Source organism: Mediterraneibacter massiliensis (genome assembly GCF_001487105.1).
GTDB classification, from domain to species: Bacteria; Bacillota; Clostridia; order Lachnospirales; family Lachnospiraceae; genus Mediterraneibacter; species Mediterraneibacter massiliensis.
On the sequence record NZ_LN913000.1, the window covers coordinates 634388 to 692058 of the forward strand.

Consider the following 57671-nt stretch of genomic DNA (forward strand, 5'->3'; position numbering starts at 1 on the left):
GGTAAATGCATCCTGCGGGTAGCACGTGCATGTGGACGCTTCCAACCATACTCCAAGAAGCCTTAAAAATGCCATGACCATTATGTATTCCAAAGAGGATATCCTGTTCAAGGCATTGAGGGTACAGACATCAAGGGAACAGGAGTATTGCCAGAAGGTGCGCCCCATTGTGTTGGAAAAGATCCGCCGGATGCCAAACAGCACCATTTCCATGGAACAGTTGAAACGGGTATGGTATGGGGGGAGGGATAGAAGTCATGATCATTATGACAGTACCCGGTACTATGCGTTGAACCTTCACGCAGTGTTTTCCAAAGGAACTTTGGAGTGGAGATGTTTTGAGAGTACCCTCCATGCAGGAAAAGTGCGGGCAAATATTACCCTGGCCCTTGCTATTTCCGCCCAGGCCATCAATCAGAAATGCACCCAGATGCGGAAAACGGAGATCACAGAGAATCCGGCATTTACCTTCCGCACCTTTTTATTGCGGCTGGGGCTCATTGGACCGGAATATAAAAATGTCCGGGAGCATCTGCTTGCCAATCTGGAGGGTGACAGAGCATGGAGATATGACCGCAGCACCTATGAATGTTTGAATCGAAATCATCGGGCAGAGGATGCCCGTTAGGAGGTAAGAGATGAAAGAAACCTATTATTTTGCCTATGGCAGCAACATGAACTTAGACCAGATGGCGTACCGCTGTCCGGCAGCTTCCGTAGTGGAGAATGTCAAGCTGGAGGGATACCGTCTCACCTTCTGTGGCAGAGGAAAAGGAAGCGGTGTTGCCACCATTTTGCCGGAAGAGGGCAGCCAGGTGGAAGGGGTGCTTTGGAAGATCACACCGGAGTGTGAAAAAAGCCTGGACTTTTATGAAGGGTATCCCCACCTGTATGGGAAGGAGCCTGTTCTTGTTCAGGGAAAGGATGGTGTGAATCGGGAAGTCATGGCATATACCATGAATGCACCCTATAAGGATCAGCCTGCCATCCCCTCGGATCTTTATTTTATGGGGATCGTGGAAGGCTGCCATCAGAATGGGATTTCCAGCCGATCTGTGACCGATGCGTTAAAGCGTACCAGACAGGAAGTAGGCAGAGAGAAACCCAGTCACAAGAAAACAGAAGTCAGCAGATAACAACGCCGCAGGGGAAATCCTCTGCGGTATTTTTAACGAAAAAAGGAGGATGCAATGAAGAGCAGGAATATCAAAACAAGACTTGCAGCCTTTGGGCTCGCACTGCTCATGGGTCTTAGTCCGCTTGGGAACTTAGCGGATGTCCATGCGGCAGAAACAAAAAATCCGTCAGAGCCAGTGACGGAGAGCGCAGAAATATCTGAAACGGAACAGACAGAGGAAGTTTCAGAAGCTGCGAAACATTTGGTAACAGCAGAAGATATCACGAAAGATATTTCCGACAAGGATTTTATGGCAGAGACTTGTATGGAAGGCATCCATTACAATCCGGAAAAAGAGGATGTTACGTTAGAGCGTATTGAAGCGGAAGATGGAGGGAGCTACCATCCTGACCAGGAAGGAACTTATATCGCAACCTACTGGGTTGTGCCAAAGGATGCGCATGACAGCTATTCTGTGAGCAGAAAGATCATCCTGACGGATACGGAAGGGCAGGCTCACACAGAAGAAAATGGCGGTCAGAAACAGAAGGAGGATACGAATTCTGAAGAAGATTCGGAGACGCCTGTGCAGGAGATCCCGGATGTGGAAGTGACGGTATCCGGGGAAGATGTAGATGCACAGGCAGCAAGGGAACTGGAAGAAAAGATTGAGGATGGGGAAGTGATGATGCTTTCCGGTGCGGAAAACACGTTCCGAGCAAAGGAAACCGTACATCTGGAAAAAGGAGAGACCATCTACTATCCAAGTTATATTGGAAATTACCTAACCTGCTGGTTTACGGTCAATGGAAAGATCGCTTACTGTCTGGAATCCCATCGTTCCTCACCGCCGAGTGGAGACTATGTGGCACAGGTACTGGACAGCAATAAGAACTTGCAGAAGGTGCTGTATTATGGTTATGGCGGCGCCGGGGATATTACAGGCAGTTATCTGTCCGGGAAAAGTGCAGAAGAGAAATATGTATATACCCACATCGCAGCCAGCTATGCCTATGCAGGTGAGGCAGGATTTACAGGATGTAAGTATGAAGATCTGGTAAACGCAGGCGTGATCGCCTATATTGACCACCTGTTTGCTATGGAAGAGCCGCCGAAGGGGGAAATCTCTCTTTCCAAGACTTCTGTAAAAGCAGTCCGAAATGGAAATGCACAGAAAACACCGGATATCACATTGTCCGGGGATCACCGAAACTACATTTCAGTCCATGTACCAAAAGACATCACCATTTATAACAAGACAAAGGGAACTTCCGCAGAGAATGGTGCGCTGAAGATCTATGGCGGGGATACCTTTTATCTGACTGCCCCAATGCTTCATACCGGAAAATATTCCTCCGGGGAGCTGCATGGTTCTGTAGGGGAAACCTGGAGAACACTGGTATTATCCACAGGAAACAGCAATCAGGACATTGGAGTCTTTGAATCGGAGAAAGCCAATCCGGTAAGTTTTACGATAGACTGGCTGGAGATGACAAGGATCGAGCTTTTAAAACAGGATGCGGATACCAAGAATCCTTTAGACGGTGCAGTGTATGGCATTTATACAGACAGCAAGTGTGAGCATCTTTTGATGGAAATGCCAGTCACCGGGGAAGAGGGAAAAGCAGTCAGTGATTATTTTGAGGCAGCCATCAAAACAGTATATGTGAAGGAGATCAAGGCTCCAGACAAGTATGCACAGAGTGATGTGATCCATAAGGTGGATGTGGAAGCCGGAAAGACGGTCACCATCTTAGCAACCGATGAGAGGGTGAAAGGCGCTGTCCATATCCAAAAGATCGATAAGGAGACACAGGCCTTTCTTCCCCAGGGGGATAGTTCCCTTGCCGGGGCTGTGTATGGTCTGTATGCCAGAGAGGATATCGTCCACCCGGATGGAAAGACGGGGGTTCTGTTCAAAAAAGACAGCCTCATCGCACAGGGCGTGATCAAGGAGGATGGTACCTTAGATTTTTCCGAATTGTATCTGGGGAAAATGTATGTGAAAGAAATCACTCCGCCGGAAGGCTATACGGTAGATCCAACAGAGTATGAGGTGGACCTTGCTTACGAAGGACAGGAAGTGGCAGAGATAACCAGGGATCTGACGGTACAGGAACAGGTGAAAAAGCAGGCGTTCCAGCTGATCAAGATCAGCGAAGATGGAAACCAGACAGAAACAGACCTTGTGGAAGGGGCAGGTTTTCAGGTGTATCTGGTCAGCAGCCTTTCCAAAGTAGAGAGTGGGGAATTACAGCCATCCAATGGGGATCAGTTTACTGCGGAAGATTTCCGAGGTTATGATTTCAGTAAGGAAGAGGTGGCAGTGACCTATGTGGATGGCAAGGCTGTCCCGGTACCAGAGCTGATCACAGATAAAAAGGGATATGCCCTCAGTCCGGAACTTGCGTATGGTCTTTATGTGGTAGAAGAGAGTACGGTGCCGGAGAATTTAAAAGCCATCGATCCGTTTTTGGTAAAGGTAGATGAGGACAGCAGAGAACCGATGGTATGGAGGATCTTCGATGACCGTCCGTTTGAGTTTTTGTTAAAGATCGTGAAAAAGGATGCACAGACAGGAAATCCGGTCTTGAAGGCAGGTGCATCCTATAAAATCTTTGATATGGAAAAAGAGGAATATGTAGAGCAGACGGTATTCTATCCGAAGAAAGAGACGATCAGCATTTTCAAGACCAATGAGGAAGGCTATCTGGTAACACCGGAGGAACTGAAATGTTCTACTTACCGGATCGAAGAAGTGAAAGCACCGGAAGGGTTTGTAAGACAGGGATATGAGAGTTCCTTGTATGAAGGGGAAAAAATAATTTCTCCATTGGAAGTGACCGGAAAAGGCAGTTACAAAGAGAACCCGAAAAAGGGGATCGTGATCACGGTTTCTTCCGATACCGCCCATCAGATCGATCCGGATACCGGAGCAGTCATTGTGGAAGTCGAACAGTTAAATGATGAACAGGTGGGAAGCCTGACACTGACCAAAACTGGAGAACAGCCAGTGGAAGTGAAAGGGGATTCCCTGCTTGCAAAGGCAAAGAGACTGGCAGGAAAGATCAAAGATGCAGTGACCGGAGAGGATACCGATACCGGAGTGTTCCATGATTTTGTCTATGAAGAATCCGGTGTGGAAGGGGCAGCCTTTGAACTGTATGCCAAGGACACCATTTATTCCCCGGACGGAGCAAAGGATGAGCAGGGCAATCCGGTCATCCGTTATGAAAAAGACGATCTGGTGGCAACTTTAGTGACGGATACAGAAGGAAAGGCAGTGGTAAATAATCTTCCATTGGGTTCTTATTATATGAAAGAAACCATAGCAGGCGACCATTTCGTATTGAACCCGGAACAGAAAGAATTTACCCTGACCGCAGAGGATGATACTCAGGCAGTGGTTTATGAAGGGGTTGCTTATAAAAATGAGCGACAGAAGATTTCCATTTCTGTAGAAAAGAAGGATGCAGTCACAGAAGAGAAGCTGGAAGGCGTGATTTTTGGTTTGTATGCCAAAGAAGATATCCTCTCCCAGCAGGGTGAGGTTCTTGTAGAAAAGGACACGCTGCTGGAGAAGAAAGCAACGGATGAGAAGGGACAGCTTACCTTTGACAGCGACCTCTATCATGGGAAATATTATGTGAAAGAGGAAGTGAGAAAGCCGGGGTATCTTCCGAATGAGGAAATCTGGGAGATCGATGCCTCTTACACAGACCAGAACCTTGCAGAAATCAAGCTGACAAAAGAAGTGGAAAATCAGCCAACGAAAAGCCAGTTTACAAAAACCGATGCCACAACCGGGGAAGAACTGGAAGGGGCGAAGCTTCAGATCATCGACCAGGATGGCAACATCGTGGAAGAGTGGATCAGCACAAAAGAATCACACGTAGTTTATGGACTGCCGGAGGGAACGTATACGCTCCATGAAGAACTGCCGCCTTATGCAGAAGGGTATGTGTCTGCGGAAGATATGGAGTTTGAAGTAAAGGAAGATGGCAGTGTGACCAAAGTGGAGATGAAAGATACCTATTCCAAAGTGGAAATCTCCAAAACAGACCTCACCACCGGAAAGGAACTGGAAGGAGCCAAGCTTCAGATCTTAAATAAAGATGGTGAAGTTTTGGAAGAGTGGGTAACAGACGGGAAACCGCATCTGGTAGAGAAACTTCCGGTAGGGGAAGAATTGATCCTGCGTGAGATCACAGCGCCGGAAGGCTATGAGATCGCAGAAGATGTGAAGTTTACACTGGAAGATACCATGGAAGTCCAGAAGGTGGAAATGAAGGATGCAAGGACACCGGAAACTCCGGGTGTACCGCAGACAGGAGATGACCACTGGAAACCAATCCTTCTGTTTGCACTTTTAGGCGTATCAGCAGCCGGACTCATGGCAACTATGATCTATAAGAAGAGACATAAAAAAGCAGATGAAGCGAAAAAAGAAGAATAAGCTGTGGATGCTGCAGGCAGTCTTGTGTGCTGTCTGTATCCTCAGTGTGGTACTGCTTTATCAGAATTATGTGGTCATTCCCCGGCAGAATCGGGAACTGGTGGAGGAGTTAAAAACCTGCTTCCCGGAGGACATCCCTCCGAGCGGGAGCTCTCAAGGAGAGAAAGAGGAACAAGCTGGAAGAGAACCGGAAGTGTCTGCCGTTGACCTTCAATCCCTCCAGCGCCAGTATCCGGGTGTTCGTGGCTGGCTTACGATCCCGGAGGTTGGGATCGATTATCCGGTCATGCAGAGTAGCCGGGAAGATCCGGAGTATTATCTGCGGAGGGATTACCGGGGAAACTACGACATCAATGGAAGTTTGTTCCTCCAGGCAGACTGTATTTTGGGAGAATCAAAGAATCTGACTATCTACGGTCACAACATGAACAGCGGGGCGATGTTCGGGAATCTGGACAGGTACGCCTCCTATGATTACTGGAAAGCACATCCCAGGGTGTTCTTTCAGACGCCGGAAGGCATGGAAGAGTACCGGATAGCGGCAGTATTGAAAGCCGATGTGTCCATGTTTGACTTCCAGCAGGCATCTTTTCACAGTCCGCAGGAATTGGAGGCTTATGCAGCACAGGCGAAAGCGCTGTCGCTGTTTGAAACAGGGGTATCTGGTGCAGGTTGTGAGACAACCCTGACGCTGGTAACCTGTTCTTATGAGTGGAAGGAGGCCCGGAACATCCTTGTGGCAGTAAAAGCAGAACCTGAAAGGTGAAAAGTGTTCAAAGATGGGTACTTTCTTCAGCTCTCTGGATGTATCTTGGGGTACTCTGAAAAATTTTCTGCTGGAAGTGTTCAAAAGTACCCGAAAAGTGCAGAATGTGAGACAAGCGGCAACGGGAAGTGGCGATACGGAACAAAAAGTGTTCGAAGTTAAGGGATGTGCAACAGGTCGTGGCATCTTGTGTAATCTTGTAGTATTGGGGAAGTGTTCAAAGGCAGGTGCTTTTCCAACTCTTTGGTGACTTTCTGGAACCGTATATTCCGGGAAGTGTTTGAAAGTACCCGAAAAGTGCAGGATGTGAGACAAAATACAGATCGGAGAAAATAATAAAACCATAAAAAAGGAGGATTTGTGTAGATTTTATATGATAAAAAAGGCATTCTATATACCATAGTTTTCTGGAAAAATCAATAGTAATTTAGAAAAAAGTGTGGTAGAATGAAGCAAGCAACAAATGAGGAGAGTGAAGAAGCATGATGAAGAAAGAGGTTTATTTGAAAAATGTGGCTGAGAGTTTGGCCTTATTAAGTCGGGAAGTGTCTATCTTGAATGCGGTAAATCTCTATGATATTAACATCGTTGCAGAAGATTTCTTTCCCGGATTGTTGAATCTTATCTATGGATATGAATTGAAAAATGCAAACTATGTGGAGAAAAATGCACCTGCGATTGATTTGGTAGATCCAAAGAATCGGATAGCAGTTCAAGTCACATCGGATAATAGCAGTACAAAGATTAAGCATACAATAGAAGAATTTAACAAAAACAAATCATATCAGAGTTATGATAGATTGATTGTGCTGATTTTAACACAGAAGAAAAAATATTCTTCCAATTTTGATACACAGGGAATGTTTTCATTTGAAAAAGAAAGAGACATTTGGGATGTAGAAAAACTGATGCAAGATGTTCGAGAGTTGGAAACAGAACAAATAAAAGCAATCAGTAATTACCTGTCAGCAGAATTGTGTAATAAATATTATTCAGTGAAAGAAACGCAGGCCAGTGAAGTGGACACGATCATAGATTTGATAGAGTATATTTCGCAACACAGAAAAGTAAAGAAGCCTTGTGAGACAACGGTAGATCCGGAGTATAAGATTTATAAAAGGTTTCGGGATTTTGCAGATAGATTGATTGCGGAATATACGACACTTTACACCATTTATGGGGAAGCGTTGAAGATTGTAAATGAAACGCTGGGGATCGATGAGGCACAAGACATTATTATTATGTTCTATCTGCAGGATATCAGCGTACAATTTTTGGAAGAAGAGCAGGATAATCCGATTGCTGCATTGAATAAACTGGTTACATATTTTGAAACAAAATTAAGCGCGAATGGTAAAAAGTATGACCGTTCTGCAATTAAATTTTATCTTGTCAACGAAATGATTAAATGCAGGGTATTCCCAAACGAAAGGAGTGAGTATGATGCTGGCAAGTAGCAATGCACTGAAATCTTCCGCAATGTATATTGGCTATCTCATACTCAAAGAGATACAAAAACAGGAAGCAGGAAAGATTTCTATTTATGATGTATCTAAAGCATTAAAAAAGGCGGGGATTACAAGCAGCAGACAGTTGATTTTGGGTCTTTCCTTTTTGTATTCTGTTAATATTGTCGAATTTGAGGAGGCGAATATATGGGTAAAGAAATAAGTCGTATTCGTCTCAATCGGCTCTATTCAGAAAGTAATATTTTTGAAGAGATTTCTTTTCATGACGGAGTCAATATTATATTAGGCGAGAAATACGATGATAATTCTGTAAAAGGTCGGAAAACAAATGGTGTTGGAAAGTCTATGAGTATTGAGTTTTTAGATTTTGGTTTCTTGAATGATTATGAAAAATCAAGAATTGCAAAAATACCGAAAGAAGTATTTCCGTTAGAAGAAAACGTAATATTAGATCTGGATATAGGGGACGAAGCGATCACGATAAAAAGAAACCGGAAACAAGCGGATCAGCCTGTAATCATAAGAGAAGGGAGAACGGTATCTTTTGATAAACTTCAGGATGCAAGAGAATATCTGACAGGGCTTATTTTCCCAAAATTAAATGGGAAGAAAGTACCTAGTTTCAGAAATCTCTTTTCAATTTTGATGCGGGATGAACGTTCGGAATTTACAGATATCATCAAATGCCATGATTTGACGAAAAAGATTCCGGATGATTTGAGCGCTCATTTGTTTTTGTTGGGATTTTCTTTAGAGGCATATAAAAACACTTTAGAAACTATAAAGGAGATAGAGGCAGTCAATACCGTTATTGCAAAAGATAAAAAAGAATTGACGCAAGAAGGAAAAAAGAAAATTTCAGATGTTAAGGCAGAATTAAATGCATTGGAAGATGAATTACAAAAATTGGAAGATGCGATTGAAAGTTTTAAAACGAATGAGACTTTTGATTCTATGGAGGCAGACCTTATTGAACTGGAGGATTTGCTGGATCAGTTGCGTAAACGCCAAAAGGCTTTGCGATATGACTATGAAAAAATCAGAAAAATGCCAAAGCCGGAGCAGATTGATGACAGAGAAATCGAATTGGTCTATAACCAATTTAAGAGCGAGTTGGGAAATGCAGTAGTAAAATCTTTAAATGAGGTCGTAGGTTTTAAGAACAAGATAGAAGAATTCCAAAGAACATTGGTAAACCAAAAGGCAAAGGAATTGGAGAGCCAATTGAAAAGTATTGCGGAACAAATTCGGGTACTGGATGATGAATATTCAGAGAAACTGAAAGTCATCGATAAAAAAGGAGTGCTAAAGAATCTAAAAGTAAGTTTAAAGATTTATGAGGCGAAGAAGGATTCTATTTCTCATACGAAGTTTTTGTTTGATCAATACGAAAAGAATGAGAAAAAGAAAAGAATGCTGAATTTACAAAAAACTCAGCAACTCATGGAAATTGATAGTGAGATTGAGCAAAACAAAGAAATCATGGATGACTTTATTGATACCATTTTGGAAATCCATGAATCCATTATGGGAAATAAGGAATGTTCGTTTAGCATCCAGACTGTTGATAAGGCACGAAAGAAAACACCAGTTGAGTTGACGCTTCGTATTTACGATGATGGAAGCCATAGTGTAGACAGAACAAAGGTGTTCATTTATGATATGGCGTTATTATTTAATCAATACACCAGAGACAGGCATCCGTTGTTTTTGGTACATGACAACATTTTCGATGTGGATCAAGATACGTTAGTTCAATGTTTAAATTATATTTATAAGCAGGAAGAGCAGTATCAGGATTTTCAATATATCCTTACGTTGAATCGGGATAAAATCGAAAATGAAGAACAGCGGAAATTAATCCAGATGGATATTGATGAACATCAGGTAGCTGTGTTTACGAAAGAAAAGAAATTTTTAGGACGGAACTATCAGGAAAAATAGTAGCGTATGTAGAAGGAATGTTTTGTTCTAAGTTTGGAGGTATTTCATGCATTTAAGAAAAGCAGCGGAAGATGTTTCAATTTTGAAAATGCGGCGTTCTATTAATGCGGATACTATGACGAAAGAAGAACTTCACCAGAAATTGGAAACAGGATACCGAGATATTGGGAAGGAAAGAGTGAGAAACGCTTCGGAGGCTTTCGAAGAATGTCAGAGGAAATGTGAACCCAGCGAATAGTGGAAGGATGGAAATATGCAGATTGTGATTGAAATACCGAAAGCTGTTTTATTTGATGGCAAGTATACGGTAGAACAAGCAACTAATTTTGCAAAGAAAGAAGTTGCACTTGGATTCTATATGCAAAAGGGGGTGTCAGTGGCACTATGTTCACAGATTGCAGGTATGTCGGAGGAAGAATTCTTAGTAGAAGTAAAGGATAGGAAATAACCTTTGACAAATTTGTAAAAAAAAGGTATGATAAAAAACGATCGCACTACAGAAACTTGTGAAGCCTGTAGTCCGGAAGGTTTCTTCGGGAACCTTTCGTTAAATATGATGGAATCATGATTAAACTTCACAGTGAAGTAATTAAAAACTGTGAGAAGTGAAAAAAACGAAGCCGTAGGACCGCAAGGTATAGCTTCTGGAGGCTCCCCATTTTATCTGGGGAGTTTTTCTTTTATCATGTTCATGATAATACAGAAAATGAAAACAAAATAATAAAGAAACTAGGCAGGATATGTTCCCGTAAAAAGGAAGGTATCCTGTCTTTTTTGCATGAAAGAGAGGAAATTCGTATGAGAAAATTTTATACAGCAGAAGCAGTAACAGAAGGACACCCGGACAAAGTGTGCGACCAGATTGCAGATGCAATCCTGGATGTGTGTCTGAAAAATGATGCGGATTCCAAGGTGGCTTGTGAAGTGCTTGCCACGAAGGGAACTGTCATTGTGGCAGGAGAGATCACCAGCACCTATGAACCGGATGTGTTTGGTGTGATCCAGAAAGTATTGTCTGAAGTGGGATATTCCAGCGAAGGGGTTGCCATGGATACGTTTGTCCATCAGCAGAGTCCGGACATTGCCAATGCGGTCAGGGAATCCAAAGAAAAAAGGGAAGGGGTGTCTGACAATCAAATGGATTGGTTTCAAGGTGCCGGGGATCAGGGCGTCATGATCGGATATGCCTGTGATGAGACATCGCAGCTGATGCCCATGCCTGTGGTGCTTGCAAATAGGATTGTCCGGGAACTGTCTGCCTGTAGAAGAAGCAGCTATATTGAAGGAATCTGCCCGGATGGAAAAGCACAGGTGACGGTAGAGTATGAGGATGGGAAGCCTGTCCGTTTGGATAGTGTGGTTGTATCCTGTCAGCATACGGAAGATAAGAATCTGAAGAAACTGGAAGCAGAGATCCGAAAAAAGGTGCTTCTTCCGGCACTTCGTCTTCTTCCGCCGGATGATGATACCAAGATCCTTATCAATCCATCCGGACGTTTTGTCTGTGGAGGCATGGATGCAGATACGGGACTGACAGGAAGAAAACTGATGGTAGACAGCTATGGCAGTATCGTTCCCCATGGCGGTGGGGCATTTTCCGGAAAGGATTGTTCAAAAGTGGACCGTTCTGGGGCATATATGGCAAGGTATATTGCCAAAAATATGGTCGCTGCCGGACTTGCCAGCAAGTGTCAGGTTTCCCTTGCCTACGCCATAGGTGTTGCCCAGCCTGTTATGGTTCAGGTGGATACGTTTGGCACAGGAAACGTGTGTGCGGATGACTGTCTGGAAATGGCGATCCCCTTGGTGTTTGGACTGACACCAAAGCAGATCGTAGATACGCTGCGCCTTACCCGTCCCATTTTCCGGCAGACAGCAGCTTTTGGACATTTTGGAAGAAAGGAACTGCCATGGGAGCGCACCGATAAGGCAGAACAGCTCCGCAATGCGGTGATCTGATGGCTTGGGTCACAGAAGAAGAGTACCAGGCAGCCAAGCAGGTGCGGGCATATGAGTATTTGCAGACATATCAACCGGGAAGGCTGAAAAAGACAAGGACAAGAAACGAATGGCAGCTTCAGGACCATGACAGTTTTAAGATCAATGAGATCACCAGTAAATGGCATTGGAAATCCAGAAATATCGGTGGAATGTCTGCCCTCCGGTTTTTGATGCAGGTAGATGGCATAGGATATACGGAAGCCGTAAAGATCTTGTGTGAGCAGACGCCTGTGTATGTTCCCAGAGCAGAACCGGCACCTAAAAAGAAGCCCTTTGCCCTGCCCCTGCCCAATGACAGTTTTTACCGGGTGCGGAGATATTTGAACCAAAGGGGAATCCGGGATGAGGTACTGGATTACTGTGTGCAGCTCGGAATCCTGTATGAGAGCGCCCCCTACCATAACGCTGTTTTTGTTGGCATGGATGAACAGGGACATGCAAGGTATGCGTTCCTGCGGGGAATCTATGACAACCGGGGAAAGAGCTTCCGGATGGAGCAGGAAGGCAGTGAAAAGCAATACAGCTTTTGTGTTCCGCCTCTTGGGAAAAGCTGCCGGGTGGCAGTATATGAAGCATGTATTGACGCCCTGGCTCATATGACACTGGAAGGGAATGCGGATAAATACCGCCTGTCTTTGGGCGGTGTCGCTGCACCGAAGGAAGGGACCAGGCAGAACGTCAGAAAGATGAAAGTACCGGATGCATTGGAACATTTTTTGAAGCAGCATCCGGAGGTGACGGAGATAGAGATCTGCACCGATCATGATTTTGCCGGACAATGGGCGTGTGAACAGCTAAAAGAGCATTATGAAAAAGAATATGCTGTTTTCTGCAACCTGCCCCCAATAGAGGGTGCTGATTATGGAGACCTGGCAAAGCAGGCGTGGGGAAAACAGCAGAAACAGCGAAGAGAACGTGGGAGGTGAAGCGAATGGAAGATACCATAAAAATAGAATTGTTGACACCACTGACAGGGAATTTCACGTCCAGAGAATTGGAAAGGCAGTGGGAAGAGGGGGAATACGAGTACGATGTTTATGAGGGACTGCCATTGGAAGGAGCAGACTTGTCACAGTATGAATCGGAGATCAAAGAAGCTATCGAAAAATATAATGCCATTGGAAATGAGGAGGGAAAGCCCTGCAATTTAATGGATTATTTTGATGGCAGTGCAGCCATCAAAGAGAAAGTGATCAGTGCAGTCCCTTCAGTGAAACAAAAAGAGGGTATTTTGTATGGATGTACCACTTTAGAATTAACTACATTTTTAGAACAGACGGAAACAGAAGAACTGTATGAATATGTTACCGGGCAGTATAGTGACGGATGGGGCGAAGGGTTTGAACAGCAGGAAATCCAAGTCGGAGATGGAGAAATCTATGTTCATTTTTGGCAGGGCGATGACTATAAAATTCAGATCAGTGATCCCGATTATCAACAGAAGGAAACGGAAATGAGACGTCCGAAGATGCAGCTTGTGGGACAGGATGGAAATGTGTTTTCTATTCTGGCAAGGGCAAATAAACTGCTTCAGGAAAATGGGCAGGGACAAGAGGCAAAAGAAATGATTGCACGTGTCCAAAAATCAGAGAACTATTATCAGGCTCTTTATATCATCAGTGAGTATGTAGAGACGGAACTGAGCGAAGATTTTCAGAAAGCTACCAAGCCGCCAAAGAAACGTGGTAAGGAAGAATGCCGATGAAGTTCGCTTTTGCCATATCATAAAAGATATGGGAAGAAAAAATAGCAGAAACCGATGAAAAAGATAAGAAACAGCCTGCGGGCTGATAAGAAAGGATGATGCCTATGGAAAATACCCTGCAATTAGGGAACTTATTGAAAGAAGGAACATACCCGGAGGAATATACCGGAGGGGAGAAGTGGACGATCCTGCATGGAGATACGCTGAAACTGGTGAAGGCATTTCAGCCGGGAATCTTTGATGCAGTGATCACCGATCCGCCGTATGCGTCCGGGGGAACGAAGCAGAATGAAAGAAACCGTACTACCAATCAGAAATACAGCAGTATGAAGGCTGAAAATGCCTTACCGGATTTTGATGGGGATAACAAAGACCAGCGTTCCTGGACACACTGGATGGCAGAGTGGCTTTACGATGTGCGGAAGGCCTGCAAGATCGGAGCGCCTATCTGTCTTTTTATTGACTGGAGACAATACCCGTCCATTACCGATGCCCTTCAGTGGGCAGGCTGGATCTGGAGGGGTACAGCGGTGTGGGATAAAGGAAACTCCCGTCCGCAAAAAGGGCGTTTCCGCCAGCAGGCTGAATATATTGTATGGGGCAGTAATGGACCGATGCCTATCAGCCGTCCGGTGTCCTGTCTTCCCGGTGTGTTCCGTTATGGAAATCCCCAGAACCGTATCCATGTGACAGAAAAGCCTTTGCAGCTTATGAAAGATGTGATCCAGATCTGCGAGCCAGGTGGAAGAATCTTAGATCCCTTTGCCGGAGCAGGGACAACTATTCTTGCTGCTGTAGAGGAAGGCTATGAGGCAGTGGGCATCGAGGTGACGGATGCCTATTATAAGCTGGGAAGTGACCGGGTGAAGTTTGCACTGGAAGCAAAGAAAGCAGAAGAGGATAAGCAGGATGAATAGTAATCCGCAGTATCAGAAGAGAAAGCAGGATCTGAATCATCTGCTTTATGAAAAAGTACAGTCAGAACTGACAGCCTTTCGTGAAGAAATTCTTGCAAAAACACCAGAGGAAATTTATGAAGCAGCACATGAAATTGCTGTGAAACATGAAATAGCAAAGGTATTTGCAGATTCTGATTATTCCCCTTTTAGCGCATCGGTTCTATTAAAATCCGAGAATCTACTACAGGATATTTATGATGAATGGCAGAAAGGTGGAGTTCTGACGAAAGACGGGATGAAGATGTTTGCCGGATATGTCGCTATTTATCGGAAACATGCAGTAAGAAAGGAAATCAATAAATCAGAGGCAGAGAGATAGGGCATCCACATGGATGTCCAAATTTATTTTAGAAGAAGAAATGTGCATCCACATGGATGCAGGAAAGGGGACTTATGGACAGAGTCTATGATGTGACCATCCGAGAAGTGCGTGAAAAGACCGTTGCAGTGAAAGCATCCAGCAAAGAAGAAGCAGAAAAAGGATGTCGTATGTATGGCCCAAGTACCAGTGAATATGACATTCAGTCCGTTCAGTATGAAGCAGTGGAACGGGAAGCGGAAAAGACATTTGAAATCGAAATCCGAAAAAGTTACACCATCCGCAAATCCATCTCAGCACATTCCAAGGAAGATGCGGTAGAACGGGCAGAGATTCTGTATGATGACGGTGGCTTTGACGATGAATTTGATGAAAGTACAATGGATGTGAGCTTTGAAGTAAAAGCAGAAAAAGTAAAGAAAAAGGAACAAGTGCGATAGGAGGTGAGGCGATGGAACAGGCGATGGCGTATGTGTGCTGTCCGGCAGAGGAAAGCAGAGTGAAGGTGCAGAGATACTGCCGGAAGATTTATGAACTGGGGTATGTACCCATTTGTCCGAGGTTTGGGTTTCTGCCATTTTTGGATGAAGGAGAAGCGGAGGATCAACAGGCATATAATCGGATGTCCCACTTGATCTTAAAACGATGCCGGATGGTAGTGGTCTGTGGAAAAGAAGTGACTGGAACGATGAATACGGATATTAGCACTGCTGATCGACTGCATATCATCTGTACCACATTGGATGGCTTAATCAAGATTAAAGAGGCAGAATGAGATGGAAGAAAAAGACAGACAAAGGATGGAGAAAGAATACAATCGCTTGGAACAATGGATCGTGAAGCTTGAAAGGATGAAAAATCCGGAGAACATGGAAAGTATTTTTTTTCGACCAGAAGAAGCGCATGAATTGGAGGATCTAATCAAAAGAGGAAACCGGAGGCTTTGTAAAATAGGGAAACGCCTAGGGATGCCGGAAGAACCAGGACCTCCCTGGTTTATGTTTTATGATATGATTACGAATTCTATTAAAGAGTATCTTCCTTATAAATATCAAGACTATGAAGTCTGCATTAAGACCGTAGAAATAGAAGGGCAGAAGTTCGATGTAATGAAACTTTGGAAAGAGGATGATCCGAAACTGCCTATGTTACCAATAAAGGAATATGAAAATCAGGTGGCGGATGGTGCCGATGGATATTGTATTTTAGGTCGAATGGCGAGTGATTATAAAAAGTTGATCCATCCAGTGAAGAAATATCAAAGAGAACGTTAAAGAGAACTTGCATGGGGGAGTCGATTTGAATCGATGGAACTGGTTTTGCAAGCATAGCGTTTGGATATCCAAACGCACTTTGGGGAGAACCCCAATCCCCCGGCAGTCGAGAAAGGAGAGAAGTGAAATGTTTTTTGCAGGAATGGCTCTTGGGATAGTGGCAGGCGCAGCCTTTGGCATTGGGATCATGTGCTGTGTAGTTGCCGGAAAGCAGGAGGATCAGCAGATGGAACAGATAGGGGTTCGCAGACAGAAGAAGGGAGAACGGAAAACAATCCATTTCCGGGATCGGGAAGGGATAGAGAGGTTCTCCCTTTCGGATGGGGAAAGCCTTTGCATGATGGCAGAGGACGGAACGAAAGAGATTGGTCTCTGCCGCTTTGTGGATGGGAAGCAGGTGGATGTGAATGGGCAGATCTGGGAGATCGGGGAATTCCTCTGGCAGATGGAACGCAGGGGGATTCAGGTGTATCCCTTAGAGACAGCATAAAAGAAGGAAAGGTAGGTGGTCGAATGAGAAAACGAAACCATGTAGTTCCGGTACGGTTGAATGCAAAGGAACTTCGCCATTTGGACGGACAGGTCGCAAAGAGTGGACTGAGCAGGGAGGAATTTTTACGCTCCCTGATCTTAGGCGCACAGCTTCAGACAAAGCCCTGTGAGCATCATGCAGAACTTCTTCGAAAGATTGCGGGGCTTTGCAACAATGCCAACCAGCTTGCCCATGTTGCCAATGGCACCGGGATGGCAGGGGAAGCCAGCGTACAGGAGATGCTCCGGATTTCCAAAGAGACCTGGCGTCTGGTGAAAGAGGAATGGTAGATGGCATATACCAGCGTCCTCCCCGTCCACCGCCTGGAGCGTTCCATTGACTATGTGAAGGACCGGACAAAGACCACCAAGAGCGCCGGCTCTTTGGAAGAAGCCATTGATTATGCATGCAACCGGGAAAAAACAGAAGAGACCATTTTTGAGGATGCCATGGGGTGTACCTGTGAAAATGCCTATGCGGACATGGTAAAGACCAAAGAGCGCTTCCATAAGAAAGGCGGGGTACAGGGCTACCATCTGGTGCAGAGTTTTGCAAAAGGGGAAGTATCCCCCGAACTGGCACATCTGATCGGACAGGAACTGGCAGAGCAGTTATTGAAAGGGCAGTTTGAAGTGGTGATCACCACTCATTTGAATACCAGTCATTACCACAATCATCTGGTATGGAATTCGGTGAGCATGGTGGATGGGAAGAAATACCATAGCAATGTCAAAAGTTATTTTACCGAAGTGCGCCGGATTTCGGATGACTTATGCAGGAAATACGGTCTTTCCGTGATCCAGACGAACCAGGGGAAAGCCATGCACTATGCCCAGTGGAAAGCAGAAGCAGAAGGGAAACCTACCTGGAGGACTGCCATCCGCATGGATATCCGGGATGCCATTGGCGTGAGCTTTTCCTGGAGTCAGTTTGTAAAAGAAATGGAGAAGCGGGGTTATACCTGGAAGCTGAACCGGAAGTATCCGGCATTAAAGACACCGGATATGGAGAGGTATGTCCGTCTGCGTTCCTTGGGAAAAGGCTATGGGGAGGCAGAGATCCAGGAGAAGATCCTGCGTCCAAAGATCCAACAGGTGTATGGAAAAACACAGGTGAAGTTTCCAAAGAGGAAACTTACCGGACTTCAAAAGCTGTATTTTTCTTATCTGTATCGGATGGGAGTGCTTCAGCAGAAGCCGAAACGGATTTCTTATGCGGTCCGTTCCGATATCCGAAAACTGGATCTGCGCATCCGGCAGATGGAGTTTTTGCAAAAAGAAGGGATCACCACCAGGGAAGAGCTGGCGGCATACCGGAAACCTTTGGAGGAACAGGTGCTTTCCTTGATGAAGGAGCGAAGAACGCTATATCGAAAAGAACCGGGAAGTATGCGTCTTCAGGAGATCAACGGGGAATTAAAAGAACTTCGGAAGAAGATCCGTTTAAGCCAGCAGATAGAAATCCAGTCGAAAGAGATGGAAGAGAGGTTAAAACGGGCAAAGGAACAGGAGCAGGTACAGGAATCGTCAGGGAAACAACGAAGGGAAGAAGAACGGAAGCGGTAAGGAGGTGAGAGCGTATGAACTATGGCGGTGATGCGGCAGATCAGATCGTCCGGTATTCCATGGAAGGCATGGAACACACCTTACGGATCAGCGGGAGCATTGCAAAGAATCTGGCGGTGCTGATCGTTGCGGTAATGAAGGACCAGAAAAAGACCAGGGGAAAGACCAACCTGCTTCGGATGTTAAAGGAACAGCGGGCAATGAAATTTTTCACCATTCCTCATGACAGGCTGCGGGAGTTTGCCGGGGAAGCCAAATCCAGGGGACTTTTGTATGTGGTCATCCGGGATAAGAAGAATCCTCAGTTTTCCGAGATCATGGTGTTTGCCGATGATGCGGCAAAGGTGAACCGGGTACTGGATAAGATGAATCTGGACTTTGTGAGATCGGAAGCCGGGGAAGCGGTTGTGGAACAAGCGTCAGTCCGGGAAGGAGAGCGTGTGATCGATGCAGAGTTTACCGAGAAAACCGAAGCAAAAGAAGAACTTCCGGTAAAGACCGAAAAGGTGGTGCTGCCGGAAGGAACCATTGAGTTCGAACTGGATGAAGAAGAGCATCTGTTTGATGTAGGGGAAGTCTCTCCTTCGGAGGGAAATTTTACCCAGGCGGAGAAGGCAGGGAATCTGTCCGGACCTTCCTCGCACAGCAGCGGTTCTTTTTCCGGGCAGGAAACTAGCTGGAAAGGGGAGAAACCATCTGTCCGGCAGGAATTAAAAAAGATTGAAACGGAACAGAAACAGCGGCAGAAGCAACAGCAGAGCCGGAGAAAACCGAGAAATCAGCAGAGAAGGAAACAGAAGAAAGTGAAAGGCAGGTAAGGCTATGGATTTAACGAACATGATCCCTGGTGGGGCAGGGGAAGAAAAAACTCCACAACAGCAGTTATCAAAAGAAGAATATGCAGCCATGAAAAAACAGCAGAGGGAAGAGGTGTGGGCAGAGGTAGACGCCCAGGCACAGGCGGTGTTCCAAAACGGGGATTCTTTAAAGGGATTTTTAGATTTTATGGCACAGTGCAATACGCAGAAAACACCCAACCTTCTGTTGATCTACGGACAGAATCCACAGGCAACGGTGGTAAAATCCTATGATTACTGGAAAAAAGAACACCGTTCTCCGAAATCCGGGGTGCATGGCTACACCTATATGGTCAGTACGGAATATGAAAAAGACGGGGAAATGCGGACAGGCTATGCCATCGGCAAAGGATTTGACATCAGCCAGATGAGTGGAAAACCGCTGGAGGAACGTCCGCAGCGTTCCATGGAAGAACTGCTCCATGCAGTCTTAAAGGATCAGCCAGTGCGAATGCAGATTGCAGACAATCTGCCGGAGGGCATCCAGGCACAGTATATTCCGAAACAGCGTACCGTCTATGTGCGCAACGGAATGGATGAGAATACAACATTCCATGCAGTGAACCGGGAACTGGCCTGTGCCGCCCTGGATCAGCACGATGGGAACTATGCAAGGAAGAAGGTGAATGCCCAGGCATACTGTGCCGCGTATGTGATCGGCAAGCGGTATGGGGCAGAGGTGTCCGGCTTCCAGTTTGGAAAAGTGGCAGAGATGCAGGCAAACGGACAGAAAGATCCCCAGGAACTTCGGGGCTTTTTAAATGATGTCCGGCAGGCAGCCTATACTATCCGTAACCATATGGAACGAAATTTCGGGGAACAGGAGCAGACCTTTTCCCAGGATGCGTTTTCCTTTGAGGAACCGCCAAAGCAGACACCGAAGAAGGAGAAAAAAGAGAAACAGCCGGAGCGATAGGTTCTTAAAAAAGTTCCGCAGTAGGGATAGCTATTGGGAAGGTCTTGTGGTATGTTGAGTGTAACAAAGACAGGAGGGAATGCGGATGGCAGATTACTATTTAAAAACGGATAATATCATGAAAAATATGTTTACGGTGGCACTCAAAGATGAGCTGGCAGCCCAGAGCCGGATGGGAACGGTTCATCCAGAGACAGAAGCCATGCTGCAGAGAGTCCGAGCCTATGAGCTTTCCGAGAAAAGGCTTCCCATCACCACAGAGGAACAGCGGGAACTTCGCAATGCCCTTAATCGGCTGCGGGACAAGTATCTGGCCATGGGCAGGTACAGCGATGGCATTGACAGCGTGATCTTAAAGGTCATGAAACCAAACACCAGCAGGCACTTCTTCTGGTAACAGAAGGGAGGGATGTCTATGAGGATATATGATCAAAAACAAGTGGAACAATTACGAAAGCGGTATCCGAAAGGAACAAGGCTCTGTCTGGACTTTATGGAGGAGCCGGGGATGCCGCCGGGATTACAAGGAACGGTAGCATTTATCGATGATGCCGGGCAGATTCACATGCACTGGGCAAATGGGCGAAGCCTTGCCCTGATTCCCGGAGAGGATTCTTTTCACAGAGTAGACGGACCAGCAAACGAAGCGCCAAAGAGTGAAAAAGCGAAGAAGGAGCGAGGCCCGCAGAGGTAGCGTGGAAACGTTCTGACCTTTGGGTGTGGCTGCTGTTTCTGCCCGTTGTCTGGTGGGCAGGCGCCATCACTGCCTGTGCCATAAAACCGGATACCAATCTGTTACAGATCTTACAAGTGCTGACCGAAAAACTGGATCAGCCTTTTTCTATTTCTTATACACCGTACACGCTGCGGTGTATATTCACATTCACAATCGCCTATGTGTTAGGCATCGGTATTTATTATTCCCAGAAGAGAAACTATCGAAGAGGGGTGGAGCATGGCTCTGCCAAATGGGGTGATGCAGCTTCCATCTGCAAGCGTTACCGGGACAAGCGGTACACCCAGAATCTCATTTTAACCCAGAACTTCCGCATGGGATTGGACTGCTATAAGCACAAACGAAACTTAAATGTTTTGGTGGTGGGCGGTTCCGGTGCGGGAAAAAGCCGGGCATACGCCGTAGTCAACATCATGCAGTGCAACTGTTCTATGGTGGTCACCGATCCTAAGGGAGAGCTTCTTCGGAAAACCGGAGGACTGTTGGAGAGGGAAGGCTATGAAGTCCGGGTGTTTGACCTGATCAATCCGGAGACATCTTTTTGCTATAATCCCTTTGCCTATGTGCGGGATGATAAGGATGTGTTAAAGCTCATTAATAACCTGATCCGAAATACCACCCCGAAGGGAGCACAAAGCTCGGATCCATTTTGGGAGAAAAGTGAGACCGCCTTGCTGCAGGCACTCATGCTGTATCTTCTGCATGAAGCGCCGCCGGAGGAACAGAACTTCTCCATGATCATGGAAATGTTAGGTTCTGCCCAGGTGAAAGAGGACGATGAGGAATACCAGTCTTCGCTGGATATCCTGTTTGAACGTTTGGAGATGCGAAATCCGGAAAGCATTGCAGTCAAGCAGTATGCCATTTACAAGCAGGCGGCAGGAAAGACCGCAAAGTCCATCCTGATCTCTGTAGGCGTCCGTCTGGCTGCGTTCAATTTAAAACAGATCGCCAATCTGACCTGTACCGATGAACTGGATCTTTACAGCATCGGGGAGAAAAAGGTGGCGCTGTTTTGCTGTATCCCGGATGCGGATACCAGCCTCAATTATCTGGTGGGCATGATTTATAGTAACCTCTTTCAAACCCTTTACTATGTGGCAGACCGGAAATACCATGGAAAACTTCCTATTCCGGTACACTGCATCATGGATGAGTGGCCAAACGTGGCACTGCCGGATGATTTTGACAAGCTTCTGGCAACCATGAGGTCGCGCGCAATTTCCTGCAGCATCATCATCCAGAACATTGCGCAGATGAAAGCCTTGTTTAAGGATAGCTGGGAAAGTCTCATAGGGAATTGCGATGAATTTTTATATCTGGGCGGCAATGAAAAAGAGGGGCATAAATATGTCTCGGAACTATTGGGGAAAGAAACACTGGATACCAATACCTATGGGCAGACCAAGGGAAGGAGTGGAAGCTATTCTGTGAATTTCCAGCAGTCCGGAAGGGAACTTTTAACCCCCGATGAAGTACGCCTTTTGGATAACCGCAAGGCAGTGCTTCTGGTGCGTGGGGAACGCCCCATTCTGGATGAGAAATATGATCTGCATAAACATGTGAATGTGAAATATACGGAGGATGGAGGGGCGCCGCCTTATGATTATGCGAAGGCTCCCCTGTCCCATGAAGATGTAACCATTGATACCAGGAGACTGGATGATTATGAACTGCTCTCGGCTGAGGAGATCCTCGGCGGGGAGCAGTCTTTTTGATTGGAGGAATGCCATTGAAGAAAAGAAATGAAATGCCAAAGAGACAGACAACAAACCATGCCGCTGTACCCATGCCCATGGGGAAAGGACCGAAATATCCGTTTGCCTTTTATGTGGCGCTGGTGCTGTCTATGACGGTAGGAGGCATCCCGGTGCTTGCAGCCGGAGATCCCCTGTCAGTCATCAATAACCTGTCCACCTTTATCTTCTCCCTGATCCGGGCCATCGGCTTGATCTTACTGGGATTTGGTGTGGTGCAGGTAGGTTTGAGCTTAAAGAGCCATGATCCCAGCCAGAGAGCCAACGGGTTTCTGACGCTGGCAGGCGGTGTCATCATCACCTTTGCAAAAGAGATCCTGGACCTGATCGTTGGGTAGTGGGTAGAGACAGAAGCGGGCAGGGAGGACATCTTCCTGCCCCGGTAAAGGAGGTGAGACTGTTTGAGTGATAACTGGATCGTGCAGAACCTAAACTCTGCGCTGAACACCTGGAATGAGAAGCTGGCAGAAATCTGGGCACTCCTTACCCAAAGCCCGGAATCCTTTAAGGGCGGGACGATCTGGAGTGTCATCACAGGGATCAACGGGGCTCTGACTGCCATTGGGTATGGACTTTTGGTACTGTTTTTTGCAGCCGGGATCGTAAAGACCTGTGGCAGCTTTACAGACATGAAAAAGCCGGAACATGCCCTCAAAGCCTTTATCCGTTTTGCATTGGCACAAGGCGCCATCATGTATGGCATGGAATTGATGACCGCCCTGTTTTCCATTGTACAGGGAATCGTGTCGACCATCATGGCACAGTCGGGGATGGCAAGCGGGGGTGTAACAGAGCTTCCGGCAGAGATCGTGGAAAAGATCGAAGCGGTAGGGATGCTGGAATCCATTCCCTTGTGGATCGTGACGCTGCTTGGAAGCCTTTTGATCACAGTGCTGTCTTTTATCATGATCCTTACGGTATATGGAAGGATGTTCAAGCTGTATATGTATACTGCCATTGCGCCCATCCCCATTTCTACCTTTGCGGGAGAACCCTCCCAGTCGGTGGGGAAGAACTTCATCAAGTCCTATGCAGGGGTGTGTCTGGAAGGGGCGATCATTGCACTGGCCTGTATCATTTTCTCCGTTTATTCTGCCAGTCCGCCGGCCATTGGGGATACGTCCTTAAGTGCAGTGACCATTGTGTGGAACTATGTAGGGGAATTGGTGTTCAACTTGCTGGTACTGGTGGGTGCGGTGAAAGCATCTGACCGGATCGTAAAAGAAATGATGGGATTGTAGGAGGAAAGAACCATGCGTAAAGAAATACATGAGAAAAATGAAAATCAGGGAAACAGCGATACCCTGCCTTTCCATTGGGAATTTGGTAAGGAAGAGATCACCCTGAAAGTGTCCAGCTATGCCTATGGAAATGGGCTTGCGATTTTGATGTACAGCCAAAGTGAAGGGGAGCTGGAATTATTTAGTGACCTGACGGCCAATCTTCCAGGCGGGTATGGGCTGAAACCGCAGGAGGCATTTGTAAGCGGTGATTTTACCAGGGATAAGCTGGCCTTCATTCAAGAGAACAGGCTGGGAAAGGTGCTGCCGGGACAAGCCTGTTCAGGATTTGCCACCTACACCCCGGTGGCATTTGACCTTTCAAGACTCACCCGGTATGACCGGGAAGGGGTGGAAGAATTTTGCAGACAATGGGGGCTGGATATTCCAAAAGAACAGGAAAAAGTCCAAGGGAAGCCGACAGGAAAAAAGAAAAAAGAAAGAGAGAGATAGAAGTATATGGAAGTAAAAATGAATAAAGAGATCCGCAACTATCAGGAGTCCATGTTTATGGGACTGAACCTGCGCCAGTGTATTTTCTCCCTGCTTGCCATCGCTGTGGCGGTAGGGATTTATTTTGGCCTGGGAAGCTATGTGGGACAGGAAATGACCGGGTGGCTGTGCATCTTAGGGGCTGCCCCTTTCGCAGCCTGTGGTTTCTTCCAGTACCATGGCATGAATGCGGAGCAGTTTGCCTGGGCGTATATCAAGTCTGAATTTTTATACCCCAAGCGCCTGCTGTTTCAGAGTGAGGACCTGTACCATGCCTGCATGGAAGAAACGCTGGCCTTGGGAGAAAAGAGCCAGGGGGATGGCGCAGCCCTTATGAAAAAAAGAGAACAGCGGGCAAGGAAGAAACGGATGAAACAGAAAAAGAAAACGGGAAGGAGTGGTGCGTTTGATTAAAACCTTACAACAGGCATTGAAAATGGACCGGGAGAAGTTCAAAGTCCCAAGGTCTGTCCAGCAGGCGATCCCGATCCAGCGGATCTGGCCAGATGGGGTGTTCCAGTCCGGGACAAAATTTTCCAAGACCTTCCGGTTTTCCGATATCAACTATGCCATTGCAAGCAAAGAGGATAAGACAGAAATGTTCTTGGATTACAGTGAACTGTTAAATGCTTTAGATTCCGGTGCGGCGGCAAAGATCACTTTAAATAACAGAAGGATCAATAAAGAAGAGTTTGAAGCCTCTCTGTTGTTGCCGATGAAAGAGGACGGGTTGGATGAATACCGAAAGGAATACAACGAAATGCTGTTATCCAAGGTCAGCGGCACCAATAACAGCATCTATCAGGAACGGTATCTGACAGTCAGTGTCCATAAAAAGAACATCAATGAGGCAAGAACCTATTTTGCGCGTGTGGGAACGGATATCATCACCCATCTGAGCAAGCTGTCCTCCATTGGGGAAGAACTGGATGCGGAACAGAGGTTACAGATCTTCCGGGATTTCTTCCGGGCAGATGAACCCCAGTGCGTTCCCTTTGATATGAAGGCTTTTGCTAAAAAGGGGAGCAGCTTCAAGGACTGGATCTGTCCCCAGTCCATGGAGTTTTCCAAAGACTGCTTCAAGATCAATGAACGGTTTGGGTGGGTGCTGTATATGCAGGATTATGCCAGTTATGTCAAGGATGACATGATCTCGGAGCTGTGCGATCTAAGCCGGGACTTGATGTTGTCCATTGATATCCTCCCGGTACCCACAGACGAAGCGGTGCGTGAGATTCAGAACCGTCTGCTTGGTGTGGAGACCAATGTGACCAACTGGCAGAGACGCCAGAATGCCAACAATAACTTTTCCGCCATTGTGCCTTATGATATGGAACTGCAAAGAAAGGAAACCAAAGAGATGCTGGATGACCTGACCACCAGGGACCAGCGGATGATGTTCGGCATCCTCACCATGGTACATATGGCAGACAGCAAGAAACAGTTGGATTCGGATACGGAGAGTATCCTGTCGGTGGCAAGAAAGCACTTGTGTCAGATGACAACCTTGAAATGGCAGCAAGTGGATGGACTCAATACGGTACTGCCTTATGGCATCCGCAAGATCAATGCCCTTCGTACCCTGACCACAGAGTCTACCGCAGTGCTGATCCCCTTCCATACTCAGGAGATCATGCAGCCGGGAGGTATCTATTATGGGCAGAATGCGGTGAGCAAAAATATGCTGGTGGCAGACCGGAGGAAGTTATTGAATGGAAACTCCTTCCGATTGGGTGTCAGCGGTTCGGGAAAGAGTTTCTCCGCAAAAGAAGAGATCGTGGATCTTGCCCTGTCTACGGAAGATGACATCCTCATTTTAGATCCGGAGTCGGAATTCGGTTCTTTGGTGGAAGCGCTGAACGGGGAAGTGATCTCCATTTCTGCAACGTCCCATACCCATCTGAATGCGCTGGATATGGACTCTGCCTATGGCAATGACAAGAATCCGTTGATTGAGAAGTCGGAATTTATCCTGTCCCTGTTTGAACAGTTAGTGGGTGCTGGAAATCTGTCCGCCAAGGAAAAATCCATCCTGGACCGCTGTACCGCAGATGTGTACCGGGAATATATCCGAAGCGGTTATAAAAGCGAAGTACCGACCTTGAAAGATCTGTACCGACAGCTCATGCTCCAGCCGGAAGAGGAAGCCAGGGGGCTTGCCTTGTCTTCGGAGTTGTTTATCAACGGAAGCCTAAATACCTTCGCCCAGAAAACCAATGTAAATACGAAGAATCGTATCATTGCCTATGATATCCGGGAACTGGGAGAGCAGCTCATGCCCCTGGGGATGCTGGTCACCTTGGACAGCATCTTCAACCGGGTGATCCAGAATTGGAAGAAAGGAAAGACTACCTGGATCTTTGCCGATGAGTTTTATCTGTTGTTCCGCTATCAGTACAGTGCGGACTTTTTCTATCGGCTCTACAAGAGGATCCGTAAGTACCATGGATTTGTCACAGGTTTAACGCAGAATGTGGAGGAACTTTTGAAGTCGGATACGGCAAGACTGATGCTGGCAAATAGTGAGTTTTTGATCCTTTTAAACCAGGCGACCACAGACCGGGACGAACTGGCATCCCTTTTAAACATTTCCGAGAACCAGTTATCCTATATCACCAATGTAGGCGCAGGGAAAGGGCTGATCCGCTGTTCCGGAAATCTTGTGCCATTTGAGAACAGTTTCCCGAAGAACACGAAGCTGTACCGCTTGATGACAACAAAACCAGGGGAATGCTAGTAAAAAAGATCTTTTTGAGGGTGCTGCTGAACGTTCTTCGGCAGCATTCTTTTGGGAAGGAGGGAATGTAAATGGAAGAAGGAAAAACAGTGGAAAGCCAGGAAAGGAGAGGACCGCTTCGAGAGCAGGACAGTATCCGGGCGTTACTGGAGCTTTTGGAACAACAGGGCATGGAACAGGAAAAAGGGGATGTGATCCGCATGGCAGATTATATTGATTCCATGGAAATGCAGTTAGGAACCGTCTTGAAGGAACTGGGAGAGGTGAAGAAGCAACTGGGCGTGATGCAGGAAAGCAAGGTCAAGCTCTTTGCAGTGAATACGATCCAGAAAGCAGAACATCAGGTGAAAACACTTCGCTTTCAAGTGGGAGAATGGAAACGAAAGTTTGTGGAACGGACAGAACAGGCAGTGTTTGATTTTAAAGAAAAGGGAAAAGATGCCCTTGCCTCTGCGGTAAAAGGAATGCACCTTACCCAAGGCTTACAAAAGCTGCAGTCTTCCCTACATACGGTCATGCTGTCGATGGATCAGAAGATTGACCGTCTGGGGAGCATGGCGGAGGAACTGCACGTTGCCAAAGGGCATCTGAAAAACGCATTTTTGGAAATGAACGGAAAAGATACCGCAAAGATCACAGAGCGAAATCCGGAACAGGGGATCATCTTTCAAACCCAGAAGGTGTTATTCCAATCCATGCGGAGCATCCATAAGCTGGAACAAAAAACAGAGCGATTGCAGCAGCAGATCGGGAAGCTGGAAGAGAGACAAGGAAAACAGGCATCTTTAAAAGATACCTTGCAGGAGCTTCGGCAGGAAACAGCACCCCGTCAGCTTGGGAAAAAAGAAAAACAGAAGGCAGCGATCCGATAAAGGGGAGTTTTCTGAAGGGAGGTGAGAGCCATGAAAGAAGAAACAACCATTACCTTTCTTGCTTCGGAGTGCGGGGAGTTCCATGAAATGGGAGAATGCATCGAATGCACATCTTTAAAAGAAGCGTTCCGGCATTACCAGAGATTTTGCAAGCGTTCCCCTCAGATGGTTCCGTCTTTGGAGTTTTCCCTGCACCATGCAGACGATCCGCTGTATAACGAGGGAGAATATCCATTAGCAACCGGGGAGAAGGGAAAAGAGTTATTGTCCTATGTTCCCTATTATGCCAATCATCCGTTGGTGCAGGAAGCGGTAAGGGAACTGGAAAAGCTGGAAGAACAGCAGAAGAGACAAAAGAAACAGAGTATGGAACGGTAATGTGATACAGGGAGGTGTGTGTTTGAAAGACATCAAAGAGAAGGTACGGGATAAGAACCCGAAGATCCGCAATCCTGCCTCCCGGCTTCCCAAAGAACTGGTGCGTTCTGCCATGCTGGAAACGAAAGAGAAGTCCCGGATGGTGGCAGACAAGGTGGGAAGAGAAACCGGAGAGGAATCTCCGGTGGAATACGCTGGAAACCGGATAGAACGGGCGGAACAGCGGGCTGGAAAGGAAAGCGCTTCTGTCGCCTATCATGGTGGAAAGAAGCTGGCAGTGAAAACTTATGAGAAGATAAAAGAGCAGAGGCAAAGAGAAGCCGTTATAGCCACGTTGGACAGCGAAACAGGAAGCGGTGGAACATCTGGACAGACAAGAACAAAGAAAGGGCGCACAGGAGCCGGAAGGAGCATCAAGATCAAACCAGAAGCAGAGAAAACGGTCAAGGAGGCCGGAAACCGGACAGTGAAAACAGCGCCCCGTATGGTGAAAGCTTCCCCGGTTTCTTCTCAAAAGGTGAAAACCCAGGCAATCTTGCAAAAAAAGCAGGCATTCCAATCCATGAGGGCAGCCAGGGAAGCAAAACGGGCTGCCATGCGCTCTGTCCAGACAGCCAAGCAAAGCAAAAAGACAGCACAGGCAACAGCAAAAGGGATAAAAGCTATGGCAGAAGCAGCGGCCCATGCAGTAAAGGCAGCGTTTGCAGCGTTGATGGCAGGAGGAGGTACCGTATTTGTGATCTTGATCCTCATTGTGGGGATCATTGGCGGTGCTGCGTTTATCGGGAGTTCCCAGAGCAGCGAGCCGCTGAGTGCAGAAGTCCTGGCCCATACCCCGGCGATCCAGCGGTATGCCAGGGAATTTGGAATCTCGGAATATGTCCCTGTCATCCAGGCAATCATGATGCAGGAGAGTGGCGGAAGGGGAACGGATCCCATGCAGGCCAGCGAGTGTCCGTATAATACCCAGTATCCCAATACGCCCGGTGCGATCCAGGATGCCGATTATTCTATCAAGGTGGGCGTACAGTATTATGCGGATTGTGTCCGGGAAGCCGGATGTGAAAGCCCACAGGATATGGACAAGCTAAAACTTAGTTTACAGGGCTATAATTACGGGAATGGGTATATCTCATGGGCAATCCGAAACCATGGAGGCTATAGCGAGGCCAATGCGCTGCAGTTTTCCCAGGAACAGGCAGCCGCCCATGGGTGGTCAGGTTATGGCGATCCAGAGTATGTACCCCATGTGCTTCGGTATTATTCTGGCGGGGGATTGTTTGCCGGACTTTTTGGAAATGGGCAGCTTGTGACCATTGCGAAAAGCCAGTTGGGGAACGAAGGCGGCCAGAAGTTCTGGTCGTGGTGGGGATTCACAGAGCGACAAGAATGGTGTGCCTGTTTCGTGTCCTGGTGTGCAGACCAGGCAGGACTCATTCAAAGCGGTGCGGTGCCAAAATTTTCTGTTTGTACGGACGGGAAGAACTGGTTTCAAAACCAAGGAAGATGGCAGGGGGCAGGTAGTATGCCAAGTCCCGGTGCGATCATCTTTTTTGACTGGGAGCATGATGGAACGTGCGACCATGTGGGAATCGTGGAACGCTGTGACGGAACAACCGTCTATACCATAGAAGGAAACTCCGGGGATGCGGTAAAGGAGAGAAGCTATTCGATTAGTTCCGATTCCATTATGGGATATGGAATGGTGGTTTATTAAAAACATAAAAATAGAGAGTAATCGGATTGTAGAGGATGGGGAAGAATGTTATAATCTTTTGAAAGAGGGCAGGGAAAATACCCTGCCTGTTAAGAATAGAAAATGTATTATAAAAAGTGGTTGTATGGGGGAGTGCTTGGATGAATGATTTGTATATACAGGGAGTGCATATAGATTGGAATAAAATTCCAGTAAATAGTTATTTGAGAGAAATTGATGCGATAAAAGGTTTGGAAGAACTGATTTTTCATAATTCGATTACTTTTTTTGTTGGAGAAAACGGAAGTGGAAAATCAACCTTACTGGAGGCACTTGCAGTTGCCTGTGGGTTTAACCCGGAAGGTGGGACAAAGAATTATATTTTTTCCACATATGATTCCCATTCGCAATTGCATGAAGCTATACGTGTTGTAAAGGGATACCGTCAAGCAAAATGGGGATATTTTCTGAGAGCAGAGAGTTTTTATAATGTGGCGACAAAAGAGGAAGAATATGCAGACTGGGAACACCCATCAGAAAAATACCATGAAAAATCACATGGAGAGAGTTTTCTTGCACTTGCTCAAAATTATCTGAAACCGAATGGCGTGTATTTTTTTGATGAGCCAGAGGCGGCATTATCGCCGCAAAGACAGTTGACATTGTTGATGGAAATACATGCATGTGCCAGACAAGGATCCCAGTTTATAATCGTTACACATTCTCCAATTTTGCTTGGGATTCCAGAAGCCCAGATTATAGCATTTGATGAAGAAGGGATACATGAGTGTAAATATGAAGAAACAGAAAGTTATATGGTAACAGAAATGTTTATTAACAATAGAGAACAGTTGCTTCGCAGACTTCTTTCTGAATGAAAAAAAGATAAGCATGAGGAGAAAAGAAAAATGAACAATAATCGAGGCGGAGAAAGAACGATTTATGATGAATCCCTGTTCAGAATATTTCTTTGGTCAGGATTTCCAATATTTATGATTTTGCTGTTTGCCTGTGTGGCAATTAGCGGGATTGTCTTCATTTATAGGCATTCAGATCCAGAAGGAGTAAAAATTATTATTTTTTGTTTTGCGGTTTTAATTCCAGTTTCTTATGGAAGCCCATTTGTTAGTTTATTTAAGGCGTGGAAACAACAACATAAGATTGGGATTTTTTGGAAAGAGAGGACAGATCATCATCTTCCAGAATGGAAAAGAGATTGGTATTTGATTTGCGACAGAGGTGGATTTATTCTTGAACATAGAAGTTACATAAAACGGATTATTGGCTGCCGTGAGGAAACGGAAAGAGCAGATCATGCACGAGGAAAAGTTTATTATATAACATTTGAGGATATTGATGGGAAAAAACACACATTGAAATTTTCTTATGAGTCGTGGGCTTTGGAATTTCAGAAGTGGTTTGAAAAGCAGACATATGAAAAAGAAAATGTAGAACTCTAGGAATAAAAGGAGTGCTTTAAAATATAAAAATAAATAAGTATGATTAGGAAGTGAAACTGATGGATCGTAAAGATGTATTTGAATATGTAAAAAAACAATATGGAACAGTACCGGAATATCTTTGGAAAGAATCCCCAGAAAGTGCGGTACTTCGTCATAAAAACGGGAAATGGTATGCAGTGTTGATGCAGGTTAAAAAATCTAAGTTAGAACTAGAAGGAGAGGGCACGGTAGATATTATTAATGTGAAGTGTGAACCGGATATGGTTGGAGTTTTGATAGAGACCTATGGTTTTCTTCCAGGATATCATATGAATAAGGAACATTGGATTACGATGCTGATGGACGGAACTGTAAGTGAAGCGAAGATTTTAGATTTTTTGGATATGAGTTACGATTTAATTGATAGAAGCTGATAAATAAGAATAAAAAGGTATGTAAGAAACGAATAAGATTTGATGTAATCATATAGGTGAAGTAGAAAAGATTAACGGGCAGAAGGTGCGGGAAGTTAGGATCGTCTATAATTTTGTCGGAGAAATCCCGGAAATTACAGCATAATAATTTCGCCTCACCTTTCAAGCAGCGAGGAATGGAACTTTCTTTTTGTAAAATAGCGATAGATATATTCACAATTTGTTTACAATTAAATTCCTAGCCGTACAGTAGAAAAATGATGACGAAAGATGATGCAAATGCTATAATGTTTGCATATAGATATGACAATTTAACCATATCGGAATCTTTATTCAAACAGATGATTGGAGATATTGCTATTATGAGAAATCCATGGCCAATTTTCAGCATTGCGGCTCTCTCTGGAGCTGCGTGCCTGATTTATGATCACTTTTTTTCTTACGAGACTATGTGGATTGCTGTTGTAGTGTTTCTTGCGCTGCTTGCTCTATGCTTTTTTGCATATTGCAAATATGAACACTGGCTGGCAAAGAAACTTAACCCCTATGTGGTGGCGTATCAAAGCGACCATAATCTTGAGAATTTGAAACAGGGATTGGATCGCTGGCGTCCCTGGGCATTCAGCAAACATTCCAAAAATATCATTACAGCGAACTGGTTCTCCGCTCTGCTGGAACAACAGCGCTGGACAGAAGCAGAAGAAACTTTGGAGCAGTTTTTGCATCGAGCAAAAAATACGCAGGATAAAATAGGGTATCACCTGCTTCGGGGAGATTACGCAAGAGCGATCGGAGACACCAAATTAGAGGAACAGGAACGACTTTTAAGCGAACAGCTAAAAAACCAACTTGGAAACAAAAAGGGAGAATCAAGAGTACCCGCAAACGCCCAAGAGAGTAAATATGCTTTCTTTTGCTGGCTCTCTTTCAGCTTTGGTCTGGCACTGTTCGGAATCATCAGCAATATAGCCACCGGGGACTCAATACTCGGGTCGGTTGGAGCCGGACTTTTTATTTTGGGTTTGTTCTCATTCCCAGTCTGCTTGATCTGGCTGATTCTCTGGTTGATCCGGCGCAGAAAGGAGGCTGTTAAATGACTTATATCCTCCCGATACTCTACGTAATTGTGTCTTATACATTCTTCCTTTTGGCAGTTTGTTTTGGCAATGCGATCACATTGCAGATAGTATCGATCCTTCTGCCCTTTATCATGGGGATCGCCAATTTGATTGTTGTGCTGACCGTAGGAAGAAAGTGGTCGAGAAAAACATTGCTGAACAGCACTTTGATCATCAAATATGGACTGATCCCGTTCTACCTGATCGGAGGGAGCATCACCGTATATGTAACGCTGATGGCATTCTTCCCATTGCCGCTGATGGCGTTGTTTGGACTGGTAACCATTGTTTTTTTGATTTTAGGATACGGGATTCTATTAGGGGCAGCCCCCTATGCTATCGCTTATCTGATAAAGTCATGCAAAGACGGCATACATCCGAAATGGTTGGCGGTTTTAGCTGGAATCTGCCAGTTCTTCTTTTCCTTTGATGTACTTGCAATGATGGTTCTGACATTAAAGGAACGGCATAGGGTCAAAACGACGATTGCCGTTTTCTGTGCAATGTGTCTTGCTCTCCTGCTGATCGTACTCTATGTGGTCATGACACTGATCGGAGTATAATCACCATTTATATAGGATATGACTTGCTCATACATAAAACAAATTTGATAGAATCGCAGAAAGGATTTATGCTTATGAAAAAACAATGGATTGCTTTACTAACAGGATGTGTGCTGGTATGCAGTATGCTGGCCGGATGCGGCTCAAAACCTCAGACATCAGCTCCGGCAGCTGCGGGCAGCGATAAAGGCTGTACGGATGAGGCCATTCTGTCTCAGCTGAAAAATGACGGTACACCTGAGTTCGTACTGGATGGCACTTACTACACACTTCCTTTGGAAACTTCCCAGCTGATACAAGCCGGCTGGAGTTTGGAAACGGAAGAATATGATGCAGCAGAGGTTTCTCTGCAACCCGGCGAGCGTATTTATGGGGAATTTTCCAAAGACGATCAGGAAATGGATGTGGCAATCGTAAATGCCGGGACAGAGCCATGCAAGCCTGCTGAGGGCGGAACGGTGGTAGAATTGGAATATTCTGCCGATAAGGATCAACAAAATCCTGATTTCTTTGTAACGCTCAATGGGATCAACTGTGCGATGTCCAACGCAGCTTTACAAAAGGCGCTGGAAGGTGTAGACGGATATGAACTGAATTCCGCAGGAAATATCGACATCAATCGTACTGTTGATGATGATGAAATTGCTGTTTATAAAGTCATTCTGGATGATGACTACACAGCAATCACGCTTGCTTCGGACAATGTTTTTGAATACAAGGATTATCAGCCGCAAGAAGTAAAAGAACAGGCATCTAATGAAAAGATTGCCGCTTACAAGGATACTACAAAAGCCGAGATGGAGCCGTATGCTCAGGATTTCAATGCGATCATCGAGGGATATGAAGAAAATATGGCCGTTGGATTTTACAGTGAAGGTACTATTTGGGGCGAAGAAGTCGGTGAATATAAATCTATTGCCGGAACGCCGCTCGCTTCGGATGTGTCTCTCTACATCGCAGAGGATACAACCGGCCAGCTCTACTGTATTGCTAACCAGATTTTGAATGAAGATGGTACTGTAAGCACTGCCATTGAGTTTGAGGAAGGCGATCAGGTCAAGGTTTGGGGTTATGCTTCACAGTATCTGGAATTGCAGGAAGGTCTGAAAATCGTCGTGGTTCAGCCTGGTATCATTGAACGCAACGGCGAACTGGTGATCCTGGACGAAAATTTGAAAGTAGACTAATGCTTTTGAACGCCGGGTGCATATATCAAAGGATTGCATCCGGCGTTCTCAACTTAAAACAATAATTAGCTTCCGCTTTTTGTCTTAGGCGTTTCAATATAATAACCCTGTTCCTTGCTCTTTAGTAACTGGTGGTCGATAACCACAACCTCATGGATAAAATCAACGTCCATGATTGTCAGTCCGCACAGTTCCGAGATACGAAGTCCTGTCTTTAACAGTATCAGCACATCATCATAATACTTGTGATACACATTGTCCGTCTTGATGAATGAGAGTAGGGCTTGTTCCTGTTCCTCTGTCAATGCGACTTTCTCTTTGGTATCATTTTCTAGGACTTCACTTAACTTGAAATCAAAGGGATTTTTCCTTACGCAATCGTCTTGTATGGCGATATAGAATGACGCTTTTAACGAGCGTTTATGGTTGTTAATGGTATTGTAGGAAAAACCTTTCTCTTTCATGCGTAACGCCCATTCTTTAGCATCAGAGGGCTTGATTGTATCAATGCTCCTAGCACCCAACTTGTCCTCTTTCAATAACCGCAAGAGCTGTTCCCGTTGTTTCATTGTGCTTTTCTTCACATTTTCCCTTTGTGCGTTCTGTTTGGCATAGAGTTGACAAAGCGTCATTTTCTTGCCTGTGCTGTTGATACCGTCCTCAATATCCCGTCTTATCTGTTGTTCCAGTTCTCGAAGTGAGGGTTTTACCCGTTTTCCCTTTGGTGTCGGGTCTGTGGGTGTCAATCTCCAAGCATACACATATTTTGTGTTTCCAAATGCGTCTACATATTTATATAAGTATTTTCCGTCTGTTCGTTGGCTCTCTCCAGTATGCAGGATACGACCTTTGTTATCCCGTCTTTTTTCTTTCATGGTGTCTGCTCCTTTCCTTGTTGGAAAGAGCCTTGATATGACTTGTGTTCATCATAACACATACAAGGCTCATTTGCACTAGATAGCGTCCAATTTGTCAATAACCTGTTCAAACTGTCGGCGTTTAATCTGTATGCGGTTGCCATTCATAATGAGCCAGCCAGCGTCCTTGTTTTCCTCTGCCAAGCGTCTTAACTTGTTTTCTCCGATACGGAAATATTTTGACGCTTCTTCAATGGTAAGGGTATATTTTTCCCATACGGGAATATCGTTGTTATTCATCAGATACCTCCTTTCCCATGTTTCGTGTCATACTGGATATAGGGGATAAGGTCGATGCGGTTTATCCTCTGTAAATGGGCGGATAATTTACTGGAAAGGGAATTACTGTATTTTGCCTTATCAAGCATAGTTCCTACTTTTTCCAGTCCACCTAATGCGTCATGTTCTTCCAAAAAATAAAAACTTTTGACAGCGGAAATCACGCCACCCTCTGTGAGCCATTGCTGTGTTTCCTCAAGGAAATTATGCTGTTTGGGTACTTGCAGTTTTAAGACTTCCACAGCCCCTAAAAAGCGTTCCCAAAACCGACATGTTTTCCACCTGCTTTTATTACTTTCGTTTCTGTTTGGTACGACAAAACGTAGGTTGTTTGCCAGCAGTCCGAAAGCCAGTTCCCCAAGTTCCAGCGGTCTGTCCTTGAATGTCATGGCAAAAGCATGAGACTTATCATCACGCAGTTGCATTTCTGTCCGTTTCCAACTGCCGACTTCATCAAGTGTCTTATTATGTTTTGAACAGACTTCCTTATCTTTATCATAAAAGCGGTAGGACAATCCCGATTTACCAGCACCGATATAAACGGTCTTTGCGGTGTCGAAATAATCAAACTTGCTTTCGTCAAAATGGTAGCCCTCACTATTCGAGATAAATTCCTCTTTTTCGCATTTCTTCTTTATCTGCTCTATGGTAAAGAATGGCTTTTCGTTCTTATCATCAATGGCAATATCAAGTCTTGTGAAATGGAAATTATCCAGTCCGTATCTTCGCTCACAGCGTCGGAACATATCCCCAAAGGTATAATTCCTACTGTCGAGAATACGGAAAATATCATCACAACCTCTGCCAGTCATAACAAGATAACAGCCTAGCCCCTGTGGGTTGTCCTCTGTCTTTCTTGCGTCCCCCGATACATAAATATCTCCAATCTGCCAGCGTGCTTGATAAGTCTTGAATTTTATCGTTGCTGGATAAACATTGAAAATGTCAGTCGGTAAATCTAAAATGTGCATGATTACATCTTCAGCGGTTGCCGTTTCAAATACAATGCTGATGTAATCAATCTTAACGGATAAATTTTTGTGTGTAGTTATAGTGCATTGCTCCTTTCGTATGCCCCGTTTTTTTGCGGGGTAAAAATCGTGTTTTTTCCTTTATTTATCACAGTTTCTAGGTACTATGACATGTATACGCAGGGCGGTGTTACATATACGCCCTATGCGTTCGCCTAAAGGCGTTCCCTTTCTTCCTGTGCCTGATCCGTTCTTAACGCTCACGAGCCTTGTAAGGCTCGTGGCTAAACGGAACAGCTCCAGTCAGAAACCTTATTTTCTGTCTGATAGTCCATGCTTATTCATGCTATCAAAATGAAAATACATCTTTTCTATGCTTACTCAAGCGTGTGATTGACCCTAGCGTGCTTAATCACTCTACCTGATACGATAATAACGCCATTAGAATTACTTGTCAAGAAGTTTTTGTTGACTTTTAGATATAGATTAAGTATGATATGCTTATAAATACCAAGAAAAGCAACGAAAGGAGCGGTTATACTAAGTTATGGAGCATTATGAAAAGAAAATCAGTTTCTTAGGAGAGAACATACAAACCATAAGAAAACACAGAGGAATGAAACAACAGGAACTGGCGGACAAAATCGGTATCAATATGCAGAGCCTTTCCAAGATTGAACGTGGTGTGAATTATCCTACCTTTGATACATTAGAAAAGATAATGGACGTGCTGGGTGTAACGCCTAATGAATTGTTATCGGGAGAATGGAAGTATGTTAATCAAGCCGAAAAGGAAGTCTGTCAGTTTTTAAGAATTGAAGAACGATTAAATGCAGAACTAAAACATGGGCATTATGACAACTTCTTTGACAGCGAAGAAGAATGGCTGGAATATGAGTTGGAAAAGTTACGGGAATATATTACCGACTACATCAACGGGAAAAGCATTGTAGCGTCCGACCTTTACCCAATCAAAGAATTTATCCAGCATTTGAAGTTTCAAAAACTGTTAGACCGCTATGATGATTTATACAGCATGGATATGTTTGGGGAAAGCATAGAAGGACATAAATATAGGACACCTTATCAAGTCGTAAAAATGATAAATCCCAATTCAAAAGAAGATATGGCATTATTACGGGAAGTATTGAAAAATAATCATTTTGATGATGAGGACGAATAACTTTCTTCCTCTTTGTAGAAGATACAGAAAACAAAAAGCCCAGTAAAGAGTGCAAAGCACCACCAATGGTGGCAAGGCTCTTGACAGGACTTTTTCTTTTCTGTTGTGGGTAATCAAGAGGAAAAAAGGAAAGGTGTGATGTCCTACTCAAGTTTTTTATCTTGAACGCATAAAAAGATTGAAAGAGGTGTTTGTTTCCAGTATAATGTTTTTGTATAGAAGTAAGAATTGAGATTTTTTGAAAGAAAGGGGTGACAGTCATGTTCACACATTGTTACGCTTGCGACAGACAGACAAGTAAATTCTGCCCTTTTTTCAATTCTATCAATAAGAAACAGAACGCACAGGTTGCCTAGTTATAAGGGGGGGAGTTTGTGCGTTTTTCTATGCAGAAATTTTATGAAGAACAAGGAGTGTGTTATTTATGCGAAAAAATCTACAGTATATATTTTTTAATCTACTATTATCTCTTCGGGGAATTATAAGGCTTGTTTTTAGAACTATTACCCTACTTACTATTTTGGGTGCTTGTATAATGCTGAGTCAGGATAAATCGTTAAGCTTATCATGCTTTATAGTAGGTATTATTAGCTGGCTTATTACGATTTATTATGATAAACTACTTTTTAAAATAAAGCCACATGACATGGATCTTTATTTAAGTTGATTTATAATATTTTTTCATGCAAAAGGACACCTTCTAATTCGGTGTCCTTTTCAAATTGTATTGTCATATCAAGGCTCATTCAATCGTGGTAATTTCGTGGTAAATTAAATATTTTCTTATATTTCAAAGTACTTGAAAGTGTAGTATTTATGCTGATAATCGAAAATTAGATATAAAATTTTACAAAAATAGATACCTAAGTTAAACTGTCATTGCTGACCGGCCAGTTAGCAAATGAACAGAATAAGGAAGGTATCTACAAATGAATTCTACACAAAACAAGAAGATTGAGCAAGTAAAAGAAACAACAATGATTGTCGGCATTGATGTTGGCAGTGAACAGCATTATTTCAGAGCTTTTAACTGGAGAGGTATCGAGCTTACCAGAAAGCCCGTAGCGTTTTCAAACTCTATGGAGGGATTCAACAGTTTTTACAATACGATTATGGAACTGATGCAGAAAAGTGAACTTGAAGAGGCACTGGTAGGAATAGAGCCAACCGGTCATTACTGGTTTGATCTTGGGCAGTTCATGGGCGAAAAGAACATAAAGTTTGTGATGGTAAATCCGCACCATGTGCATAAGACCAAAGAGTTAGATGACAACAGCCCATCTAAAAATGACAGGAAAGATCCCCGTATTATTGCAGGGCTTGTAAGGGATGGAAGGTATTTTTATTCATATATGCCGACAGGTGTATATGCAGAACTGCGGAATGCGTCAAACCGCCGGTTTGTGCTTGTAGAAGAACAGACAAGGGCGAAGAACCGTCTGCAGAAATGGATTGCGGTGTATTTTCCGGAATATAAGGGGATATATACTAGAATAGATGCCAAGGGAGGGCTGCTGGTGTTAAAACAGGCACCGACTCCTGAGGAGATAACAAAGCTTGGAGAAGAAGGTATCATAAAGATATGGAAAGATGCAAAACTCCGAGGGAGCGGGCATAAGAAGGCAATGAAGATCCTGAATGCGGCAATGAGAAGCATAGGGTTAAAAGCAGGTCTTACAGAAGCCCGGATGGAGATACAGGATCTGATAGAGGATTATGAACTCCAGACAAGACGCCTTGAACGGGTCAATGACTTGATCAAAGAACTGTGCCAGCAGGTCAGGTATGCGGATAAGCTGCTTGAAATAAAAGGCATAGGAATAACAACAGTAGCTGGTTTTATAGCAGAAGTCGGTGATATCACGCGCTTCGATAGCACGAAAGAACTTCAGAAACTGGCAGGATTGGAACTGGTGGCAGATAGTTCCGGTAAGCACAATGGAAGGACAAAGATAAGCAAAAGAGGGCGCAAGCGTCTCCGTTATCTTCTTTTCGAGGCTGCGATATCGGTAGTGGGAAAGAATGAAGAATTCAAAGAAATCCACAGGTATTATACCACCAGAGAAAAGAATCCCTTAAAAAAGATGCAGTCACTGATAGCTGTAGCGTGTAAGCTGATAAGAGTATTCCATGTGATTCTTACCAAGGGAGTCAGCTATGATGCATCAAAGATGTTGAAAGATATCCAGCATCCTGGAGAGCAGTTAAAGGCTGCGTAACAGAGAAATAAAGAACAACCATAATGATTACAGGAAGCGTCCACCGAAAGGTGCTGTAATCGGAGTGTTTGGATCAGTAATGAAAGTACAAAGAATGAGCTGGTAGCCGGCAGGGATTTTCTCCAGAGGGCATGACCCTGATGAGTAGCTAAGCTGGCACCCTGGTTATGGACAGGCAGAACGAAGGAAGTGAGGACCCACCGTAAGGAGGATGATCCTGTTGGACATGAGAGGTGAGCTGCCATATAGGGATGGGTACACAGCGAGGCCATTTAGAACGGATAGTGATGACGTTTTATTTGGGGCATCCATTATTACTATATATCTGCCCTGTATGAGGTAAAGATCACTCCATAACCTTAGTTCTATTCAATGACAGGTATCAAAAAGTATTGAATTTATTGAAAAAAACACTTGATTATATGGAAAGGAGATTGTATCTACATCTTAGAAGATGATATACTAAAAAAGGATTCTTTTAAAGAGGAATCTCATGCATTCATAATCCCATTTGCAGAAAGAAAGAAGACTGAAAGTAAACATAAAAAAATTTGGAAGAAGATGGTTGCTGTAGCAGCTGCATGTGCACTTTTTGTTACTTCTTTTGCAGTATTATCAAAACCGGAAAAGGCTTATGCTATGGTATCTGTAGATGGAGAAAAAACAGTTGAAGTGGTTTTAAATCAAAAAAATAGAGTAAAAGAGGCAGATTCCAAGAATACTTCTCTTACACAGGAAGAGGAGAAAGCGATAAAAGGTGAAAAAGTAGAGACAATCAAGAATTATTTTTCCCAGGATCTTTTGGAAAAAGAAACTATTATTGTGGGATATGCCTTTTTGGAGGATGAATCTGAAGAAGAACGTGCAGCATTACAGAGACGCCTGGAAAAAACATTTGGTACAGATCATTTGCTTTATTTAGCAGGCGATAAAGAGGATGTTGAAAATGCGAAAAAAGCAGGCAAGAGTTTGGGAATTTATTTGGCGGAGCAGATATTAGCTGGAGAGAATTTCCATAAAGTGGTAAATGAAGCCACGGAAGAAGAAGTATTGGAATTGCTGGAAAAGAATCCTTGCTTTATGACAGATCAAGCATTAAAAGAAATGATTCAGCAAAAGTTATCTGATTACGAAGATGCGGATGATCTTGAAAAAGAAGAGAATGCGGATCGTGATGACGAGCAGAATGAGGATATTTTAGAACCGCAAAAAGAAAGGAATGAGGAACAAGAAGAATCTGCTTCGGGAGAGAAATTAGAAGAAGTTGGTGAGTCAAAGGAATCAGATGAGCTGGATACAACAAATGAACCAGAATCTCAAGTTGAGGAACATGAGTCAGATACACAAGATATTTCAGACGAACCAGCAGAGCCTGCCGAGGAAATAGATTCATATGAAATGGAATCAGAAGATGATTCGACGGAGAGCGAAGGAGAAGAATCAGAGATTTCAGGTGAAGCAGATGAATAAGTGAATACGTGATTTTGTAAGGAAACCAAGAGCTGCAAGCTAAGAAATTAGTGAACAGCTCTTTTTTGATGCTTTGTTAGTACTCCAACAATCTCTTGGACCACTTCGGGAGCAGCATTTTCTATTTCTTATGGAATTTTAATATAAAAGGAAATATGCTTTCCCCTATTTAATATATTCTGAGGTATTCTTGATATGCAAAAGGAAATGAGGTGAATGATGTGAGTATTATAAAAGCGATTAAAAAGTGTGAATATGATTTTGAAGTTCGTGCAGAAAAATTTTTGTGGCATCATCCTGTACTTGGATTTTTTTCCATCTTTGTAGGAATGCCTTTGATCGTGTTATGTGCTGTTTGTGCGATTACAATTGTTTTTGCTTTTCCAATGTCATTGCTTTTTGGATGGATCTAATCTTTATTGTATCTTAAACTGTGGTTCGAATGATTTATGCCATATTAAGAGAAAAAGGACTATGATAATGCATGGAAAAGTTGTAAAGGATTATAGATAGAAATTACAAACAAGAAGGATGTTTATGAATTCGAAGAATTCTTTATAACATAAAATAATAGATCAAGGAGGAAGGAAGTTATGATGGATGTATTGATGATAGCAATTTTATTAGGATGTTTTGGTTTGGTGAAGGCGTTTGCAGATTTTTGCGACTGGCAGATTAAACCAAAAGAAAAATAGGAGGATGAAATCAAAATGGATATGATTGTTTTAGGTGTTATGATTGCCGGAGTTGGGATTTATCTGGTGTATGCATTGATAAATCCAGAAAAATTGTAAGGATCTGGTGAGAATAACTAGGAGGAGAAGACATGTTACAGATTATTTTGACACTTGCGATTTTTGTGATATTGGTCATTCCGATGGGAAAATATATGTACCATATCGCAACAAAACAAAAGACTTTTGCGGATAAAGTTTTTAATCCGATTGATCGCTGTATTTATAAGGTTTGTGGAATTAAAGGCGAAGATATGGGATGGAAGAAATACGCATTGACCTTGCTTTTGGTAAATGCAGTTATGGTATTTGTAGGATATGCAATTTTAAGACTACAAAGCATCCTGTTTTTAAATCCAAATGGGATTTCAAATATGGAGCCGACACTTTCCTTTAATACGATTATCAGCTTTATGACGAATACAAACCTGCAGCACTACTCAGGAGAAAGCGGTCTTTCTTATGTGGCACAGATGTGTGTCATTATTTTTATGATGTTTACATCAGCGGCAACAGGTTATGCGGCATGTATGGCATTCTGCCGAGGACTGGCTGGAAAGAAAATTGGAAACTTCTATGAAGACATGATAAGAATTACAACAAGAATTTTAATTCCAGTATCTTTTATCGTTGGTTTATTATTGGTAAGCCAGGGGACACCACAGACATTACAAGGGAACTTTACAATTGAGACTTTGGAAGGAAACTTCCAGGATATTGCAGTAGGACCGGTAGCAGCTCTGGAATCTATTAAACACCTGGGAACGAATGGTGGTGGATTCTTCGGAGCAAACTCAACCACACCATTTGAAAATCCTACGGTCATCAGTAATATGATTGAAATGTTATCTATGATGATTTTACCAGGGGCTTGTGTTGTAACTTTTGGACATATGCTTCACGATAAAAGAAAAGAGAAAAAAGCAGAGAAAGCTGCCATGAATGTACAGGTGTTGCCGGAAACCGCCCAAAAGAAATTGATTTTTGGACGCCAGGGTGCAGTTATCTTTGGAGCAATGGCAATTATCTTCCTGATCGGACTTACTATTTGTTATAATTCAGAAATGGCAGGTAATCCCGTGATTCAGGAGATGGGTATAGACCAGAGCCAAGGCAGCATGGAAGGAAAAGAAGTACGTTTTGGCGTTCCGCAATCAGCATTGTTTACGACGGTAACAACTTCTTTTACAACCGGTACGGTTAATAACATGCATGATACGTTGACTCCGCTAGGAGGATTAGTTCCACTGCTACATATGATGCTTAACTGTGTTTTCGGTGGTAAGGGTGTTGGACTTATGAATATGGTCATGTATGTCATTTTGGCAGTATTCATTTGTGGCCTTATGGTAGGACGAACACCGGAATACCTGAATAAAAAAATTGAAGGAAAAGAAATGAAGTTGGTTGCAATCTGCATTCTAATTCATCCACTTCTGATCCTTGGATTTTCAGCATTGGCAGTGGCAGTTCCAGCAGGGCTTGAGGGTATTACCAATCCTGGCTATCATGGACTTACTCAGGTACTATATGAATTTGCTTCTTCAGCAGCGAATAATGGTTCGGGATTTGAAGGTTTGGCTGATAATACAGCATTTTGGAATATTACTGCTGGTCTTGCAATGTTCTTTGGAAGATACATTGCGATCATCGCACAGCTTGCGATTGCTGGATCTATGCTGGCTAAGAAAAAAGTCAACGAAACTGTGGGTACGCTGCGTACCGATAATGTAACTTTTATGATTATTCTTGTGTTTATTGTATATATTTTCGCTGCTTTAACCTTCTTCCCGGCATTAGCCTTGGGACCGATTGCAGAACATCTGTCGATCTGGATGTAAGGTACAGTGAAAGGAGAGAAAGAAATGGCTAAAAATAAGAAGACAAAATTTATTACCAAGGATATTTTAAAATCATCCATTATAGGATCTTTTCAAAAACTGGATCCTCGTTATATGATAAAAAATCCGGTCATGTTTGTCGTAGAAATTGGATGTTTCATCACACTGTTATTGACTTTTGTACCGACCTTATTTGGAGGAAGCGAGCAGTACAGGATTTATAATGGGATTGTAACAGTAATTTTATTCATAACAGTTCTATTTGCAAACTTTGCGGAATCCGTTGCGGAAGGGCGAGGAAAAGCTCAGGCTGCATCTCTGAAGAAAACAAAGCAGGATACGAAAGCAAGAAAGTTGCTGCCGGATGGAACAGAACAGATTATCAATGCTTCTGAATTGAAAAAAGGTGATTTGGTTCTGGTAAAAGCAGGAGAACTGATTCCGAATGATGGAGAAGTCATAGAAGGAATCGCTTCGGTAGATGAATCTGCTATTACTGGTGAGTCTGCACCAGTGACCAGAGAGGCAGGCGGTGATTTTTCCTCTGTAACAGGCGGTACGACAGTCGTATCGGACTGGCTGAAAATCAAAATTGTAGCAGAACCGGGAAAATCATTCTTGGATAAAATGATCTCCATGGTCGAAGGTGCATCTAGGCAGAAAACCCCCAATGAGATTGCACTGAATACATTGTTGATTGTATTGACTCTTATATTTTTGATTGTAGTTGTAACCTTATATCCGTTTGCATCTTATCTTGGTGTGAAGATACCTATTTCATGGGCGATTGCACTGATGGTGTGCTTGATTCCAACAACTATCGGAGGCCTTTTGTCGGCGATTGGTATTGCTGGTATGGATCGTGTTACCAGATTCAATGTTATTGCAATGTCTGGTAAAGCAGTCGAAGCCTGTGGTGATGTGGATACCATGATTTTGGATAAGACAGGAACAATTACATATGGAAACCGTTTGGCAGCTGAGTTTTATCCAGTGAAAGGCGTCGAAAAGGAAGATTTGATTGATTATAGTGTGATGTGTTCCCTTATGGATACAACACCAGAAGGAAAATCAACGGTAGATTTAGGTAAACAGATGGGATGCGTATTAGACGAACAAATTACAGATCAAATGCAGTTTGTGGAATTTACAGCTCAGTCTAAGATGAGTGGTGTGGATCTGCAGGATGGAACGGTTGTAAGAAAAGGTGCTTTTGAAGCAATGAAAACTTTTGTAAAAGAGAAGGGTGGAAACATTCCGGAAGATTTACAGGAGATTGTTACGAATATTTCCAATTTAGGCGGAACACCGTTAGTTGTTTGTGTAAATGAAAAAATCTTGGGTGTGATTTATTTAAAAGATACTGTAAAGCCGGGATTATCCGAACGATTTGAACGGCTTCGAGAAATTGGAATCAAAACAATCATGTGCACAGGTGACAACCCATTGACAGCAGCTACTATCGCGAAAGAAGCTGGAGTAGATGGTTTTATAGCAGAGTGTAAACCAGAAGATAAGATTACAGCCATCAAAAAAGAACAGGCAGAAGGAAAGTTGGTAGCCATGACAGGTGATGGTACTAACGATGCACCAGCACTGGCTCAGGCAGATGTAGGTCTTGCAATGAATTCTGGTACACAGGCAGCGAAAGAAGCAGCTAATATGGTTGATCTAGATTCCGATCCGACTAAGATTTTGGAGGTTGTTGAAATTGGAAAACAGCTTTTGATTACAAGAGGTTCGTTGACAACATTTAGTATTGCAAATGATATCGCAAAATATTTTGCGATTATCCCAGCCATGTTTACGATGGTGTTGCCTCAGATGCAGATCTTAAATATCATGCATTTGGCAACCCCGGCGAGTGCGATTCTTTCAGCTTTGATTTTTAATGCAATCATTATCCCGGGATTAATTCCGATTGCCATGAAAGGTGTAAAATATAAACCGATGAAAGCAGAAAAAATGTTATTGAGAAATATGGGCATTTTTGGTTTGGGCGGTATTGTTGTTCCGTTTGTAGGAATTAAATTGATTGATTTACTTGTTGCTCCATTGTTGGCTCTCATAGGAATGTAGGAGGAATAGAAAGATGAAAAAATTTGGTAAAATGGCAGGAAAAGCCTTGATATTCTGTGCTGTAATGATGTTGCTTTGTTCCTTTGCTTACCCGCTGGCTCTTACAGGAGCCAGCCAGCTGGCAATGAAAGAAAAGGCAAATGGAAACCTGATTGATAAAGAGGGAAATCCTACGACGGACAGTAAAGAAGCGGTGGGTTCTGCTTTGGTAGGACAGGAATTTACAGAAGATTATTATTTTCAGGGAAGACCATCTGCAGTAGGATACAATAATTATACAGAGGAAGAATTGAAAAATGGTGAATACAGTGGTGTTTCTTCTGGCAGCTATAATTATGGGAACTCCAATCCGGAGTTGGAAAAGAGAATCCAAAAAGATTTGGATGAGTTTTTAGAGAAACACCCGGGAGTGAAAGCAGAAGATGTGCCGTCTGATCTGCTTACTGCCTCCGGTTCAGGATTAGATCCTCACATTTCACCGAAAGCAGCTGAAATCCAGATTCCGTATGTGGCAGAGAATTCAGGGTTATCAGAAGAAGAAGTGACAGAGATTGTAGAAGAGAACACGGAACATAAGGTACTTGGAATTTTTGGCGAGGAACGAGTTAATGTGCTAAAATGTAATCTGGCGGTTGCCAATGCTATGGGAATATTAGAGTAGGATATTTATGGAAACGAAAGAATATGAAAGACCGGATTCGCAGCAGATTCTTCGGAGAATTCAGCTGGAAGAAGAGGAAAAACTGAAAAAGACAAAAGGAAAACTGAAGATTTTTTTAGGATATGCAGCAGGATCTGGAAAAACGTATGCGATGCTGACGGCAGCACACGAAGCAAAGAAACATAAGATTGATGTAGTAGCTGGATACATAGAGCCACATGACAGACCTGATACGCAGGCACTTGTGGAAGGCTTAGAAACGATAGCACCAATGGAAGTTGTGTATAAAGGGGTAAAACTTCGGGAATTTAATTTGGATGCAGCATTGAAACGAAATCCAAGATTGATCTTAGTAGATGAACTGGCTCATACCAATGTGAAAGGATGCCGAAATGAAAAGAGATACCAGGACGTAAAAGAACTTTTACGTGCTGGTATTGATGTATATACAACGATGAATGTTCAGCATTTAGAGAGCCTAAATGATATTGTAGGAAGTATTACACACATTAATGTGCGTGAAAGGGTGCCGGACAAAGTGTTTGATCATGCGGATCAGGTAGAGGTTATTGATATCGAACCGGAAGAATTGATCGAACGTATGAAAGAGGGAAAAATCTACGCACCGTCACAGGCGGAACGTGCCCTTGGGAATTTTTTTCGGAGGGAGAAGCTGGTAGCTTTGCGAGAGATTACACTGCGAAGAACTGCTGATCGAGTAAATCATATCGCAGAAGAAGAACGCTATGCGATGGGGGAGATGGACTATCACACAGGAGAACATGTTTTGGTTTGTATTTCACCTTCACCGTCTAATACAAAAGTAATTCGGACAGCTGCACGTCTTGCTTATGCCTTTCATGCAAAATTCACAGGAATTTATGTGGAAACGTCTCAGATGCAGGAAGCCGATGAAAAAACAAAATCTGTAGTAAAAAGCCACATGGATTTAGCGCGGGCATTAGGGGCAGATGTTGTGACTGTTTATGGGAATGACATTGTGGACCAGGTTGTTGAATATGCCATTGTGGGAAATATATCAAAGATTGTTATGGGGCGTAGCAGAAAACAATGGATTTTCAGGAGAGGTCGTCTGGAAGTTTTGGAACAGTTGACCTATCGTGCTCCAAATATTGATGTGTATATTATTCCGGATATAAAAAATGCAGGATATTTTAGAGAAGGAAAAAAGAATAGAAAAAAAAGAGAAGAATCTAGCAGGACTGTTCTGAAAGAATTGGGAGAGATTACTGCAATCATGGCACTTAGTACTTTAGTTGCATATGTATTTCAGTGGCTGCGACTTTCAGAATCTAATTTGATTATGGCTTACATTGTTGGTGTACTGTTATCTTCTTATGTGGCTGATAAAAAAATATATGCTCTGTATTCTGCCCTACTTAGCGTATTGTCTTTTAATTTCTTTTTTACAGAGCCGTATTTCAGCCTGAAAGCATATGATAGAGGTTCTCCGGTAACGTTTGTCATGCTGTTTGCAGTGGGATTTTTTATGGCTTCAATGACCAGACAGCTAAAATCACAGACAAGGGAGAGTGCAAAGAAGGCATATCGAACGGAAATTTTGCTGGAAAACAGCAGAAAACTCAGACGTTGTAAATCGAAAGAAGAAGTCTGGAAGCAGGTAGCAACGCAGGTTGTAAAACTTTTAAATCTTTCTGTGATCATCTATCCGGTAGGAGAAAAAGGGAATTTAGAAGAGCCACTATTATTTCCAAAAAAAGATATGGAAATTTCAAACCTGAAAAAACTTATAAATGAAAAAGAAAAGGCAGTAGCACAGTGGGCTGTTTCCAACAGACACAGGGCAGGAACCTGTACTCATACCTTACCGGATGTAGATGCTATGTATTTGCCAATTCAATCCACAGAAGAGGTAAAAGGTGTAATGGGAATTTTATTGGAAGAGAGACGGCCTGTGAAAGATTTTGAATATGGACTTTTAATTGCCATGTTGAATGAGACCGGAGTAAAACTACAGGATACCTTTTGTAAATGATATGTCGGCAATAATAAAGAAAGATATTAAGCAATAGAGGATAAAAAATAATAGAGGACAAAGTAGAGAGAGGGAGTTCTACTTTGTCCTTTTTAGGTGCCCGCCGAAACTGAAAAAAGGAGATATAAATTTAATCTCATTTTTGTTTTGAGTTTGAAATTTATATAGAATTGTTCTACTGTTTGTGGTAAAATAATTGAAAAAATCAGACAATAAGATAAGCGGAAAAAACTAAAAAAAGTATATTTTGTCTATTTTATGTAAGAATTTTTGAAAACAGATCCTAATAATATCATAAAACAATGCCAGATAAAACATTATCAGGATGCATGACAGGAGGAGTGAACATGATGGAACTTATGAAATTAACGGAAAGAGTATATTATTTACCGTATGATCCGGAAAAAGGAAGACCTCTGTTGGGATATATCGTAGGGCAGGATTATTCTATGGCAATCGATGCAGGGTATTCACGGTCACATGTCAATGACTTTTATAATGCAATCCAGAAATGCGGATTTCGAAAACCGGATTTTACAGTACTTACCCATTGGCATTATGCCCATACTTTAGGTCTGCGAGCAATAAGTGGTGTTTCTGTTGCACATGAAAAAACAAATGCATATTTAAAAGAAGAGCAGAAAAAAGCAAAAAATGAGAATTATATTGATATTCTAAAAAAGGAAGATGCTTATTTTGCAAAAGAATATGAGAATAGCAATAAGTTAGAGATTGAATTGCCAGATATGGAATTTACGAAAGATTTTCAGTTAGACTTAGGAGATGCAGAGGTATATATTTTTCGTTCTGTTTCAACGCATACAGATGATGCTGTCTGTATTTATATTTCGACAGAAAAGGTTCTTTTTCTAGGGGATGCAACGAGTGAAGATTATTACAATGACGGGTATATGGATAGGGAAGAATTATCAGCAGTTATTCACATGATAGAAAAAATAGATTGTAAGTATTGCATTTTAAGCCATTGCGAACCATGGGAAAAAGAAGAATTACTCCCTTATTTATATCATAAATTGGAGAATCCGATTTTTACATCCAACAATACTGCCATAAAGAAATAAAGTTTTAGGGAGGAGGACAACGATGTACACTATTATTTTTATTGCGTTATTATTTATAATCGTAAATTCACCTGCTTATATTAGAAGACAGCTTATGCAACAGATTGCCGATGACAGTGCTAAAGCAAGAGATAATCTTCAAGTATCACAAGTAAACTATTTATCAAAAATAGAATGGCTCCGTTTTTATCCATTAAAGAAATTTTTACTATAGGGTGTTTTAAAAATCCCCAAATACGTGCTATTCCGGTTAGTGATTCTACTCCTTATACACTAGAGCTTTTATGGATTAAACGAGCAGGAGAGCCTCTTTCTCAGACGGAGAAACAATTTGTTCAACATCTGTATCATAAATTTAATATAAAAATGCCAGATGAGCTTCTTCATTCGGACATAAGTGATACAGTAATATAGTCAAATGGACTTTTATTAGGAAGCATTTGTCGTTGTGAAAATTTCGGTATCTAATAACAGAGTGTATTAAAATAAATAAAAACAGTGGCTATATTTTGGCTGGAGAATGTGAAATGAAAAACAGAGCAGATATAACATTATTGTTTATATTTGCTCTGTTTTTAAGAAGAAATATAATGAAAACATTTATAAAGGAATTTTTTTGCATCGTAAAATAGTTAGAAATAGGGTATATGTGCGAATAAATGAAAAGGAACATAATCTTTATGGAATCTTAATACTGAAGAGATATATTTTTTCCTTTCTTTATGCGCGTTATTATATTATAAAGATTGAATAAAGATAATAAAGGAGTTTCTGTATTATGGGAGTGGTGTTATCGAAAAAGAAGCTGACATCGTTTCAAATTATTATTATGGGGTTTTCTAGTGTGATACTTTTAGGAACATTGCTTTTGATGTTGCCTATTTCATCTAAAACAGGAGAATTTACATCTTTTGCGGATGCATTATTCACTTCAACCTCAGCGGTATGTGTAACGGGATTGATTGTGTTTGATACGGCTACATACTGGTCACTTTTTGGACAATTTGTGATTATGTTATTGATTGAGATTGGTGGTATGGGAGTTATAACAGTAGCTGCATCTTTTGCCATGATTGCAGGTAGAAAGATATCTCTAATGCAGAGAAGTACAATGCAGGAAGCAATTGCAGCACCAAAAGTAGGCGGAATCGTAAGATTGACTATTTTTGTAATAAAAGCAACGCTAATGATTGAACTACTTGGTGCAGTTGCCATGTCCCCTGTTTTTTGTAGAGATTTTGGAATTAAGGGGTTATGGATGGCATTGTTCCATTCGGTTTCCGCTTTTTGCAATGCAGGATTTGATTTAATGGGGGTGAAATCACCTTTTTCCTCTTTGACACTTTATGCGGGTGAACCACTGATAAATTTTCCGATTATGTTATTGATTATAATAGGCGGAATCGGATTTTTAACGTGGGATGATATTCGTGCAAATCGTTTCCATATTCATAAATATAGAATGCAGAGCAAAGTAATTATTAGTACAACAGCCATTTTAATTTTGGTGCCAGCTTTGTATTTCTATTTTTTTGAGTTTTCAGATCTTGGGTTAAAGGAACGAGTTCTTTCCTCTTTGTTTCAATCAGTTACTCCGAGAACTGCGGGATTTAACACGGTTGATTTAACGTCAATGAGTGAAGCAGGACAATTTATTACAATTATTTTAATGTTGATTGGTGGTAGTCCAGGATCGACAGCAGGTGGTATGAAAACAACAACAATTGCTGTATTATTTGCGATTGCGATTGCAACTTTCCGTCGAAGAGAAGATGCGAATTTCTTTGGACGCAGGATGAATGGAGATGTAATTAAAAATGCAGCAACTGTTTTTCTGATGTATATTACCTTGTGTGGAGCAGGAGGACTTATCATTAGTATTGCAGAAGACCTTCCGATTCTTACGTGCTTATTTGAAGCTGCATCGGCTGTGGGTACAGTAGGACTTTCTCTTGGGATTACGCCAGGGTTAGGAATGGTATCAAGAGTGATATTAATTGCATTAATGTTTATTGGAAGAGTAGGGGGATTGACATTGATTTTTGCTGCTTTGTCAGGCACACATCACCATGTTTCAAAATTACCACGAGAAAAAATTACAGTAGGATAAAAGGAGAAAAAATATGAAATCGATTCTTTTAATTGGCTTAGGAAGATTTGGAAGGCATATAGCAACGCATCTGGATCAATTAGGACATCAGGTGATGGCAGTAGATAATTCAGATGAACGGGCAGAAGCTGTTTTGCCAATTGTGACAAATGCTCAGATTGGAGATAGTACAAATGAAGAATTTTTGGAATCCTTGGGAGTTCGAAATTATGATGTATGTATCGTAGCAATAGGACATGATTTCCAAAGTTCTTTAGAAACAACTTCATTGCTGAAAGAAATGGGTGCAAAACTAGTTGTTTCCAGAGCAACGACAGATGTGCAGGAAAAGTTTTTGCTGCGTAATGGAGCAGATGAAGTGATTTATCCTGAAAAACAATTGGCAAAGTGGGCAGCTATTCGGTATAGCACAGATCACATTTTAGATTATATAGAATTAGATTCAGATCATACTATGTATGAAATTCAGGTTCCAAATGAGTGGGTAGGAAGATCTATTGGAATGATTGATATTCGAAAGAAACATAAAGTTAATGTGATCGGTATTAAAGAAGGAGGAAAACTGAGACTTACAATTTCACCGGATACCGTATTGGAAGCAGGAGAAACAATGCTTGTACTTGGAAACAATAAAGATTTGCAAAAATGTTTTCACATATAATTAAAAATGGGGTGAATTTATGACAGACTTCCTATTGGCAGTAGTAATCATAATATTTGGTGTGCTAGGGTTCTTTTTAATGAAAAGAGTTGATCGTTTTTTAGAAAATAGTAGAAAAGAGCAAGTGAAATTGTTGGAGTCATCAGAACGCTATCTGAGAATTGGAACTGCAAATCCTTATGTGATTGATGCTTGCGCAGAAGCTTTTGAGAAATGCGAAAAAAAGTTTCCCAATTCCGAAGTACAATTTTATAGTGGAATTGAGGAAAAATTAATAGAAGCGTTAATGGCACATAAATTAGATTTGGTATTTTTACCAGAAAATAGTGTTGTGAAAATGGATACGGATTGCCGTTCAAAAGCAATAGAATTATCTTGTGCTTCTACTATAATGTCAGAGGCTAGTGTAACTGTTGAATTGGTTGGGGAGAAAAAAAGCAGATTGAAAGCATTTTGGGAACGAGATCATAAAGAGCAGGTGATTGTTGAATTCTTGAAATGCTTAGATGAAATATCACATTATATTTAAATAAGAGAGAAATATAAAAGTATATCATGAATCAATAAGAAGCGTTTTAAAGAGAGGAGTATGAGAGATGGCTGAAAAAAAACAAGAGCCGGATAGATTTCTGCAAGAGTTTCACGATGATATACATAGAAAAAATCAGGGAAAAGTAAAAATTTTCCTAGGGTATGCAGAAGGGACTGGAAAAACTTATGCGATGCTTCAGGCTGCACATCAGGCAAAGGAACATGGCATTGATGTGGTTGCAGGGTATATTGAAACACATAATTCTCCACAGACAGAGTTGCTGCTTGAAGAATTGGAACAGATTAAACTTAAGCAGGTATCTCTTGGAGATACTACTGGTTTCGAATTTGATATTGATACTGCATTAAAAAGAAAGCCCGGTTTAATTTTACTTGATGACTATGCGCATACGAATATTGGAAACAGTCGTCATTTTAAGCGCTATCAGGATGTTCAAGAATTATTAAATGCGGGCATTAATGTTTATACAACAGTAAACGTTCAACATATTGAAAGTTTAAATGATGTAGTGGCTGCAATTACAGGAATATTAGTAAAAGAGCGTATTCCGGATTCTGTATTTGATAAAGCAGATCAGGTAGAATTGGTTGATATAGAACCAACAGAGCTATTAGAGAGAATGTCAGGAAAGGCTGTTTCTTCAGATAACCAGAAGAGTAACAATTTTTTTACCTTAGAGAAATTAACGGCATTACGTGAAATTGCATTGCGCAGATGCGCAGATCGAGTGAATCTGATTACAGAAAATGCAAGGTTACAAAGTAAAAGCGATTACCATACAGAGGAACATATTTTAGTATGCCTATCTGCTTCACCTTCCAATGCAAAAATCATTCGAACGGCAGCGAGAATGGCACAGGCGTTTCATGGGACGTTTACTGCACTTTTTGTTGAGACTCCAGATACGAATCCTATGGCAGAGCAGGATAAAGTCCAGTTACAAAAAAATATTCGCTTGGCACAACAATTAGGAGCTGCTGTTGAAACTAGTTATGGAGATGAAGTACCAGCACAGATTATTGAATTTGCAAGACTTTCTGGCGTTTCTCAAATTGTGATAGGTCGTAGTACTGTTGCTAAAAAAAGAATGTTTGATAAGCCGACGCTAACGGAGAAATTGATAAATAGTGCTCCGAATTTGGAAATTCATGTAATTCCAGATACAAGTACAGGTGATTATTACCAGGAGAAAAAAAGAAGGATTAAGCTTGATATGATGCCGATAAGTGACATCATAAAAAGTATTGCTGTGTTAATAATATCAACCATAATAGGGCTGGGATTTGATACATTAGGTGTTACCGAGACTAATATTGTAGCGGTGTATATTTTGGGGGTTCTAGTGATTTCAGTTATCACTACAAATCGGTTATGTGGATTTTTGGCTTCGGCTGTATGCGTTTTAGTCTTTAATTTTTACTTTACAACGCCTCGTTTGACATTTATGTTTGATGATTCGAATTATATTGTGACATTTTTGATCATGTTCATAGTGAGCCTTTTGGCGGGAACACTTGCAGCAAGACTAAAGAGAAGCGCAAAACAGGCAGCACTTGCAGCATATAGAACAAAAATCCTGTTTGAGACAAATCAATTGTTACAAAAAGAAAATGATGAAGAAGCGGTTGTTCACGCAATGGCAGAACAGCTTATGAAATTGCTGAAGAAAGATTTAGTCGTATATTTGTCGGATGGAAATACCCTTAAAGAACCTACTGTGTTTCGAGTGGATGGAAGTAAAAAGAACGATTTAATAACGGAAGATGAAAAAGCAGTAGCAATCTGGGCTATGGAGAATAATAAGCATGCAGGAGCTACTACAGATACTTTGTCTAATGCAAAATGCTTATATTTAGCAATCAGAGTAAATCACCATGTTTATGGAGTAGTAGGAATTGCTATGGATGGGTATCCACTTGATGCTTTTGAGAACAGTGTTCTTTTGTCAATTCTTGCGGAATGTGCATTAGCTCTGGAAAATATAAAAAATGCAAGAGAAAAAGAAGAAGCAGCGGTGTTGGCTAAAAATGAGCAGTTAAGAGCAAATTTATTACGAGCAATATCTCATGATTTACGAACGCCCCTTACATCGATTTCTGGAAGTGCCGGAAATCTGATGGCAAACTATGCGAAAATGGATGATGAGATGCGTAGACAAACATTTGCGGATATTTATGATGACTCTATGTGGCTGATTAATCTTGTGGAAAATTTATTGGCAGTTACCAGGATAGAAGGAGGAAAGGTCAATTTAAATCAGACAATAGAATTGATGGATGAAGTAATCGCAGAAGCATTGAAACATATTAATAGAAAAGGAAAAGAATATAGTATAAAAGTTGATAGTTCAGAAGAATTGATTCTTGCTAAGATAGATGTGAAATTAGTGGTGCAAGTAATTATTAATCTTGTGGATAATGCGATAAAATACACACCAAGCGGTTCTATGATCCATATACATACTAAAAAACAAGGTAAGTGGGTAGTAGTTTCTATTTCAGATAATGGACCTGGTATTCCAGATGAGCAAAAAACCAAAATATTTGATATGTTTTATAGTGGTGCAAATAAAGTCGCAGATAGCAGAAGAAGTCTTGGACTTGGATTGTCTCTCTGTAAATCAATCGTAACAGCACATGGGGGAATGATTTCAGTATCTGATAATCAGCCTAAAGGTACAATATTTACATTTACATTACCAATCGGGGAGGTAAAATTATATGAATAAACCATTGATTTTAGTTGTGGAAGATGACACATCAATCCGTAATCTTATTACAACAACTTTGAAGACGAATGATTATCGTCATGTAGTTGCAATGAATGGGAAAATGGCTCTTATGGAAGCAACATCTCATAGACCGGATATTGTTCTTTTGGATTTGGGATTGCCGGATATGGATGGGATCGAAGTGATAAAAAATATTCGTTCATGGTCTAATATGCCTATCATTGTTATCAGTGCGAGAAGTGAGGATAATGATAAAATAGAGGCACTGGATGCTGGTGCTGATGACTATTTGACAAAGCCGTTTTCTGTTGAAGAATTGCTTGCGCGTATTCGAGTAACGCAGCGCAGAATATCTTTAATGACTGCGGAAATGATGGTAGCAAATTCTGAGTTTGTGAATGGTAAATTAAGGATTGATTATTCTGCTGGATGTGCATTTCTTGATGATAAAGAAGTGCATCTGACACCGATTGAATATAAGTTGCTGTGTTTACTTTCTAAAAATGTGGGGAAGGTTCTGACTCATACTTTTATTATGGAAAACATTTGGGGAAGAAATTGGGATACGGATATTGCTTCTCTGCGTGTGTTTATGGCAACCTTGCGGAAAAAATTAGAACCAACAGAGGATTCACCACAGTATATTCAAACGCATATTGGTGTAGGATACCGGATGATAAGAGTGGAATAAAAAATTGCTGTGGGAAAATGTTAAATGTTGAATTTTGTATGGCGGACAGGAAACTTTCTTGTCTGCCATATTTTATGCTTATAAAAATGTTGTGAATAAAAAATGTGATATGATGAAGAGAATATAATATATTTGGTTTAAGATGAAAAACATGCAAGCATTATAAAAGAAAAAATATTTAATGATATATGTGATGTTTTGTGGTGTCGTAATTCGGGATAAAGATGCGACACTTTTTTTCATTTGTGAAAATTAAATGTTCATACGTTATATCTGACAAGAGAATACGTTCACCGCCATGCTCTGATTTGATTTCAATAAAAATCAGATCGGAGGAAATGAAAGGTGACGTTTCAGAAAGCAAAAGAAGAACATAAATGGAAACAATGGAAGGAACAGGAAGAAAAAGTTTTACGAGAATCTGGTATGAGTGAAGATAAGATTGCATATCTTCGTAAGTTAGATTGGCAAGACTTTAATGCAGAAAGAAGATTTTGGGATCATTATTCATCAGATCAAGAAAAACTATATACGCAAAGAAAAGAAGAAACTATGAATTTACTGAATAGTGAGCAACTACTGGATCATATTGCAAATAAACAACTGTGGGAAATTCTGAGAAATACAGATCCTAAAACAATGGAGATAATACTTATGAAAATCTGGGGATTTACTGTAAAGGAAATATCGGAATATCTGCATTTGCCAGAGAAAACTATTTATACAAGAATGAGTCGGTTGAAAAGCAAAATTCAAAAGTGCTGTGCTGAGATAAAGAAAAGCTAATGTAAAACGCAGAAATAAAGAATTTTATGAACTGATTTATAGTGGAAAGTCCCAAGCATTTTGGCTTGGGATTTTCTTGGTTTGTGACCATGGGCGAGTCCTAAAAAAGCACGC

58 protein-coding genes and 2 pseudogenes (1 of these 60 cut by a window edge) are annotated in these 57671 nt (G+C 42.5%); 57 read left to right on the forward strand and 3 right to left on the reverse strand.

Annotation, left to right across the window (positions count from 1 at the left end; genetic code table 11):
• The 40 genes and pseudogenes from BN3282_RS03870 to BN3282_RS04065 form a co-directional block, all read left to right on the forward strand.
• A pseudogene (locus BN3282_RS03870) lies at positions 1-628 on the forward strand (amidoligase family protein); it begins 332 nt to the left of the window's first position.
• 10 nt (positions 629-638) lie between these two features.
• Positions 639-1136, forward strand: a complete 498-nt coding sequence (locus BN3282_RS03875; RefSeq protein WP_059066787.1) for a gamma-glutamylcyclotransferase family protein — start codon at positions 639-641, stop codon at positions 1134-1136.
• A gap of 54 nt (positions 1137-1190) precedes the next feature.
• Positions 1191-5573 (forward strand): SpaA isopeptide-forming pilin-related protein, encoded by a 4383-nt coding sequence (locus BN3282_RS03880; protein ID WP_059066788.1) that lies wholly within the window; start codon positions 1191-1193, stop codon positions 5571-5573.
• On the forward strand, positions 5551-6339 hold the full coding sequence (locus BN3282_RS03885; RefSeq protein ID WP_205408514.1) for a class B sortase: 789 nt from the start codon (positions 5551-5553) through the stop codon (positions 6337-6339). Before BN3282_RS03880 ends, BN3282_RS03885 begins: the two co-directional genes overlap by 23 nt.
• A 482-nt stretch (positions 6340-6821) precedes the next feature.
• Positions 6822-7796: an SMEK domain-containing protein gene (locus BN3282_RS03895; RefSeq protein WP_059066790.1), complete on the forward strand. Its 975-nt coding sequence runs from the start codon at positions 6822-6824 to the stop codon at positions 7794-7796.
• The gene (locus BN3282_RS03900; protein ID WP_059066791.1) at positions 7780-8010 is read left to right on the forward strand and encodes an ABC-three component system middle component 6; all 231 of its coding nucleotides are present in this window, start codon (positions 7780-7782) and stop codon (positions 8008-8010) included. The genes BN3282_RS03895 and BN3282_RS03900 overlap by 17 nt, the downstream gene beginning before the upstream one ends.
• Positions 7995-9752: a DUF2326 domain-containing protein gene (locus BN3282_RS03905; RefSeq protein ID WP_059066792.1), complete on the forward strand. Its 1758-nt coding sequence runs from the start codon at positions 7995-7997 to the stop codon at positions 9750-9752. The genes BN3282_RS03900 and BN3282_RS03905 overlap by 16 nt, the downstream gene beginning before the upstream one ends.
• Positions 9753-9798: 46 nt before the next feature.
• A complete protein-coding gene (locus BN3282_RS03910; RefSeq protein ID WP_059066793.1) occupies positions 9799-9990 on the forward strand; it encodes a hypothetical protein in 192 nt (63 codons plus the stop codon).
• A gap of 15 nt (positions 9991-10005) precedes the next feature.
• On the forward strand, positions 10006-10200 hold the full coding sequence (locus BN3282_RS03915; protein WP_059066794.1) for a UPF0175 family protein: 195 nt from the start codon (positions 10006-10008) through the stop codon (positions 10198-10200).
• 350 nt (positions 10201-10550) lie between these two features.
• Complete coding sequence (metK, locus tag BN3282_RS03920) at positions 10551-11711, forward strand: methionine adenosyltransferase (RefSeq protein ID WP_059066795.1); 1161 nt, start codon at positions 10551-10553, stop codon at positions 11709-11711.
• Positions 11711-12679 (forward strand): DUF3991 and TOPRIM domain-containing protein, encoded by a 969-nt coding sequence (locus BN3282_RS03925; RefSeq protein WP_059066796.1) that lies wholly within the window; start codon positions 11711-11713, stop codon positions 12677-12679. The genes metK and BN3282_RS03925 overlap by 1 nt, the downstream gene beginning before the upstream one ends.
• A 5-nt stretch (positions 12680-12684) precedes the next feature.
• Complete coding sequence (locus tag BN3282_RS03930; RefSeq protein WP_059066797.1) at positions 12685-13458, forward strand: hypothetical protein; 774 nt, start codon at positions 12685-12687, stop codon at positions 13456-13458.
• Positions 13459-13562: 104 nt separating this feature from the next.
• Positions 13563-14375 (forward strand): DNA-methyltransferase, encoded by an 813-nt coding sequence (locus BN3282_RS03935; RefSeq protein WP_330382142.1) that lies wholly within the window; start codon positions 13563-13565, stop codon positions 14373-14375.
• A complete protein-coding gene (locus BN3282_RS03940) occupies positions 14368-14736 on the forward strand; it encodes a DUF3848 domain-containing protein (RefSeq protein WP_059066799.1) in 369 nt (122 codons plus the stop codon). Before BN3282_RS03935 ends, BN3282_RS03940 begins: the two co-directional genes overlap by 8 nt.
• 74 nt (positions 14737-14810) lie before the next feature.
• Positions 14811-15176: a hypothetical protein gene (locus BN3282_RS03945; RefSeq protein WP_059066800.1), complete on the forward strand. Its 366-nt coding sequence runs from the start codon at positions 14811-14813 to the stop codon at positions 15174-15176.
• Between the two features lie 11 nt (positions 15177-15187).
• Positions 15188-15511, forward strand: coding sequence for a DUF7768 domain-containing protein (locus BN3282_RS03950; RefSeq protein WP_059066801.1), 324 nt, complete (start codon positions 15188-15190; stop codon positions 15509-15511).
• A 1-nt stretch (position 15512) separates the two neighbouring features.
• Positions 15513-16010, forward strand: coding sequence for a hypothetical protein (locus tag BN3282_RS03955; RefSeq protein ID WP_059066802.1), 498 nt, complete (start codon positions 15513-15515; stop codon positions 16008-16010).
• A 127-nt stretch (positions 16011-16137) separates the two neighbouring features.
• Complete coding sequence (locus BN3282_RS03960; RefSeq protein WP_059066803.1) at positions 16138-16500, forward strand: hypothetical protein; 363 nt, start codon at positions 16138-16140, stop codon at positions 16498-16500.
• A gap of 23 nt (positions 16501-16523) precedes the next feature.
• Positions 16524-16832 carry a plasmid mobilization protein gene (locus BN3282_RS03965; RefSeq protein ID WP_009243227.1) on the forward strand — a complete coding sequence of 103 codons (309 nt, stop codon included), beginning with the start codon at positions 16524-16526 and terminating at the stop codon, positions 16830-16832.
• Entirely contained in the window at positions 16833-18107 is a 1275-nt protein-coding gene (locus BN3282_RS03970) for a relaxase/mobilization nuclease domain-containing protein (RefSeq protein ID WP_059066804.1), read from the forward strand.
• A 14-nt stretch (positions 18108-18121) separates the two neighbouring features.
• Positions 18122-18925, forward strand: a complete 804-nt coding sequence (locus BN3282_RS03975) for a PcfB family protein (protein WP_059066805.1) — start codon at positions 18122-18124, stop codon at positions 18923-18925.
• Positions 18926-18929: 4 nt separating this feature from the next.
• On the forward strand, positions 18930-19880 hold the full coding sequence (locus BN3282_RS03980; protein ID WP_059066806.1) for an ArdC-like ssDNA-binding domain-containing protein: 951 nt from the start codon (positions 18930-18932) through the stop codon (positions 19878-19880).
• A gap of 85 nt (positions 19881-19965) precedes the next feature.
• Positions 19966-20277 carry a hypothetical protein gene (locus BN3282_RS03985; protein ID WP_059066807.1) on the forward strand — a complete coding sequence of 104 codons (312 nt, stop codon included), beginning with the start codon at positions 19966-19968 and terminating at the stop codon, positions 20275-20277.
• Between the two features lie 18 nt (positions 20278-20295).
• Positions 20296-20574 carry a DUF4314 domain-containing protein gene (locus BN3282_RS03990; protein ID WP_059066808.1) on the forward strand — a complete coding sequence of 93 codons (279 nt, stop codon included), beginning with the start codon at positions 20296-20298 and terminating at the stop codon, positions 20572-20574.
• Positions 20575-20597: 23 nt separating this feature from the next.
• On the forward strand, positions 20598-22334 hold the full coding sequence (locus tag BN3282_RS03995; protein WP_059066809.1) for a VirD4-like conjugal transfer protein, CD1115 family: 1737 nt from the start codon (positions 20598-20600) through the stop codon (positions 22332-22334).
• Positions 22335-22342: 8 nt separating this feature from the next.
• Complete coding sequence (locus BN3282_RS04000) at positions 22343-22711, forward strand: hypothetical protein (RefSeq protein ID WP_059066888.1); 369 nt, start codon at positions 22343-22345, stop codon at positions 22709-22711.
• A 63-nt stretch (positions 22712-22774) separates the two neighbouring features.
• A complete protein-coding gene (locus BN3282_RS04005) occupies positions 22775-23614 on the forward strand; it encodes a VirB6/TrbL-like conjugal transfer protein, CD1112 family (RefSeq protein ID WP_059066810.1) in 840 nt (279 codons plus the stop codon).
• Between the two features lie 12 nt (positions 23615-23626).
• Positions 23627-24106 (forward strand): DUF4313 domain-containing protein, encoded by a 480-nt coding sequence (locus BN3282_RS04010; protein WP_059066811.1) that lies wholly within the window; start codon positions 23627-23629, stop codon positions 24104-24106.
• Positions 24107-24112: 6 nt separating this feature from the next.
• A complete protein-coding gene (locus BN3282_RS04015; protein WP_059066812.1) occupies positions 24113-24559 on the forward strand; it encodes a PrgI family protein in 447 nt (148 codons plus the stop codon).
• Positions 24552-26882 (forward strand): VirB4-like conjugal transfer ATPase, CD1110 family, encoded by a 2331-nt coding sequence (locus BN3282_RS04020; RefSeq protein WP_330382144.1) that lies wholly within the window; start codon positions 24552-24554, stop codon positions 26880-26882. Before BN3282_RS04015 ends, BN3282_RS04020 begins: the two co-directional genes overlap by 8 nt.
• A gap of 71 nt (positions 26883-26953) precedes the next feature.
• Complete coding sequence (locus BN3282_RS04025) at positions 26954-27754, forward strand: DUF6674 family protein (protein WP_059066814.1); 801 nt, start codon at positions 26954-26956, stop codon at positions 27752-27754.
• Between the two features lie 30 nt (positions 27755-27784).
• Positions 27785-28132 (forward strand): hypothetical protein, encoded by a 348-nt coding sequence (locus tag BN3282_RS04030; protein ID WP_059066815.1) that lies wholly within the window; start codon positions 27785-27787, stop codon positions 28130-28132.
• Between the two features lie 22 nt (positions 28133-28154).
• Complete coding sequence (locus BN3282_RS04035) at positions 28155-29849, forward strand: CHAP domain-containing protein (protein WP_044929327.1); 1695 nt, start codon at positions 28155-28157, stop codon at positions 29847-29849.
• Between the two features lie 140 nt (positions 29850-29989).
• Positions 29990-30706 (forward strand): AAA family ATPase, encoded by a 717-nt coding sequence (locus BN3282_RS04040; RefSeq protein WP_059066816.1) that lies wholly within the window; start codon positions 29990-29992, stop codon positions 30704-30706.
• A 30-nt stretch (positions 30707-30736) separates the two neighbouring features.
• Positions 30737-31288, forward strand: coding sequence for a hypothetical protein (locus BN3282_RS04045; RefSeq protein ID WP_009243198.1), 552 nt, complete (start codon positions 30737-30739; stop codon positions 31286-31288).
• 59 nt (positions 31289-31347) lie between these two features.
• Complete coding sequence (locus BN3282_RS04050; RefSeq protein WP_009243197.1) at positions 31348-31704, forward strand: MmcQ/YjbR family DNA-binding protein; 357 nt, start codon at positions 31348-31350, stop codon at positions 31702-31704.
• A 52-nt stretch (positions 31705-31756) separates the two neighbouring features.
• A complete protein-coding gene (locus BN3282_RS15555; RefSeq protein WP_456297522.1) occupies positions 31757-31849 on the forward strand; it encodes a hypothetical protein in 93 nt (30 codons plus the stop codon).
• Positions 31850-31961: 112 nt separating this feature from the next.
• Positions 31962-32801 carry an AAA family ATPase gene (locus BN3282_RS04055; protein ID WP_059066817.1) on the forward strand — a complete coding sequence of 280 codons (840 nt, stop codon included), beginning with the start codon at positions 31962-31964 and terminating at the stop codon, positions 32799-32801.
• Entirely contained in the window at positions 32798-33385 is a 588-nt protein-coding gene (locus BN3282_RS04060; RefSeq protein ID WP_059066818.1) for a DUF6652 family protein, read from the forward strand. Before BN3282_RS04055 ends, BN3282_RS04060 begins: the two co-directional genes overlap by 4 nt.
• Positions 33386-33459: 74 nt before the next feature.
• The gene (locus BN3282_RS04065) at positions 33460-34572 is read left to right on the forward strand and encodes a hypothetical protein (RefSeq protein ID WP_059066889.1); all 1113 of its coding nucleotides are present in this window, start codon (positions 33460-33462) and stop codon (positions 34570-34572) included.
• A 71-nt stretch (positions 34573-34643) separates the two neighbouring features.
• Here BN3282_RS04065 and BN3282_RS04070 read toward each other — a convergent pair.
• The 3 genes and pseudogenes from BN3282_RS04070 to BN3282_RS04080 all read right to left on the reverse strand — a co-directional run.
• Positions 34644-35447: pseudogene (locus BN3282_RS04070) on the reverse strand (integrase DNA-binding domain-containing protein); the annotation flags it as partial.
• Positions 35448-35525: 78 nt separating this feature from the next.
• Positions 35526-35729: an excisionase gene (locus BN3282_RS04075; RefSeq protein WP_002607397.1), complete on the reverse strand. Its 204-nt coding sequence runs from the start codon at positions 35727-35729 to the stop codon at positions 35526-35528.
• Entirely contained in the window at positions 35729-36790 is a 1062-nt protein-coding gene (locus BN3282_RS04080; RefSeq protein WP_278308706.1) for a replication initiation factor domain-containing protein, read from the reverse strand. Before BN3282_RS04080 ends, BN3282_RS04075 begins: the two co-directional genes overlap by 1 nt.
• Positions 36791-37286: 496 nt before the next feature.
• On the opposite strand from BN3282_RS04080, the gene BN3282_RS04085 reads away from it, so the two are divergent.
• The 17 genes from BN3282_RS04085 to BN3282_RS04165 all read left to right on the forward strand — a co-directional run bounded on the left by BN3282_RS04085 (position 37287) and on the right by BN3282_RS04165 (position 57557).
• The gene (locus BN3282_RS04085; protein ID WP_059066820.1) at positions 37287-37922 is read left to right on the forward strand and encodes a helix-turn-helix domain-containing protein; all 636 of its coding nucleotides are present in this window, start codon (positions 37287-37289) and stop codon (positions 37920-37922) included.
• Positions 37923-38851: 929 nt separating this feature from the next.
• Positions 38852-40141 carry an IS110 family RNA-guided transposase gene (locus tag BN3282_RS04095; protein WP_059066822.1) on the forward strand — a complete coding sequence of 430 codons (1290 nt, stop codon included), beginning with the start codon at positions 38852-38854 and terminating at the stop codon, positions 40139-40141.
• A gap of 414 nt (positions 40142-40555) precedes the next feature.
• The gene (locus BN3282_RS04100; protein WP_242866581.1) at positions 40556-41611 is read left to right on the forward strand and encodes a hypothetical protein; all 1056 of its coding nucleotides are present in this window, start codon (positions 40556-40558) and stop codon (positions 41609-41611) included.
• Positions 41612-41832: 221 nt separating this feature from the next.
• Positions 41833-42024: a hypothetical protein gene (locus tag BN3282_RS04105; protein WP_009243195.1), complete on the forward strand. Its 192-nt coding sequence runs from the start codon at positions 41833-41835 to the stop codon at positions 42022-42024.
• 303 nt (positions 42025-42327) lie between these two features.
• Positions 42328-42405, forward strand: coding sequence for a K(+)-transporting ATPase subunit F (gene kdpF / locus BN3282_RS15600; protein ID WP_118188476.1), 78 nt, complete (start codon positions 42328-42330; stop codon positions 42403-42405).
• Between the two features lie 32 nt (positions 42406-42437).
• Positions 42438-44186, forward strand: a complete 1749-nt coding sequence (locus tag BN3282_RS04110; RefSeq protein ID WP_059066823.1) for a potassium-transporting ATPase subunit KdpA — start codon at positions 42438-42440, stop codon at positions 44184-44186.
• Positions 44187-44210: 24 nt separating this feature from the next.
• Positions 44211-46265 carry a potassium-transporting ATPase subunit KdpB gene (gene kdpB, locus BN3282_RS04115; protein ID WP_059066824.1) on the forward strand — a complete coding sequence of 685 codons (2055 nt, stop codon included), beginning with the start codon at positions 44211-44213 and terminating at the stop codon, positions 46263-46265.
• 13 nt (positions 46266-46278) lie between these two features.
• Complete coding sequence (kdpC, locus tag BN3282_RS04120) at positions 46279-46926, forward strand: potassium-transporting ATPase subunit KdpC (protein WP_059066825.1); 648 nt, start codon at positions 46279-46281, stop codon at positions 46924-46926.
• A 7-nt stretch (positions 46927-46933) separates the two neighbouring features.
• On the forward strand, positions 46934-48943 hold the full coding sequence (locus BN3282_RS04125) for a DUF4118 domain-containing protein (RefSeq protein ID WP_059066826.1): 2010 nt from the start codon (positions 46934-46936) through the stop codon (positions 48941-48943).
• A 347-nt stretch (positions 48944-49290) separates the two neighbouring features.
• Positions 49291-50025: an MBL fold metallo-hydrolase gene (locus tag BN3282_RS04130; RefSeq protein WP_242866582.1), complete on the forward strand. Its 735-nt coding sequence runs from the start codon at positions 49291-49293 to the stop codon at positions 50023-50025.
• A 22-nt stretch (positions 50026-50047) separates the two neighbouring features.
• The gene (locus tag BN3282_RS04135) at positions 50048-50239 is read left to right on the forward strand and encodes a hypothetical protein (RefSeq protein ID WP_059066827.1); all 192 of its coding nucleotides are present in this window, start codon (positions 50048-50050) and stop codon (positions 50237-50239) included.
• A 564-nt stretch (positions 50240-50803) separates the two neighbouring features.
• Entirely contained in the window at positions 50804-52135 is a 1332-nt protein-coding gene (locus BN3282_RS04140; protein WP_082667456.1) for a TrkH family potassium uptake protein, read from the forward strand.
• Positions 52136-52148: 13 nt separating this feature from the next.
• Positions 52149-52796: a potassium channel family protein gene (locus tag BN3282_RS04145; protein WP_059066828.1), complete on the forward strand. Its 648-nt coding sequence runs from the start codon at positions 52149-52151 to the stop codon at positions 52794-52796.
• A gap of 34 nt (positions 52797-52830) precedes the next feature.
• Positions 52831-53325 carry a hypothetical protein gene (locus tag BN3282_RS04150; RefSeq protein ID WP_242866583.1) on the forward strand — a complete coding sequence of 165 codons (495 nt, stop codon included), beginning with the start codon at positions 52831-52833 and terminating at the stop codon, positions 53323-53325.
• 67 nt (positions 53326-53392) lie between these two features.
• A complete protein-coding gene (locus BN3282_RS04155; RefSeq protein WP_059066830.1) occupies positions 53393-56077 on the forward strand; it encodes a sensor histidine kinase in 2685 nt (894 codons plus the stop codon).
• Positions 56070-56771, forward strand: coding sequence for a response regulator (locus tag BN3282_RS04160; protein WP_059066831.1), 702 nt, complete (start codon positions 56070-56072; stop codon positions 56769-56771). Before BN3282_RS04155 ends, BN3282_RS04160 begins: the two co-directional genes overlap by 8 nt.
• 345 nt (positions 56772-57116) lie before the next feature.
• Positions 57117-57557, forward strand: coding sequence for a sigma factor-like helix-turn-helix DNA-binding protein (locus tag BN3282_RS04165; protein ID WP_059066832.1), 441 nt, complete (start codon positions 57117-57119; stop codon positions 57555-57557).
• Positions 57558-57671: the final 114 nt, after the last annotated feature.

Bases quoted from the DNA above. Each gene is read 5' to 3' on its own strand.
- BN3282_RS04030 (WP_059066815.1), top strand. From the start codon at position 27,785: ATGAAAGAAGAAACAACCATTACCTTTCTTGCTTCGGAGTGCGGGGAG.
- BN3282_RS03950 (WP_059066801.1), top strand. From the start codon at position 15,188: ATGGAACAGGCGATGGCGTATGTGTGCTGTCCGGCAGAGGAAAGCAGA.
- BN3282_RS04010 (WP_059066811.1), top strand. From the start codon at position 23,627: ATGCGTAAAGAAATACATGAGAAAAATGAAAATCAGGGAAACAGCGAT.
- BN3282_RS03935 (WP_330382142.1), top strand. From the start codon at position 13,563: ATGGAAAATACCCTGCAATTAGGGAACTTATTGAAAGAAGGAACATAC.
- kdpB (WP_059066824.1), top strand. From the start codon at position 44,211: ATGGCTAAAAATAAGAAGACAAAATTTATTACCAAGGATATTTTAAAA.
- BN3282_RS03940 (WP_059066799.1), top strand. From the start codon at position 14,368: ATGAATAGTAATCCGCAGTATCAGAAGAGAAAGCAGGATCTGAATCAT.
- kdpF (WP_118188476.1), top strand. From the start codon at position 42,328: ATGATTGTTTTAGGTGTTATGATTGCCGGAGTTGGGATTTATCTGGTG.
- BN3282_RS03955 (WP_059066802.1), top strand. From the start codon at position 15,513: ATGGAAGAAAAAGACAGACAAAGGATGGAGAAAGAATACAATCGCTTG.
- BN3282_RS03905 (WP_059066792.1), top strand. From the start codon at position 7,995: ATGGGTAAAGAAATAAGTCGTATTCGTCTCAATCGGCTCTATTCAGAA.
- BN3282_RS04040 (WP_059066816.1), top strand. From the start codon at position 29,990: ATGAATGATTTGTATATACAGGGAGTGCATATAGATTGGAATAAAATT.
- BN3282_RS03980 (WP_059066806.1), top strand. From the start codon at position 18,930: ATGGATTTAACGAACATGATCCCTGGTGGGGCAGGGGAAGAAAAAACT.
- BN3282_RS04025 (WP_059066814.1), top strand. From the start codon at position 26,954: ATGGAAGAAGGAAAAACAGTGGAAAGCCAGGAAAGGAGAGGACCGCTT.
- BN3282_RS03975 (WP_059066805.1), top strand. From the start codon at position 18,122: ATGAACTATGGCGGTGATGCGGCAGATCAGATCGTCCGGTATTCCATG.
- BN3282_RS04055 (WP_059066817.1), top strand. From the start codon at position 31,962: ATGATGACGAAAGATGATGCAAATGCTATAATGTTTGCATATAGATAT.
- BN3282_RS03930 (WP_059066797.1), top strand. From the start codon at position 12,685: ATGGAAGATACCATAAAAATAGAATTGTTGACACCACTGACAGGGAAT.
- BN3282_RS04130 (WP_242866582.1), top strand. From the start codon at position 49,291: ATGATGGAACTTATGAAATTAACGGAAAGAGTATATTATTTACCGTAT.
- BN3282_RS03925 (WP_059066796.1), top strand. From the start codon at position 11,711: ATGGCTTGGGTCACAGAAGAAGAGTACCAGGCAGCCAAGCAGGTGCGG.
- BN3282_RS03960 (WP_059066803.1), top strand. From the start codon at position 16,138: ATGTTTTTTGCAGGAATGGCTCTTGGGATAGTGGCAGGCGCAGCCTTT.
- BN3282_RS04060 (WP_059066818.1), top strand. From the start codon at position 32,798: ATGACTTATATCCTCCCGATACTCTACGTAATTGTGTCTTATACATTC.
- BN3282_RS03910 (WP_059066793.1), top strand. From the start codon at position 9,799: ATGCATTTAAGAAAAGCAGCGGAAGATGTTTCAATTTTGAAAATGCGG.
- BN3282_RS04110 (WP_059066823.1), top strand. From the start codon at position 42,438: ATGTTACAGATTATTTTGACACTTGCGATTTTTGTGATATTGGTCATT.
- BN3282_RS03895 (WP_059066790.1), top strand. From the start codon at position 6,822: ATGATGAAGAAAGAGGTTTATTTGAAAAATGTGGCTGAGAGTTTGGCC.
- BN3282_RS04085 (WP_059066820.1), top strand. From the start codon at position 37,287: ATGGAGCATTATGAAAAGAAAATCAGTTTCTTAGGAGAGAACATACAA.
- BN3282_RS03945 (WP_059066800.1), top strand. From the start codon at position 14,811: ATGGACAGAGTCTATGATGTGACCATCCGAGAAGTGCGTGAAAAGACC.
- BN3282_RS04155 (WP_059066830.1), top strand. From the start codon at position 53,393: ATGGCTGAAAAAAAACAAGAGCCGGATAGATTTCTGCAAGAGTTTCAC.
- BN3282_RS04125 (WP_059066826.1), top strand. From the start codon at position 46,934: ATGGAAACGAAAGAATATGAAAGACCGGATTCGCAGCAGATTCTTCGG.
- BN3282_RS04095 (WP_059066822.1), top strand. From the start codon at position 38,852: ATGAATTCTACACAAAACAAGAAGATTGAGCAAGTAAAAGAAACAACA.
- BN3282_RS03900 (WP_059066791.1), top strand. From the start codon at position 7,780: ATGATGCTGGCAAGTAGCAATGCACTGAAATCTTCCGCAATGTATATT.
- BN3282_RS03965 (WP_009243227.1), top strand. From the start codon at position 16,524: ATGAGAAAACGAAACCATGTAGTTCCGGTACGGTTGAATGCAAAGGAA.
- BN3282_RS04000 (WP_059066888.1), top strand. From the start codon at position 22,343: ATGCCATTGAAGAAAAGAAATGAAATGCCAAAGAGACAGACAACAAAC.
- BN3282_RS03915 (WP_059066794.1), top strand. From the start codon at position 10,006: ATGCAGATTGTGATTGAAATACCGAAAGCTGTTTTATTTGATGGCAAG.
- BN3282_RS03885 (WP_205408514.1), top strand. From the start codon at position 5,551: ATGAAGCGAAAAAAGAAGAATAAGCTGTGGATGCTGCAGGCAGTCTTG.
- BN3282_RS04050 (WP_009243197.1), top strand. From the start codon at position 31,348: ATGGATCGTAAAGATGTATTTGAATATGTAAAAAAACAATATGGAACA.
- BN3282_RS03970 (WP_059066804.1), top strand. From the start codon at position 16,833: ATGGCATATACCAGCGTCCTCCCCGTCCACCGCCTGGAGCGTTCCATT.
- BN3282_RS04160 (WP_059066831.1), top strand. From the start codon at position 56,070: ATGAATAAACCATTGATTTTAGTTGTGGAAGATGACACATCAATCCGT.
- BN3282_RS04075 (WP_002607397.1), bottom strand. From the start codon at position 35,729: ATGAATAACAACGATATTCCCGTATGGGAAAAATATACCCTTACCATT.
- BN3282_RS04065 (WP_059066889.1), top strand. From the start codon at position 33,460: ATGAAAAAACAATGGATTGCTTTACTAACAGGATGTGTGCTGGTATGC.
- BN3282_RS03875 (WP_059066787.1), top strand. From the start codon at position 639: ATGAAAGAAACCTATTATTTTGCCTATGGCAGCAACATGAACTTAGAC.
- kdpC (WP_059066825.1), top strand. From the start codon at position 46,279: ATGAAAAAATTTGGTAAAATGGCAGGAAAAGCCTTGATATTCTGTGCT.
- metK (WP_059066795.1), top strand. From the start codon at position 10,551: ATGAGAAAATTTTATACAGCAGAAGCAGTAACAGAAGGACACCCGGAC.
- BN3282_RS04145 (WP_059066828.1), top strand. From the start codon at position 52,149: ATGAAATCGATTCTTTTAATTGGCTTAGGAAGATTTGGAAGGCATATA.
- BN3282_RS03990 (WP_059066808.1), top strand. From the start codon at position 20,296: ATGAGGATATATGATCAAAAACAAGTGGAACAATTACGAAAGCGGTAT.
- BN3282_RS04045 (WP_009243198.1), top strand. From the start codon at position 30,737: ATGAACAATAATCGAGGCGGAGAAAGAACGATTTATGATGAATCCCTG.
- BN3282_RS04140 (WP_082667456.1), top strand. From the start codon at position 50,804: ATGGGAGTGGTGTTATCGAAAAAGAAGCTGACATCGTTTCAAATTATT.
- BN3282_RS03985 (WP_059066807.1), top strand. From the start codon at position 19,966: ATGGCAGATTACTATTTAAAAACGGATAATATCATGAAAAATATGTTT.
- BN3282_RS04135 (WP_059066827.1), top strand. From the start codon at position 50,048: ATGTACACTATTATTTTTATTGCGTTATTATTTATAATCGTAAATTCA.
- BN3282_RS03880 (WP_059066788.1), top strand. From the start codon at position 1,191: ATGAAGAGCAGGAATATCAAAACAAGACTTGCAGCCTTTGGGCTCGCA.
- BN3282_RS04015 (WP_059066812.1), top strand. From the start codon at position 24,113: ATGGAAGTAAAAATGAATAAAGAGATCCGCAACTATCAGGAGTCCATG.